Here is a 57,671-nt window from a genome sequence, read left to right as displayed (position 1 = left end):
ATATAAAGCGTCATGTTCTAATTTTCTCTCATGGGCTTTTCGTTCACTGATATCTTCGATAATGCCGAGAACGATTTCTTTGCCGTCAATATCCGTTAATGCAACACCACTGATGGTGATTGGATACCTGGTGCCATCTTTACGAATATACTCTTTTTGGTTGGGGCCAAAGCGTCCGGTTCGTTTAAGATCTTCAATCTGTTGAAGCTCTTGTTTCTCATATTCTTTAGGCGTGATGTCCCAATAACTGAGTTGGATAAACTCATCTTTGGTATAACCTGCTGAGTTCAACACGGAGTCGTTTACTTCAAGAAAATCACCCGTTGTGGCATCAACAATTGCCATTCCAACAGGTGAAAGTTGGAACATAGTCAAAAACTTATTATTTGCTCGTAATAATTTATCTTTTAGTAACCTATCGGAGCATTCTTGTGTGTTTATCATATTTAACGATACTCCCATCGATTATATTAATTATGAATGTTTACATATGCACCCACATTAAATAATGTGTATTGGTAAAGACAAGATGAAGTATTGTAAATAGAGACCTAGGTAACGGGATTTCGTGCGTGTTAAAGACGCTAAAGGTTTAAACAGTAAATGTATTTGTCACTTGCACTCAGCAGATCAATCGATTTAAATAGCTGGGAATATTTTTAAACCGAAGGCTTTCTATGTATTTAGTTCTGTATTGCCATAATATTGGGATGACCGACTTTTCTTTTTTCGAGACGGCGGATTTCGATGAAGAAGAAGGGTACATCGTTCGTGGCAAGTGGCCAAACGAACAGGCATTTATGCTCTATTTAGCAAAAGAGTTTGGCGATCTATCTCACTATACGATCATTAATTTGATTAAAGAGGGAAAGAGCGCTGAAGATTACTCACAGCAAGACCTAATTCGTATTGCAAGGGATCTACATTAGATCAGTCAGCTAGAGATCTACTAGCATTGACGAAAGAAAACAGACAGAAAAGGCGTGGGTTAAAAATGCACTACATGAGTTTAAAGTTAGATAACGCAGCACTAGAATTAGTCGGAGACTTAGTTAAAGAGTTAGATAATGATGATGGATGGATAAAGATGACTGCGCGAATTGCTGCTCAAATAGATTCAACGTTATCGTCCAGTGATTATGTTGGTGTTGTTCTATGGTTTAGTGAATCAGATTATATTGAGCAAGAGATAGTGTATCGCTAAACAGCAATCTACAATTTAATCCAGCGACAGGCTGAACGAGTATATGTTCAGCCTGTGGTTTCATAAGATTAAAGGTAGCGACTTCTCAAATGATTTTGGAAGTGTGTTGCATTCAAAATATCACCCGTTGCCTGTCTAACCAATTCATCGGTTGAAAATAGACTAGCTTTGCTCCAAATGTTTGCTTCCAGCCAGTTGAAGATTGGAGATAAATCACCTGAAGCGATCACGGTTTCCACATCTACTGTCCTCTTCATCGCTGCCATGAACTGAGCCGCATACATCGCACCGAGTGTGTAGCTTGGGAAATACCCAAAACTGCCGTCTGTCCAGTGGATATCTTGCATACAACCATTTTTGAAGTTGTTCTGAGTAGATACACCAAGGTAATCCTGCATTTTGTGGTTCCACAATTCCGGTACATCTGTATGTGAGATGTTGCCATTCATTAGATCACGTTCAATTTCATATCGTAAAATAACATGCGCAGGGTAGGTCAGTTCATCGGCATCAACGCGAATGAAATCTTTCTTCACACGTGTGTATATTTTCTGGAAGTTCTGTTGTTCGAATTCAACTCCTGAAAATTGTTCTCTCGCAAGACGAGAAAGGTGGCCGATGAATGCATCATTACGACCAACTTGCATCTCAAAAAATAGCGATTGAGATTCATGAATGCCCATTGAACGAGCTTCACCAGAAGGCAGGCCTGCTAACGAAGTTGGTAGCCCTTGTTCATAACGAGCGTGTCCAGTTTCATGCACAATGCCCATTAATGATTGAACAAATTCATTCTCATCATAGCGAGTGGTAATACGAACGTCAGACTGAACACCACCGCAAAATGGGTGAACACTTTCATCGAGACGGCCGTGATTGAAATCGAACTGAAGCAACTTCATAACTTGAAGGCCAAGAGCTTTTTGTTTGTCTGTCGAGTAAGTGCCATTTGGAACAATAACACTTTCACTGGCTTGTTTATCGATCACTTGATCGATCATCGATGGTAGCCAAGTTTTTACATCGTTAAAAATCAAATCTAGAGAGGCAGAGTTTGTATCTGGTTCATACAGGTCAAGCATGGCATCGTAAGGCGTTAAACCAGTAGCATCAGATCGAAGTTGGGCTTCTTCTTTTGATAGCGCGACGACTTCTTTCCAATTTTTTTCAAAGCCAACCCAATCATTATTGCCACGTTGGGTTCGCCAAGCATGTTCGCATTTTGAACCCGCCAGTGATTGTGCTTGGACCAAAGAATCAGGAAGAATAGTGGTACGCTGCCATTGACGTTTAAGTTCACTAAGGCTGGCTTTCTCTTGAGTAGATAACACTTCATTCTCTGCATCATTGAACCAATCGCCTAACTGAGGTTGAGTCATTAAGCCGTGAATGTGTACAGATAATTCAGCCATCGCTTCGCTTCGAGCATCGTTACCACCAGAAGGCATCATGGAAGCTTGGTCCCAACTACAGATAGCGGAAAGATGTTGGAAGTGTGAAATTTTCTTTGAATGGTCGACCAGTTTTTTGAAGGCGCTCATTGGTTCTACTCAATTAGGGAAAAAGTTAGTTTACCAATCGTTAACAATCACTCCAAGTAGCAAGTCATGGTTTTGACTATCTATTTAATCGATTTCATAATTATTTTCTCGCTTTTTGCCTGTCTGAAAGATAAGTTGGCTTAACTATCTAGGGATAGAGGCTGAGCCTTCGAAGAGCAAGGCGTGAATAAGAGTGAAAGGAACAGGGATAGGCAATGTATATTTTGAATTTTGAAGCTTTTTTGATTGCGATTACAATTCTTACATTAACTCCAGGCTTAGATACGGCACTGGTGATTCGTAACACTTCCAGAGGGGGCTTAACCGATGGGTGTGCCACTAGCTTGGGTATTTGTAGCGGCTTGTTTATTCATGCGCTCTTTTCTGCTATCGGTATTTCAGCCATCCTTGCCCAGTCTGCGGATTTATTTAATGTGATTAAAATGGTCGGTGCTGCTTATTTGATTTGGCTTGGTATTAACAGTTTACGCGCAACATTTTCTCAGCCCAATGGTATGAATATTCAAAATGGAACAGATCATACTCTGGTGGTAAGTCGTTCATTAAGAGAAGGTTTTTTATCGAATGTGCTTAACCCAAAAACCGCAGTATTTTATTTGGCTTTTTTGCCTCAGTTTATTGATCCGCAAGGTTCTCCTTTACTGCAATCGATGTTTATGGCGGGTATTCATTTCATGATAGCGATGATATGGCAGTGCGGTTTAGCTGGGGCATTAACAAGAGCCAAAACATTATTGAAAGATGCCAAGTTCATGAAATGGATGGAAGGTACAACCGGAGTTGTGCTTGTCGCGCTTGGGCTTAAATTATTAATAGAAGAAAGAGTGTAATGTTTTTATCAACCCATTATATGTTTAAGTTACTGATTGCGGGAGTGGTCATATTGCTTTTGATTATTGGGCTAGTAGGGATAAACACTGTGCCTCAGATAAATTATTTAAGTCGAAACATGGACTGGGATTGGCACTGGGCTTATTTTGAACCACTGTCCAATGGTATACAACAAACGAGAACTCAAGATACACGGCAATTGTTACTGCGACGGGTTTACATTGAAAAGTCGATCTCCGTTTTTGTTATGACAACATTAGATAATAAATTAGAGCTTGATATCGTTTATCAAAATGACTGCAAAGTTGGTGAATATAAGAATCTAAACTTGCTCATTAATGGTGAACATAAAGAAAATACCGCTATGGTTTGCGAAACGAATGGGCAAAGTTTTATATACCGATATGTTGATACGAAGCTTGAAACATTGTCGTTGGCTCTAGACTCGATTCACCTTGAAGAAGACTTTGCATTTTGGCCTGTTGATGAGCTGAAGCTAGATCAATTTAAACAACAGCACTCAAGCTTTTTTAGAAAGAGTGGTGAAAGCGTGGAACATGATTGGTTACGCGATTAAATCAGCAACCTTACCATCAATTAAATAGTAAAAAGCCCGCGAAGTTGTCGCGGGCTTTTTGTTGGTTTAATCGTTTTATATTTTTACTGTATCCAAACTCTCTGATTGGTTCGAAGAGGTAAAAAATTGCTTAGTTTCTTCAATCACAACTTGGCGCAATGCGATTAAGCCAATAAGGTTAGGAATCGCCATGAGTCCGTTCACAATATCAGCAATTATCCATATCATGTCGAGCTTCATGAATGCACCAGAAGCAACAAGTACGACAAAAATGAATTTATATGGAAGTATGGCCTTAGTTCCGAAGAGGAAAACCACGCAACGCTCACCGTAATAGTTCCAACCGAGAATGGTCGTAAATGCGAAGAAGATTAAGCCAATAGAGACGAGCATTGGACCTAAAGTGTCAGCGTTTAGACCGACCGCAAAAGCGTGAGTTGTCATCGCGGCACCCGCTAAATCTGTTTGCCACGCGCCTGTAAGAATTAACGCTAACCCTGTCATGGTACAGATGATGATCGTATCGAAGAAGGTGCCAGTCATCGAGATCAGACCTTGTTTCACACATGAATCTGTCTTCGCCGCCGCCGCCGCCATAGGGGCGCTACCTAAACCAGATTCATTGGAGAATACGCCGCGTGCTATACCTGATTGAATTGCGAGCATGATACTTGCACCTAAGAAACCGCCTGTTGCCGCAGTAGAGCTGAAAGCAGAGGTGATCACCAACTCAATGGCGCTTCCTAACTGTTGGTAATTGGTAATGATTACGCTTAAACAGGCAACGATATAAAATAGCGCCATGGTTGGAACGACTTTACCCGCAACATTCGCGATAGACTTAATGCCACCTAGAGTGACGCAGGCAACCAATACAGTCAGTGTGACAGCTGAAATTTCGCGTGAAAGCCCAAACGATATCTCAGTGGCATCTAAAATCGCGTTCACTTGTGGGAAAGTACCTATACCAAAACAAGCAACCCCAAGCGCAAATACAGCAAACATAATCGCCAACGCTTTAGAGCCAACCCCGTATTGAAGGTAATACATTGGGCCGCCGACCATTTGGCCTTTGTCATCGATTTTGCGGTATTTCACAGCCAGTAAGCATTCGGCGTATTTTGTCGCCATTCCGAATACAGCAGCAAGCCACATCCAAAATAGCGCACCCGGCCCACCAACTTTAATCGCGGTAGCAACACCAACAATGTTACCCGTACCAATAGTGGCAGAAAGAGCAGTACAAAGTGCAGCGAAACTCGTTACATCACCTTGGCCTGATTTGTCTTTGCTAAAAACCATTTTTAGCGCGGTTGGGAGATGGCGAAACTGTAGTAAACCTAAACGAAAGGTAAAGTAGACACCTGTACCAACAAGTAAAATAAGAAGTGGTGGACCCCAAACGAAGTTATCGATGGTCTGCAGTAAAGATTGTAAGTTATTCATGGTTCCCCTTAATAAAACAAAAGTGCGTGGTGCACGATTTAAGGAGAAGAGGGAAAGGGCAGTGATCTGACAGATAGAACCATCAGCCACTACTTAATAGTGATACTTATACATAAAGCAAAGTTAATATTAAGGTTGTAGCTTTCCACTCCTCTGTCCTTTTGCCTGAGAGTTTCACTAAATCATCGAATAAGATGATAAAGCTTGCTCCTTCGGCGACCGATCTAACGGTTCTCTCCAGAGGTTCCTCCAACGACAGTCCTCACTTTTCTGGATTTCTCCAGCATAAAGCGCCTGAAAGATTTACTTCTTCGGCGGGTTTATCTAACCAAATGTTAATATTTGGTTAAAAACCACTCTCCTGCAGTCTTCATCGGAACAATTACCTATAATTTATAGATAATCTGTATGCGAATCCTAACTGAATAAAAGTGTGATGTCAGCAGCAAAAAAACTGTTTGCGCAAAAGTTAAACAAGTAATCGTTGAAACTACTTTTCTCTGACGTTTTCTTCTTACAAAATGAGTTAGAATAGAGAGACTAAGGAGGGGTTATGACTCGATTAATTGCTATCGTATTTCTGATTGCTTTGGCGTTTTTACTTTTTCGTTATCGCACCAATGAAAAGCTTCAGAAGGGAGTGGTATTGAGTGTTATTGTTGGATTTTTAGTTTATACCGCATCGCTTGTGGTTTCAGAATTGGCTCGATAGAACGAGCGCGTTACTTACGGAGTATATGCGAGTGAATCAGAATACTGGTTTAGATGAACAAGATGAAGTTGTTGTTATAGAAGAGCGTGATAAACGTAGTCATATCTATATTGCCATCGCTGCCGTCATTGGTATTGCTCTAGGTGGCCTGGTTGGCTCAGCGGTTACGACCAGTAAATGGGAAGCGAGTTATCAAACGTTAGAGAATCAATACCAAGCATTACAAGCCGATAAATCACAACTTGTAACTCAAGTTGAGCAACGATCTGCGAATGTCGACTCTGAAGTTGATGAAAAAATAGCGGCTGCGTTAAAAGAGCAAGATGTTGTTCACCAACAAGAACTCGTTGAGGCTCAGCAGATATCGACAGAACTAGAGAAGGCCAATCTAGCGTTAGAGTCGCAACTCGCTGTACAGAAAACTAAGATTGAAGAGTCTCAAAAGATAAACTCGAAACTGAATCGTCAAGCGGACATGCAAGCCACAATGTTTGAAGGCTCGCGGGATCTTTTTCGTCGTGAACTGAAGGTTTCGCAAGAACTGGAAGCACTGCAAACGGAGAAGAGCCAGTTAGAGCCGAAGCTTAAAGTATTGAAGAAAGAGTGCGATATTTATTTGGATGGAACATCTTGGGATGCGAAATCGGACTCATGCGATAAGCAAGATGAAGTTAACTCGCGTTTAAGCCAGATAAATCAAATGATCGAAGTTCACAAAATGGACTTAAGGCAGATAGAAGCACTAACGGACGAAATGGGTTTGTAATTCCGAAATTTACTCATTATACGGTTGGGTCGAAGTGAAACGCGACAATAACAAAATTAAAGGCTCATTGAGCCTTTTTTTATACCTATCATTCAGAGTGTAAGGAACTGAAGTCGAATAAAATGTATAACTAAGCGGTTTGTCACGGTATGTAGGCGTAGCTTATCAATATATTTATCAACTTAAATTTATAGAATGGATAGATATTATGAGCATGGAGCTAAATCGACAGCAGGCACAACTGGCCTTTGTTGAGAGTGGAGAAAACATTGTAATTGGAACTTTGGATGGAGTTGGAGTCTCATTAGAAGCACTTAAAAAGATAGTTGACGACTCCTCCTATGTTGTAGAGTCTTTTTCATCTGGACTGACAGCCAAGGTTTATCACCTGAGGATAAGAGGACGAGATTGGACTCTAAAACGTAAACGGCCAGAGAGTTTAGTTAAAAATGTTGATGGACAAACGTCATTTCTAAATGAAGTTCAAAGGCGACGCGACCTAACCGCTTTAAAGCAAAAGAATCCTGAGAAGTATTCGCACATTGTTGAGACTCAATATGCATCGTTGAATGATGGAATTTTACTCTCACCTTGGATTGAAGGAGCGCTTATTACCCATTTTGATGCTGATATTTTTAAGCAGATCTTTTCAACAATATCAGAACTAGAACTGGCAGGTCTGTTTGAGTGGGATTTCTGTCCCGGCAACATACTGATAGATAAGATGAATCAAATAAAGTTGTTCGACTTTGGCTATATGTATCAATTTAAACCCATGACACAATTCAATAGTAATGGGCAAGATACGCCGCTTTTCAATGGTGTGGAACGTTTCGAAACACGCTTTCTGTTTGATTACTTATTAAGAAATCCGCTTGATTTGACCCTTGAACAGATCCTTGATTTGTATCGAGTGGAAAAAAGCGCTGCACTTGCGGCTTATCAATTCAAAAGGGATAAGCTGATTGCTGGTGGAGCCGATAGCCCAGTCGTCGAGTGGATCACTAACTCTATCGATCAGTGGCAACATGCTTTGAAAAGTCCTTCCGGATTAGAAGCCTTGTATCGTATCGAAAGTTTCCGCTCAAACTCTTTAGATCTTATGGATGATTTGCACGGAAAATCGTGTAGCCCAATCACTTTGAAAAAAGCTGATCAGGTACTGCAATACATTGAAAATGATTTTGATGTGCTAAAGCAAGCGAATGGGTTTTTCTTTGGGGATGAAAACATGAACCAAGCTGAATTGCTCAGTAAATATCGCGGTCTTAAAACTGACGCTAAGAAATATCAGCTCTGAGAGTAATGATTCTCAAGGCAAAAGATAACCATCACCACAACTAAAATTAAAACCGTTAGCGAGCTTGAGTTGTATGTGCTCGCTAACGGTATTTGATTATACACTCAGCCGATTAAGGGTGAACACGTTGATCAAATTGTAGGCTCCGCTTGAATGACCAAAAAGCTAATGCACCCCAGCCTAATGTTTGCAACCAAAGTTGTGTCCACTGACTCGCGATTTGGCTCCATTGGGCACCTAATTGGTTAACCGATACAAATGCTTGAATACCTGAAGTACTTGGGAATAGTGACGAAACCCAAACCATAGGGGCAGGAATCATTTCAATTGGCCAAATAAACCCGGCGGAAAAAATGAGAGGCATTGAGCTAATCAAAATAATAATGGTGACTAATTCACGGCGTGGAAGGATTGAGCCAAGCCAGATTCCGATAAAGCAAGATGACAACAAAAATGGCACTAAAATAGCCAAAAGTGTCGGAATTTCAGCGAGTCGGGTTATGCCATGCATATCGAAACTTGCGCCGAAGTAATACATACTCAGTAAGAAATAGACACCAACCAGCACTAGCGCTCTGATACTAAATACTGCACGTGGCGAATATTGGTTCCAATACCCAGTCCCAAATTTTTGGCTACCAACCATTAGCCCAGACGCCATGGCTAAGGTTTGCTGTAAAATCAGAACAAAAACAGCAGGAACAACATAATCCACATAACCCATTCTTGGATTAAACGTTGGCTTCAAATTGAGCTTAATCGGTGAAAAGTGCTCTGAAGCTAAAGCGAGTGGTTCACCTTCCATCACAAGTCGAGAGACTTTGGCTTTTGCTGCTAAAGTGCCTCCTGCTTGGGCTAACCCCTCGACAACGGTTCCGTAAACCAAGAAAAACGAAGCATCACCTGCGTATGCAAGCGTCGGGCTTTTACCAAGAAGAATGTCTTTATAAAAATGTTCAGGAATCACCAGTATTCCGCTAACAGAGCCGTCAAGAAATGCAGTTTTGGCCGATTCAATCGTGTGATCACGTTGCACTATTTGGACTTGCGGGGTGGCATCAACCATTCTTTCAAGTTGGTAGCTTGATTGACTTTTATCCAAATTAACGACAGTGATCGATTGCTCTCTTGGCGTTTGTTGTGCATATGGAAGAGGGTATAGAAAAGAGTAAAAAACCACTCCGCCAAATACAGTTAATACGACAACTGGATTGGTCATTAAAGCTTTGAATTCTTGCTTGAGTAGAGACAACAAACTCATCATACTTTCTCACTCTGCTTTAAGTGTTTATTGATCAGTAAAGCGGTCAATAACAGCGGGAATAAATATCCAATCATCGGAATCAAATGTACGAGCGATTCAATTTGCGTGACGCCGTAACTCGACTGGCTCACTTGTGTCTCAATATAATGGCTAATTGGCAATAAATTACGCCATGCTTGAGCAAAAGGGTTCATGTCCGTAACGGGAAATGTAATCCCCATGAAGGCAAAACTAGGCGCGGTGAATGCACCAGCAAAACTCATTGCTCTTGCTGGATCTAGGGTCAAAAAGAAGAATAGTGAGCCCATAATCATACAAGCGATAACCGTGGCTAATTGAGCAAAAATTAACACACTAAAACCGCCATTCATTGGCCATTCAAACCCTTTATAGAACCAAAGTAAAAAGCCAATGCCTTGAATCAAGAAAACCGGTATGTAAGCAGCTAATGTTTTGACTACCGTTGTCATCGGTGATGATTTGAGCCACTTTTGAGTGCCGTAAGTACGGTGGTTAGCGGCTAATATCATGATGGTTCCCACTACAATGACAATCTGCCATAGCGCAGGGACAACGGCAGACACAAGAAACTGTGCGTAGTTGGTATTTTTATTAAACAGAGGCGTTATCTGAGTTCGAACCGCTACCGCTTTGCCTAATGCACTTTTGGTGGTTGTATTGCCTGATGTTAACGATTTAACCACATCAAGTTGGGCGTTGAATGTACCTTGGGCTTGAAGTATTGCTGAGTTCACTAATTTACCAATCAAGATGTATTGGCTGTTATAAAAAACAGAAACTTGTGGCGGTGTAGCACGGTATATGTCTTTAGTGAAGTTGCTAGGGATAATCACATAGCCGTAAATATCCCCAGAAATTAAGGCAGTTTTAGCTTGGTTTATATCGGCGTAATTGTCGTGAATTGCAAGGCTTGAAGTCGCATCAAATTCACGAGACAAAGTTCGAGAAAGTTGACTGTGTTCCAGATCGACAATGCCAATAGGTAGGTCGCGAGCGATACCCTGCGAGAAAATCCACCAGATAGAAAGTGCTAAGAGCAATGGCACCCATGTTAGGCAAGAAAGTAGCCATTTATCATGTCGAACTATCTGCCATTGGGTACTAACACGCGTCGTTGTTGTCATATTTTTCACAAAACATTTTTTCCACAAAACATACTTTCCACAAACAGGTAGCATACAAAGATTACAGCTCAACAACTAAACTCATGCCCATGCGAAGCGACTGAGTTTGATCAATTGGGCGGGCTTCTACTTCGAACGTTCGTAGGTCGAAGCCTTGTGCTGAATCTGTTGAGCGCCAAGTGGCAAAATCACCCATAACAGCAACATGAGACACTTCAAACTCTAAGGTATCATCAAGGGCAGGAAGGTAAGCTTGAAAGCGAGTCCCTTTTTGGAATGATTTAAGTTGATCTTCACGTACATTTAAAACGGCCCAAGAGTCTTTAGTATCAATAACGGTTACAACAGGGAAGCCTTGTGGAGCAAGTTCACCACTGTTAAGCAGTACTTGTGACACTTCACCGTTGAACCAACTCTCGATTTTTGTATCCGCAGCATACGCTTCCACTTCTGCAACAGCGCCCGCTGCCATTACCGCTTTTTGTTCAGCAGCCAGTTTACTCTCATCACGTAAACCTTCTTTGGTCAGTTGGTACATCTGGAACGCTGCACTTTCGGTGTATTTAGCCGCTTGCCACTGGGTTTTGGCTTCATCTCGTTTCTGTTCAGCAACCACGCCATCGTTATATAGGTTGTTCACACGTTGGTAGGTTTTTTCCATCAAGTTTGCCGCAGCTTTGGCTTTTTGCCATTGGTCTTTAGCGGCTTGAATTTGCTGTGTTCGAGCGCCTTTCTCCGCTTCTTTTGCCATTGCGCCAGCCGCTTTTTGTCCAGCAATAGCTTGCTCTAATTTAGCCGCAATTTCTGGGCTATGAAGAGTGAAGATAAGCTGACCTTTTTCAACCATGTCACCTTTGCGCACGAGAACCTGATCAATTCGCCCCGGTACTTTCGAGGAAATACTGTATTGTTGCGCCTCGATTTGGCCTTGCAAGCGAATCGGTTGAGGTTGATAAGCGTGATAGAAACTACTTCCTACCCAACCAACGACACCAATTGCAAAAATAGAGATAAGTGCTGGCTTTAGTCGTTTCATGATGGATCCTTTTGTGTTGCATTGTCAGTCGTTGATGCAGAATATTGGTATTGAGGGAAAGCGTTCATTTCACTGCTTAAAGCCAACAGTTTATTGAGTGAGATTAAATATTGAAAACGTGCAACGGATTGTTGAGTTTTAATGCTGGCTAAGTAAAGTTGCGCGTCAACCACTTCTAATGAGTTAGCCAAACCTTGCGTAAAGGCTTTGCTGCGAAGGCGAAGGTTTTCATCGGCAAGTTTTAAACTTGAATTCAATCCACTGACTTCTTCAACGGATTGTTCTGCTTCTAAATAGGTTTTCTCTACTAGCACGCTTAAGTCTTGTTTGGCTTGTGCCTTTAAATACTTCACCTGAGATACAGCACTATGGGCCGCTTTAATATTTTCCGAACGCCCAGAAGTTTCAATAAGCGGAATATTAACCCCAACGCCAACTAGCCAATCAGGTTTCATCTGGCTTGCGAGTGAATCGTCTTCATGCAGACTGTAATCACCAAATAGGAAAACTTCAGGGTAATATTTGCCTTTTTCAGCGGCGATAAGGCTACTGGCTTGCTTTTGTTTAGCGTCTAAAATAGCGAGGCCAGGGTAGGTATTCAGTGTTTGATCAATGAAAGCGCTGAGCGGCGGTAGATTATCATTGGTAAACAGAACATCACTTGGTTCTACTTGTACATCTTGGCTAAGAATTTGAGTGAGAGCCGACTGAGCAATATCAAGGTTACGCTGGGCTTTCTTTCTATCTACGATCGCTTTATCAAGAGAAGCTTCTGCTTGAAGTCGTTCAACATGTGCGATTTGGCCTTGCTGCTCCATTTTTATTGCAAAATCTCGGTGCTGCGTTAACCCCGTTTCTACACTTTTACGAGTCTCTAATACGTCTTGAGCCAGCAATACGGAGAAGTAATATTTGCTTAAGTCTTCGTAACGAGCTTGTACTTCCATCGCCAACTGACTTTTCGCTTCGTCAGATTGACCTTCCGCTGCGTTTTGAGCCGCAGTAATTCGACCACCTGTAAAGATAGGCCAGATAGCTCGGATTGATGAACTGAAAATGTCACGTTCGGTAATGGTCGACGTTGTACTGAGTAGAGCATTTGCAATAGCATTTTCAAAGGGAGGAAGTGGTGGTAAAACCGCACCTGTACTATCGAGCAGTTGCTGTCCAGAAACGGTCACATCGGTATCAAGGCGAATGTATTTCGCACCAAGAGTTACTGAAGGTAAGTTCAGGTCATCCTTCGCGCTTTGTAAATGTTGGTAGCGTTCGACGTTAGCTCGTTGTGCAGCTAAAGAGTTGTTGCTTTGCTGCAAAATTTGCCAAGCATCTTGGAATGAGATTGGTGCCGCATAGGGTTGGAAAGAGAGGGCGCTAGAGAGCAAACCTAATAGCGCAGATGCGTATTTAACCTTCATGACAGCCTTGAAATTAAAATTAGAGTAATAGCTCTAATTGTACCATAAAACGATTGATTTGTCTCGAAGTGATGATCAAGTTGAATATATTAGAACTAATTGAAAGCAGAACTGTGAGCCAGAATTTATTGTGATGCAATAAAAAAGAGTACGAACAATATCGTACTCTTCCTTAAGGTTGAGTATAGATGAATCAGCTCGACGTGCTGTTAAAACAAAGCTTAGTCAAATGCAGGGCAGTGGTGATCTGCTCGCCATTCAAGTTGTCGTGAACCTTGCATGGTGTTTAGCAGATCTCGACCAGACATTTGAGGAAAAGCAAGTAGTACATGCAAATCACTTGGTGAGCTTGCGTTTTTTTCATACGCACGAACGTGTGTGAAAGTAGCTTGTACATTATTTAGCAGCATCGCCTTAGTTAGGCAGATTCCAAAACAGTCTCGTTGCATTGTTTTATTCCTTTTAACAATGTTAGAACGTTATGATTATTGTACTATTTTGAATAGACATCCTGATTACGTAGGTAAGTATTCATGGTGGAGGCTTGGTTCCTCTCTGCTATTTGCCTTACCACAGGGCAATTCCATTGCGTATTATTTATCCACTGAAATAAGTATATGCGTATTGATCTAAAAATAGATAAAAAAGAGCTAAAATCTACATGATCTAGATCAATTAAATGGCTTATTGATATGCATCTGATAGCACCAGCTTACAGAAGGTTCGGAAAGAATAGTTAGGCATTATATAAAGCAGACTAAGTTTGAATTTATGTGCTACTGAAGAGGTAAAGATAAAAGCCTTCTGTTCACAGTTATTTATACCATCACAAGCCTTGTTGTTGCTTAAATGTTAAATTAGATCCGTTGTAGTGTTTGAATTTTTAATGGGGTGCATTCATGAAGTGGAGGCAAATCAGTTTTCGAAAACGAATGCTGATCATCATGACGTTATCGGGCTTAATTGAACTGCTGATTTTATCGGCGGCGGGCTTTGCCTATATTAAGCACTCTCAAGAGAAAGAGATAGGTTTAAAAGCGTTGGGTGTGGCCTCGTTTTTAGCAAAGTCGGATGCGGTCGTGAATCTGATCGAAACACGAAATTTTCGAGCAATGAATAGTGCCGATGTACAAGACCGATACCGAAAACTAACGGAAATGATTGGTGCCGCGTTTATTGTGATTGGCGACCACGAAGGCGTTCGTCTAGTTCACCCGGTTGATCAGCGTTTAGGTAAGCCAATGAAAGGCGGGGATAACGCTCGGGCTTTAATTCATGGCGAAGCTTATGTTTCTATTGCTCAGGGATCTCTTGGGCGCTCGGTTCGTGGGAAAGCAGCGATATTCAATCGTGATGGTGATGTGATAGGGGTGGTTTCCGTTGGTTATCTACTCGACACATTACAAGATAAAATCGAACCTTACCTCGCTTTTCTGATCTTAATGGCACTTCTAGTCGTTGCCGCAAACGCACTGCTTTCAAGTTATGCTTCACGCCGGTTTCAAAAAGCCATTTTAGGTTTTGAGCCCGAAGAGATTGGCCGTTTATATGTGGAGCTGGACGTTACCATGAGTACAATCAAAGAGGGGATCATCAGTATTGATTCAAATGGCATACTGCGCTCAATCAACAAAAGTGCCTGCCAGATTTTAGATATCGACGGGAAATCCTCGCTTAATCAGCCATTAACGAAAGTGTTGCCTGACAGTGACTTGAATAAATTACTTAAATCCGGTGAACACGATCATGATATTGAATTGTATCTAAAGCAGAAACGCTTAATTGCAAACCGTAGCCCGATAGTTGTGGAAGGGAAAGTGGTTGGTGCGGTGTCGAGTTTTCGTTTACGAGATGAGATAAATGAACTGACAGAGCAACTCTCCCAAACCAAAGAGTATGCGGATTTACTGCGTTCCCAGACACATGAGCATCAAAATAAACTGAATACTATCAGTGGATTAGTTCAGATGGGGGAATTAGATGCCGTACAAAATTTAATTGGACAAGAAACAGAGCATTATCAAGCATTGATTGAGTTCTTGCGTGAAACAATTAAAGACCCATTGATTGCTGGCATGTTGTTAGGAAAAACAGAACGGGCACGAGAATTAGGCTTAGTGCTAAAAGTTGAAGAGGGCTCCAGACTTGAAATCATGCCAGCTTGGCTAAACTCGGATGATGTCGTTACAGTATTAGGAAACCTCATTGATAATGCGTTCGATGCGACCATGAGTGTGATTAACAGTGATCAACATATTTCACCTGATAGGAGGATCATCGAGGTTTCTTTAAGTGATTTTGGAAATGAAATTATTCTTGAAGTGGATGACCAAGGCTGTGGTTTACCCCACGATTTAGATACCACAACACTGACGAATAAAGGGGTTTCAAGCAAAGCGAAACACAACCGAGGTGTGGGCTTGTATTTAGTGAAGACGCTGGCAGACCGATATCACGGACAGCTAGAAATGACGAGTGACAAGGAGTACGGAACGAGAATGACGGTCTATCTACCGAAGGAGTCTCAGCTATGATCTCAGCCACTAAAGTGATGATTATTGAAGATGATGTTGCGATTGCTGAGCTTCATCACCGCTATTTACTTCAAATGGGTGGCTTTGATGTTGTAGGCATTGCGACGACTCAATCTGAAGCTGAAATGCAACTTGAAGTATTGAAGCCTGATTTAGTGATTTTGGATGTTTATCTTCCTGACGGAAATGGCCTCGATATTTTACAAAAAGTGCGCGGTAATAATCAGCACTGTGATGTTATTTTGATTACTGCTGCTCGTGATGTCGACACACTACAACAGGCGATGCGTGGTGGTGTGGTCGATTATTTGCTTAAGCCTGTGATCTTTTCTCGGTTGGAGGTGGCGCTTAAAAAGTACCAATCTCAACAAACAGAACTGGATAATGTGGCCGATTTTAACCAAGGTTTGGTTGATAAAATGCTTCAAGCGAATGCCAATGTAGAACCGAGCCATCAACGCTTACCGAAGGGTATTGATAGTGTGACACTCGATAAAATTCGTAACTTATTTCAAGACCCTGTTAGCTTAACAGCGGATGAAGCTGGTGATCAAATAGGGGCAAGTCGAACCACCGCAAGACGCTATCTTGAGTACTTGATCAGCTCGGGAGAGTTGGAAGCGGATTTGAACTATGGAAGTGTAGGTAGACCTGAGCGGTGTTACTGTCGATTAGTACGTTAGCGGTATTTAAAACATGGGAATATACACATAAAGAAAAGGAGCAGTGAATGCTCCTTTTAGTGATTTGACCATATTGAGATGCAATATCAGTTTTTACTGCGCATTAAACGGCAATAAGAATAAGCCTGTTGGATTTATAGTTAAGTAAGCATGATCTGATAATGAGGCATCAAATTGCGATGAATTAAGCTGCAATAAAATCTCGTGATCGTGCCAAGTCACACCAACTTCATACATTGTGCCCATGTAAGCGACTTTATTCACTGTGCAACGTTGGCTCTCTTCACCGTGATTGGTAAGCAGTATCGCTTCAGGGCGAACCCCAATTTGATATTCGTTGATGGGAAACCCTTCAATCATCGTAGGATCTGCCGGTATTTTATATTCGTTAATGTTAATGCTTTCGCCATCAAAATAGCCAGGAAAAATGTTGGCTTCACCCATGAAGTTCGCCATAAACATTGATGCTGGTTTTTTGTAGAGCTCGGTTGGTGAACCTTTCTGCATGATGTCACCGTCTTTCATTACAATCACGGTATCAGATACGGCAAAGGCTTCAGTTTGATCATGAGTCACGTAAAGCGATGTAATATTAAAGCGCTGCTGTAACTCACGAATGGTTTCACGCATATTACGGCGCAAGTTAGCGTCTAAATTACTTAATGGCTCATCAAAAAGTAGCACTTTTGGTTTCAATACTAAGGCGCGAGCTAAGGCGACACGTTGTTGTTGACCACCTGATATTTGGTCGACAAAACGGTCCCCAAATCCCTCAAGATCAACTAACTTAAGCGCTTCATCCACTCGTTGTTTGATTTCGCTAGTGGGTAGTCTTAACATTTTTAAACCATAGCCGACATTTTCATGCAGAGACATATGAGGGAAAAGTGCGTAAGACTGAAACACCATACAAATGTCACGCTGTTGAATCGACGTATTGGTGACATCTTGCCCATCAATAAATATTTGACCGCTTGTTGGCTTTTCTAGCCCCGCAACTAAACGTAACACCGTGGTTTTTCCGCAACCAGAAGGGCCAAGTAGTGTCACTAAACTGCCTTTTTTGATCTCTAGGTCCAAGTCGCCAATAACTGTGTTATCACCAAACTTCTTGCAGACATTTTTTAGAACCACAAAGTTTTCATTTTCCATTATCAATATCTCCAATCGTTATTCTTGGTTGTTAGCTTTAGAGCGAGACACACGTGCTTCGCCTACAAGAGAGTCAAAAATTAAAATAATCGACAACATCACTACAATGAGGATTGAGCCGTATGCGATAGCGATACCATATTCGCCATCTTCAACGCGGTTCAAAATGTAGGAAGTTGCGACACGGGTTTCTGGCGTAACCAAGAAAATGATCGCGCTTACCGTCGTCATTGCACGGACGAAGCTGTAAATCAGCGTTGAAAGAATTGCCGGCCTTAACAAGGGAAGTAGAATATGGGTAATCGTTTTGAGTGAATTAGCGCGCAGGCTAAGTGACGCTTCATCTAACGATTTATCTAATTGTCCTAAACCAGCAACCCCGGCGCGAATGCCAACGGGTACATTTCGCATTACCATGGAAATAATCACGATTGCAGCAGTTCCCGTAAGATAAACTGGTGCGTCATTGAACGCGAGAATATAAGAGACACCTGCAACCGTTCCAGGTACCGCAAAGCAGAGCATAGTGGCAAATTCGATGACTTTCTTGCCATGGAATTGTTGCCTTACTACGATGTACGCAATCAATAAGCCGAAGAAAGCCGTAATTGGAGCAGCAATACCAGCGTAAGTCATGGTTGTGATTAACGATGGCCATGCACCTTCACTCATTCCCATGCCAAATAGATTGATGTAGTTGTCGAACGTTAAGCTGTAATCCACACCCCAGTTGACCGTAAAGCTACCGAAAATAATGCTGCCATAAAGCAGAACATTGAAGGCCATCCAGAAGTAGAGTAGGCCAGTGACGCCATGTTTCAGTGTCGGCGGTAGTGGTTGAACATCACCACGGTAAGATTTACCCGAAATCGTGACGTACGAACGTTTACCAATCCATAAATACTGGACCACGAAAATAGCCAGTGAGAACAATAGTAGAACAGCGCCTAATGTACTGGCTGAAGCATAATCGAGCTGCGCACCTGCAATATAGAAGTAGATTTGAGTTGCTAGAACATCAAAGCTGCCGCCCAGTACTAATGGGTTACTGAAATCAGCCAGAGATTGAACAAAGATGATTAAGAATGAATTAGCCAGTGCAGGTTTAAGCAGCGGCATCACTATCTTGAAGAAAGTTTGGTAGCGATTGGCTCGCAAGGTGTAAGACGCTTCTTCCAGTGAAGGGTGTAGCGACTTCATTGCTCCATCCAAAATCATGAAAGACATTGGCGCGAAGGCAAGTACTTGAGCCATCCAAATACCAGTAAAACCATACAACCAGTTTGTCTGTTGCAAGCCAAACCAATCGACCATGAGCTCAGTAATGTAACCTGAACGCCCCAGCATTAATGTTACCCCAAGGCCGACAACGAATGGTGGTGTGACAATCGGAAGGATGGAGAAAATACGTGCGATAAAAGCTGAACGCTTGGCGATTCGAGTGGTGTAGATTGCAAAGATAAGACCAAAGAAGGTTGCGCCAATACCAACAGAGGTGCCAAGCATGATGGAATTAAGAATGATTTGAACAATTTGTGCTTTAGTGATGATTTCGACAAATTGCCACATCACGAAGTTGCCCATATCATCTTTAAACATAGGCACGAAAATCGCGATGCTTGGATAGATGATGAAAATAGAGATCAGCAATACTATTGAAATCAATGAACCGATAACAAACGTATCTCCACCTAAATATTCAAGTCGAGAGAAGGCAAGAGTGATGACCGCGCCGAGACCAACGAATAAAAAGATACTGGCGTAGCCTAGGCCTTGCTCCGTGTACCAAGAAGTGAGTAACGCCAAGAGCATACATGCACTTGAAAATCCAATATCGAAGTAGTGACGTTTTTTTGCGTATTTGTTTTGCGCTTGGCATGGTCTAATTAATAGAACCAAAGGCAAAGCAAACCACAACCATGAGATGTTCATCCCACTCCAACCCATTGCGGCTTTGAACTCTTCTGGTGTTGATTCAAAAACACCATAGTCGAGAGAGAACACAGGCAGCAATATAAATGCTCCGATCAGCATAGCAACCCAGTAGAAAACGGGATCCCTCTGATGCGTTTTTTGATCTTGGTGAGAACTTTGGTGTTGGTCAGAGCTTTGGCGCTGGGGAGTAGTCGATTCAGCTGCTAAGTCATTCATTGTAAATTACCAAATTAAGGGTGTGAAAAGCCGTAAGCATGACACGCACGCTTATTGAAAATCGTATCGAGAATAAAACGGTGAGCAGCGCACAAACGCTGCTCGATATGGGGATTACCTAGGTGGTTTATTCGCCCATTTTAACGACGTTTACCCATTTGTTGATTAAACGCTTACGCTCTGCCGATGAACCGTATGTGTCCATGTCATAGTTGATGAGCGTCAGATCTTTCGGGTTAAGTGCATTTGGAGATTGCTCTGCTGATGTGTTGGTTAGGATTTGGAAAGATTGACCTTTTTTCCATGCTAACTCTTGGCCTTGTTTCGATAGCACCCAATCGACAAACAGTTTTGCATTGTCGATGTTACGTGCACCTTTAATAATACTCACTCCACCAATTTCATAGCCAGTCCCTTCACAAGGAGAAATTAGCTCAAGTGGTGCACCTTTTGATTGCTCTAGTGAGTAATCGTGTAAGAAACCAATGCCAATCGCGATTTCACCACGAGCAGAGTTACGTGATGGGGTTACGCCAGATTTGGTGTATTGCGAAATGTTTTTATCCAGATCTTTAAAGTAGGTAAACGCTTTGTCTTCTGTCCATAATTGAATGAACGTTGCCAGCGCAGTATAAGCGGTACCAGAACTTTGTGGATCGGCTATTTGAATTTCATCTTTGTATTCAGGTTTGGTCAGGTCACTCCAACAGCGAGGGATCTCTAAACCTTTTTCGGCTAGACGCTTAGTGTTGACACCGAAACCAAGAATCCCCATGTAAACCGCAGAGGAGTAGTTACCTTTACGTTTTGCTGGATCTTTGTAGTTGTCCATGATGAATTCAAGTTGTGGCGACTTGTAGGCTTGAAGTAGATCCATTTCCCCCGCTTGTGATTGCGGATCAAGTGTACCGCCGTACCAAACATCGGCACGTGGGTTTTTCTTTTCTGCTTCAATTTTAGCTAATGTGCTGCCTGAACCATTTCGAACAAATGATGTTTTTACATCATATTTTTCAGAAAAGGCTTTTGTCTCCGCTTCACACATTGCATTTGTTGCGCTGCAATATACGACAAGTCGACCATCTGCCATTGCTTGAGGGGCAGCAAATGCAGAACCAAGGATGCAAGCGGCCAGTAGGCTACGGTGAGTTCTAACTTTCATGTTATTTCCTCTGCTTTTTATAATGAACTCAATGCGAGAGTGTGGTTGTAGGGCGCATTGAGTTCTTACCACAATCCAGTGATAAGTTTGTGTCACCACGCATAGAGCCTGATGATTTTATTCGTGAGCAACGTGGGTAAGCAGAGAACACCCACGTGGACTGATTCACGCTTGTTAAGGGGTTCTCTTTCAGCACGTTGCTGTGCTTTTACAAAAGGCAAAATCAGTAGGCCGATAGAAGCCGCCGATAATGTAATTATGCTGAAGAAGCCTTCCCAGCTAAATTGTTCAATAATTAGTGCGATTGGGTAACTCGCAAGTGCGGCACCTAAGTAGCCAAATAGACCGACAAAGCCTGTTGCCGTACCTGCTACGTCTTTATGCGAACATTCCGCGGCTGCCATTCCAATCATCATTTGTGGGCCAAAAACAAAGAAACCGATGGAGAAAAAACAGCCAGAAAGCACGATAAAATTGTCTAAAGGCGTGAGCCAAAGTGCAGCAACTGAAGCAAAAATCCCTAATGCGAAAATCAAGTTCATCGGTGCTCGGTTACCACGGAAAAATCTATCAGAACCCCAGCCACCAAACAGAGACCCGAGGAATCCGCCGATTTCAAACATTGACACGGCGGCATTGGCTGAAAACAGTTCAAAACCGTGCCTTTGCATGAGATACAGATTGCCCCAATCATTAATCGCAGTCCGTACCACGTAGACCAAGAGATATGAACTGCACAGTAACCAAATATATTTATTACCTAATACATAGGTGGTGAGGATCTGTCTAAAGTTAAGTCCTCGGCCTTCTTGTTCATGACGTTTTTCAAGTTCATCATTACGCCATTCACCGACGCTAGGCAGGCCCATACTGGTGGGCTTATCTCGCATGCGAAAGCATAAGACTCCGCCGACTAAAATGGCGAAAACACCAGGCAATATAAATCCGTATCGCCAACCCCAATTCATTGCGGTGAATCCAATGACGATTGGAATCAAAGCGCCACTTAAATTGTGGCAAGTGTTCCAAATAGACCACCAGAAACCACGTTCAGAACGCGAATACCACGTGGTGAGAAGTTTGGCGCATGGTGGCCAACCCCAGCCTTGGAAGAAGGCGTTTAATGTCCACAGTATGGCGAACATCAAAAGGGATGAGCTCAAACCAAAAGCAATGTTGATAATGCCAGTGGCGATTAACCCTAACCCCATGAAATAACTTGGTTTAGATTGGTCGCTCACCATGCCAGAGACAAACTTTGATACACCGTAAGTGATGTAAAAAAGTGTGCCGAGAAAGCCAATGTCGGAATGTTCTAATCCGAGATCTCTGAGCATAGCGGGCATAGCAAAATTCAAACTTTTTCGAGTGAAGTAAAACACGCCATAACCAACATACATCGATAGCATTAAGTGCAGTCGCCAATATTGATAAGTGGCGTCGATCTGACTTTTGTCTGTTATCGGTTTAACTGGTTGCTCGGTAGAAAGAAACCCCATCATGTTGTTGACTCTCCTTGGTACGAATTGATGTTACTAAACAGATTGAGATAATGAATGAGACAAATTTATAAACGACTAAGAAAATTTCCTAGTTTTATTGTGGGAAGGTGATTTTTGTGGGCTACTTAACAAATTACTTACTTAAAGAAAACGTTTTCGTTGGTAAATTGATGGTAATTCGGGTTCCGTTGAACGGTTTTGGGTCTAAATGACCTTGTTTATCTAATTCAGAAGGCATATCTGGGGCTAATTGGCGGGTTTGAATGGTCATATTTCCTCCTAACGCACTGACCCGTTCTTCAATCCCTTTAAGACCTTGGCCCTTGATTTTCCAACTCTCAGGTAACCCTTTGCCATTATCTCTCAGCTCTAAACTAAAAATATCACCAGGCATTAAGCTCAGTTTTACTTCGGTGGCATTTGCATGCTTACTGACATTATTAAGTAACTCTTGAGCAATACGGTATAAGGTTACAGCGGTGATATCGTCGAGTTTTTCAGCGAAAAGACCAAAATTTAGTTTAAAATCAATTTTACGTTCGGCAAAACGCATTTCTGAACTAAGTTGACGAACCGCATCCTCTAGACCAAGCTCATCGAGAGTATGGGGGCGAAGTTGGGTTAGCAGTTGGCGAGTGGAGCTGTGTATTCTTAGCGCCAGTGAATTGATGGTTGTAGCAATGTTCTTGCTATTTTCATCTTGGCTTATTCGATCTGCTAACATGGCTTGAATTTGAATTGCGGTAATATTCTGACCGATTTCATCATGTAACTCACGGGCGACAGATTTTCTTATGTCTTCTTCTACTTGAACGAGCTGTCTAGCTAAGTGCTGTTTATTCGCGAGCTCGATTCCCAAATCGTTATTGACCTGTTGTAGTTGTTTGGCGAGTAAATATTGGCGGCTGATCGCGATACCAAGCCCTAATCCAACCAGTGCTTGCGTGGTCATAAAGATTTGCAGCTCTTGGTCTGATTCAAAGGAACCAGTGATCTGCCTTGCGGTAGCGAGCAACATACTGTTGATTACACTGGCTAACACACCGCCTTGCCAGCCATATTTATACGCCATAAAAATGTTAGGCAGCAGAATGATAAGCAACGCGAGCGGCTTCATTTGTTCCAATAGAGTTAGCTCGGCCAGCAGCCCAATACTAAAGAAACTGATTCCCCATAACAGCGCGGAAGGGCGTAACCGAACTTCTTGATGTATGAGTGTTGGGCTAAGAGGGAGCCATATTTTCTGCTGCAAATAGTCGTAGAGTAGGTATAAAAATGGAGCGAGTAATATTCCACCTGTTAATGCTGAAATTGTGGTGGAAAATACATAGCTGATTGGCATTTCTAAGGGCTTTATTAAAAGCAAGATAGCTAGGCCACAAAGCAAACCATGAATTAACGTTAGGCTCGTTAGTGCAAGAATCTTTTGCCAATAAACAGTGAGAGGCTGCCAGTAGCGGTGAAAGGGGATGGCGATAAAATATGGAAGGAAAGCAAAGACAGGCAGCAAATTTTCATGACTATACTCCGCTAATAAGTAGACTAAGCTTCCTGAAATTACCAGTTCACTGAAAACAAAGACTCGCCATAATGGGCGCGGTGACAAAGTGAATGCGACAAGTTTTAAGCCACTTGGCAGCAATAGCCCTGCAAGTAATATATCGGGTGATAAGTAACGACTAATATTCCATAAGCAAAACCAACTGATGCTGTAAATAAAAAAGCCAAAAGCATAGGTAAAGGTGTCGGCAAAGATTGGTCGGGAGTTTTGGTTTTGTTGTACCATTGCTTATTCAGCGAGCAGTTTGTGCTTGAGAGCGAAGCGGATGAGATCCACATTATTAGCCAGCCCTAGTTTACTTAAAATGTTGGCGCGGTGAACATGAATTGTTTTATGGCTGATCGAGAGTTCTGTACCAATGTGTTTGACATCTTCACCTTGGATCAGGTGGTTAAATACTTCGATTTCTCGCTTCGTAAGCTCATCTAATGCTGAGGGAGTAGCAGACGCGTTACTTAAATTGAATAGCGCATCGGCACATAAATATCGATCGCCGTTGGCGACTGTTCTGATGGCAGTTACTAACTCACCTGGCCCACAGCGTTTAGATAAATAACCGCAAGCTCCTGCTTCAATAGCTTGGCTAACGAATGAAGCTGAATCATAAATACTGAGAATAATGGCGCGGAAGTTCGGCTGTTCTTTACGAAGTTTACTTAGTAATACTAAACCACTTTCATCAGGCATGGAAATATCGATGACAGCAACATCTACTGATGATTTGACTAAGGCTTTAAAAGCTTCTGAGGCACAACTATGTTGGCTGTGCACATTAATATCAGACTCAACACTAAGCAATTGTGCAAAGCCAGAGCGAACCATAATGTGGTCATCAACGAGAGCGACAGAAATCATATATATATCCTTATTTAAGGTCGCCATCATTGCAAAAGGGATTTGAACCTTCAAATGGCTCGACAAATAGATGTGATGGTAGTCGCTCATCTTTGGTGATTAATTTATAATTAGTGGTTAGAAATATAAAGAGAGTGCCATTTGGCACTCTCTTTCGTTGACCTGTAATATTGTTTGAGTCAAATATTCAGGATTATGGGCACTGAGCAATCATGGTTTGTTCTGGTGTTCCATCGTTGGCGAACTTTAAGCTCCAAACGTAATGACCTGCTTGAAAAATAGTGGTAGCGGTATCTTTACCATATCCACCTGGAACCAGCGTTGCTTCTTGACCAAGTGAAAGGGTCATGTTGTCAGCTGTAAACTGCTGGGCCCAATCATTACTTGCATATTGCATCTTATAGCTACCTATTTTTTCATTAACGACGACTTGGTAAACCCCGTCACCTTTGTATTGAAAGGCGCGAGAAGAGACATGTTTCCAATTCGAGTCTGAAAAATCTCCGACAACGTATAAGGTTTCGGTGATTGGACCGGGCTCATTCATCGTTGGGTTATCACATTGCGCCATAAATGAGTCGTTGTCCGGGTTGGGTTTACTGCTGTCATTTTCGATTGGTCCTTCAATGCTCGGTTGATCAACGCTTAAAAATTTTGCTTCAAAAGGGGCCAATTCAATTTCGTAGAGGCCACCAGCAAGGTTGAGTTTCGTACCGGATTGAAGGTTTGTAAGCGTACCTTTTGAGCCAATATTATTAGCGGCTAAAGTTAATGTTTGAGTTTGGTCACTGGTGCTGACCAGATATAACAGAATATCGTCGGTGAACTGCTTATGATCCACATAAGCATCTTCTGTGGCAATAATATTGGTGCGTTGGCCGGAAGAGAGTGCAGGGTGTTGGGCTCTTAATGTCATGAGTTCAGTTACATAGGCTTTAAGGTTTAACTGCTTCGTATTTAAAGAGACGCTGATGCCTTCAATTTTAGCGCTAGTTCTGGCGACGTGGTCATCACATAGCCCGTCAATGGCACATGTATCATTGGTGACCTGTTGAGAAAATCCGTCTAATTGGTCACCGATCTCATCGCCGTAATAGAGTGTGATAGGTCCGGTGTAAGCAGCTTGAAATGATATCGCGGCTTTATAGCGCTGCCAATACTCGGCATCTTCAGGGTTTGCTATATTTCCACGTTGCAGTAAGTCGCCGAAGCGAACGAGATCGTGGTTACCTAGCATAAGATTTGGTTTGGCGTGGTCAGGATAGAGTGCATGTAAGCGCATCCCTTCATCGAGCCATTTTCCGCCTTTATTTCCTACATTGCTTTCATTGACAGCAAAGGTTTCAACGACACGATAACGAACAGGAAAGTCGTAGGCAGAACAGAGTGCAGGGTTGTCTTGTTCACCATAGCCTGTCTCTTTGATGTAATTCTCATTATTCCAAATTTCAGCCACCATATAACCGAGAGGATTAACAATTTGGCCATCGCTGTTGGTGTAAGTCACTGATGATGATGCTTGATCGACCGTTCTACGAATTTCAGTCCAAGCATCAGTTGGAACTTGATAAGCTTGATCCAATCGCCAGCCATCAATTTTTAGTTCCTTAATCCAGTATTCAGCTACTTCTTGATAAAAAGGCAAGCTTTCTGGATAAGAGACTGGGTTACTTGCACCAGAAGGGAGTTGCCCCGTTGGCGATGGCATTATATTCGCTTTGTGATGACCAAACACGCCATCAAAGAATACATACAAACCTTTTTTATGCGCTGTTTCAACTAATTCTTTGGCTTTGTCTATGTCACCAAATCGAGGGTCAATCGTGAAGTAATCTGTGGCGAAATATCCTGTTGCATCAAGTCTATCGGCCCAATGGTCTTGACCTTTTAGTGGTTCAGAGTTAAATACAGGAGTCATCCATATGGCGTTCATTCCAAGCGATTTTATGTAGTCGAGAGAATCGATAATGCCTTGAATATCGCCATTATGGTGACTGGATCCATAACCCGTACCATGGCCAATATTTGTATCACCATCAATAAAGCTTTCCACCATGACTTGGTAAATTCGCAAATCGTTGGACGTATTATTAGTCTCAATAGAACACGCATAGGCGGAAGGCGGTGAGGTGGTTGCTTTTGATGATGATTCAGAGCCATTACAGCCAGTGATTATTGTTGTTATTGAAAGGATAGTCGTGGCGATTATCCTATTTTTTTGATTGTTAATAWTCACGTTATTTTCCTGATTTTAGTTATAACTGAATAATAAACAACACGAAAAATAAGATAACCTCCTTAAAACTGTACTTAAGGGGCGGAGTGGAAAGGCTGAGAGATCTTGCTCACGTCGAAGTTGTTTGGTAGGGCTACCAAATGAGAGTTGACGCAATTTATAAGATTGTGAATAGGGTTATTTAGAAAAAGAAGAGATTTTTGTTAAAAAAAATACAAAATCTAATCCTATTCTTGACACTCTAAAGAGATGAACTAATGTTTATGTAACGTTGTACGGTCTGCAACGTTAGGCTTAGGATAATAATAAAAGGGCGTAAATATGGAGTTACTCGAATGTCAGTTGCAACTGAATGATGACAGTTTATATGTGTTTGATTCAGTAGAAAAATCGCTAGCGTATGTAGATAATAACCCGTTAGATAATTTCCACTCTGCTAGTCTAAAAGTGGTTAAGAACGGTCAACAGTACAGTTTTAATGCTCATAGCAGTGAAGATATGATGGAGAGTCTATTCAATCTTTAGTGCTATTTGATGATTTTCCGCAACAAAGAAGGATCTCATTGAGATCCTTCTTTTTATTGGTGTGCAACGAGCACGAGAGCCTAATTGTTGTTAGATGACGGCTGTTCAGGTTTTGTTGCGGTTGTGTTCGCTCTTAATCGATTGATTAATGTCATTACCACTGGGCTGGCAAGAACCAGAACAGCAATAACGGTGAAAGTGAGGGTAATGGGTCTCTCCCACAAGAAGCTTAATTCACCATCGGCAATCATTAAAGCACGGCGTAAGTTCTCTTCCATTAACCCCCCTAAAATGAACCCAAGTAATAATGGTGCGAGAGGAAAATTGGCTAACCTTAAAGCGATGGCCGCCATGGCAATGAATAACATGATGAACACGTCCATGGTATTAAATGAAACCAAATAGACACCAGTAATAGAGAAGAACAGAATCATTGGAAGCAGTACTGTTCTTGGTACCGCTAATAATTTCGAGATATACGGGATAAGCGGCAGATTCAGAATCACGAGTACAATGTTACCAAAGTACATAGAGATGATGACTGACCAAAATACATCTGGGTGATCAACAAATAGACGTGGTCCGGGCTGAATACCATAGGCGATAAGCGCCCCAAGCATAATGGCAGTCGTTCCTGAACCAGGGATCCCTAGTGTTAATAGCGGAACAAATGAACCACTTGATGCGGCATTGTTAGCCGATTCTGGTGCGACCAAACCGCGAATACTGCCTTTACCGAACTCTTTCTGCTTCTCTTTCGGAGCAAGGCTTCGTTCCATTCCGTAACTTAGGAAGGCTGCTATTGTGGCTCCTGCGCCAGGTAATACACCAGTAAAGAAGCCAAGAATAGAAGAACGAATCGAGACAGGTGCCACTTCTTTAAGTTCTTCTTTGGTGACTTTCATACTACCGATATCGGCCATTTTGTTTTTTTCTTCGCCACTGGTATCTTTCTCTGGATTTAAGATACCCATGAGAGTTTCGCCTAATGCGAAGGTGGCCATTGCAAGCAGTAGAAAACTGAATCCATCCATTAAGTCAGTCAGCCCGAAAGTGAATCGCTCAACCCCGACGCCTTTATCTATCCCGACGGTAGATAACATCAATCCTAATATGGTCATCATCCAAGCTTTGATGACTTGACCGGGCCCGGCAAATGCAGCAACCGCTGATAGGCCGACAAGCATAAGCGCGAAATAGTCTGAAGATTGAAAACTCAGAGAAACCGAGGCTAAAGCAGGAGCGGCAATCAACAGCATAATGGCAGACAGCGTTCCCCCTGTGAAAGAGGAGTAAGCGGCGAGCGCAAGTGCTTTACCCGCTTGGCCTTTCTGTGCCATAGGATAACCATCAAAAGCGGTGACAACGGTTGATGAACAGCCCGGAGCATTGATTAGAATCGAAGAGGTTGACCCTCCAAATACAGCGCCATAATAAACCCCAGCCATAAGAATCAAGCCAGAAGAGGGCTCTAACCCGTAAGTGATTGGGATCATCAAAGCAATGGCAGATATAGGACCAAGCCCCGGGAGCATACCAATGAAGGTTCCAACAAAACAGCCGATAACGACCATCATGATATTCATGGGCATCACTGCGGTCGATAACCCTTGTAAAATTCCGTCTAACATAATGTGTTCCTACTCATACTTAAAATAAGCCAACTGCGGTTGCTCATTGGCTATCAGTATTACCAAAGGGTGAAGATAAGACCGGGCTCAAGGTAGATGTCTAATCCTTGAGTTAAAAGAAGATAAAACCCGATAACAAATGGGAATGAAGCCCCTAATAGAATCGATTTACGGCGTTCGCCTAGTAGGTAAAACCCTGCGAGTAAGAACAAACTGGTTGCTAATACAAAACCGACGTATGTTAGGCCAAGGCCATATAGCGCCATTAGTGCAAGGAAGGAGAGTAATAGCTTCCAATTGAAGCCAAGGATCGCGCCGCTTTGTTTGTCAGGTTTCCCCATGATAAGAAGAAGGAGTGATAAGCCACTTCCTGCTATCGTGAGCAATATTGGTAATGTTCTTGCGGTAAACGGTTCGTATTCATCACCTGGAAACAAAGGGATCAGTGTCGTTTGATAGCCATAGCATAGACAGGTAATTAAGAAAATGAGTGCACCAACACGATCTCTGCACAGAAGGTATTCGCGACTAAAAAATTTGGTTGGCAAATCCGACATATCCAACTCCATTTGTGGTTCATAAAAGAAAAAACGTATACAAGCGAGTCAATAAATCACTAACTAAGCGTCATCCGATTGCTGCTAGTCAAACGGGTTCGCAATAAACAAAGGAGTTTGGGTAAACACTTGTATACGTGAAACAGGGTAGGGTCGATAGATTGCCCCAAAGGTTATTGATGTCATCAAGGTGGCATCAATAACCTATATTTCTATATTGATGACCTCAAGAACACTACTTCAAGAAGCCGAGTTCGCGCATCAATGTACCCATCTGCTTCTCTTGCTGCTCTAAGAATGTGTAGAAGTCTTTGTCTGCTTTGTAGTTGTCGATCCACCCATTTCGGTCTCGAACCACTGCCCATTCATCGGTTTTGTACATTTTCGATAACGCTTGGTTCCATTCATCTATTTTTGCTTGGCTAGTGCCGGGAGCGGCGAAGAATCCACGCCAGTTCGCAAATACCGTTTCATTGCCATACTCAACGAGAGTTGGAATGTCTGGCGCGGCTGCAAGTCGTTTCGGAGCGGTAACGGCTAAGATTTTCACTTGGCCTGATTTAGACATTTCAAGCACTTCACCTAAACCCGTAGATAGAAGTTGAGTTTCACCAGAGAGGAGTGCAGCCATTGCCTTGCCACCAGCATCGTATGCAATATAACGAACTTTCTTAGCATCGAAACCTTCACCTTTAAACGCAGCGGCTACGACAAGATGATCCATACTGCCGCGAGCTGATCCTCCGGCAATTTTTACTTTACGTGGGTTGGCTTTGAAATCGGCCACCACCTCTTCCCAAGAGTTGTATTTAGAATCAGTCGAAGTCACGATTGCTCCGTAATCGGCAATAGTGGCGGCAACTGGAGTAAGGTCTCTGAATGATTGTGGGAAAATACCAGTAAGAGAGCGCACAACAATAGGTGTCGAGTTCACCATCAAAGTATCTTCTTGACGTTTGGCGGTTTCAATTAAGTGTGCGATTGCTTTACCGCCACCACCGCCAGATAGGTTTTGAAAGGAGACATTTTCAACGATATCGGACTTTACGAGTACATCACCAGTACCACGAGCCGTCATATCCCAACCGCCACCCGCTCCGCCAGGGATTAAGAAATGTATTTTTTCTACGTCTGCTGCAAGAGCACTGAAAGATAAGCTTGCGGTGATTATCGTTGCCGCTAGAGTCGGTTTTAATACCTTAAACATGTTTCACGTTCCTTATGTCGGCGCATGGAATTTGAATCAATCCATGCTTTTTATAATATGTTCACCACAAGAAAGAGCCATTCGATGTGGATAGAGTAAAGTTAATGGCTTGTTATGAAATTGTCGTTATAACGATGATAAAAAGAATAAAGGGCATAAAGGGAGTTTTGGTCATAAAGTTCATGAGTTGCTGATAATAATAATTTGCGAGCAGTAACATAAAGTTACGGATTATTTGCGTGGATTCTCACAAATAAGAGAATCACTGTTGCATATGTGTTATGTTGCTATTAGTTGTGTTGCCAATTTGGATACTATTAAGCAAGGATTGCAAATAATGGGCTCAAGAAAGGTAGGAAACAAAAGAATAACCATCCGAGTGACCGTCGTTGGGATGTTTTTAATCGCAACACTGATAACTGCACTCATCGCGATTAGTTTACAGTACCGTTTTAGTAAGCAGATGGCAGCAGAAAACGCAGTCACAGAATATCGGGGTGTCTCTGAGCAGATCAGCAGTTACATCAAAAGATTAGATAGAGAAGCGACTTATACGGCAGAACTGCTCGGTAAGATCATGAACGAATCTGAATATAATCAGTCGTTCGAAAAGACACGGTCTATTTTTGCGCAGGCAATGAATAAAAACCCTCTGTTCTATAGCCTCTATGTCGGGTATGACAACGAGAATTTTTATCAGCTAATCAATTTAAATTCCGCTCCGATCGTTCGAGAACGAATCCGCGCAATTTCAAGTGATCGCTGGGTTCTAATTAAAATCTCTAATATTGGTAACCAACGAATAAAAGAGACGCTTTATTATGACGCCAATTTCAACATAAGGCATACAAAATCCGAAAAGAGTAATTACTATCCTACTCAAAGACCATGGTACTCCGCCCAAGGAAAAACAGAGGTAGATAAAACCTTACCTTATCTTTTTCAGCATCTAAAAATACCAGGGCAGACTTACTCAATTGGTATCCCTGAATCGAAAGCGGTACTGGGGATTGATATCGTTCTATCATCGGTAGAGTCTGAACTGGCAAAGTCTTCAATAGTAAAACGTAATTCTCAGCATTTGACTGAGGGTGAATTGGTCAATGAACGTGATTCATCGACAATACTAGAAGCTTATATCTATCGTAAAAATGGAGAGGTAATCGCTTCTAATCAATCCTCTTCTCAGCTCGTTATTTTGCCACCATCCAAAATATTACCTCTCACCGCGAAACAGCAATCCATTATCGCGGACGCACGTTCATTCAAAGTATCTAATCAAAATGATTGGGCACCTATGGATTTTTCATTGGCAGGCCAGCCACAAGGGTACAGCGTGGATACTTTGGGGCTAGTGTCTGAAATGACAGGGTTAAGGTTTGAATTCATAAACGGTTTTTCATGGAATGAACTGCTTGCTAAGTATCAAAGCAATGAGCTGGATATGCTGCATTCCCTTCAAAATAATAAAATGAATCAAACATTGGGTGTCTTTAGCCAACCGATGTATGAGCTGTCATTTGGAATTGTCACTAACACTGGAGTGGATGATATAAAAACGCTCACAGAGTTGAATGGAAAGCGATTAGCAATTTTAGACGGTTGGTCTGTTATTCCACAAATAAAGAAACAATTTCCTTCCATCCAATTACAAGTTTATCCAAGTGTTCGACAAGCGATTGAAGCCGTGAAAAGTGGTGATGCCGATGCTGTTATTGATTCCCAAGTAATTTTATCGCAAGTGACTCAGCAGTATTTCATCGAAGAGCTACAGGCTCACAATAATATCGTGGAGTTTCAGTATGGCTTCTCTGATGAGTTTCATTTAGTGATGAAAGAACCGGACCATGAAATTGTGAATATCATCAATCAGGCACTTGCGAATATCACTCCGGAACAGAAGGAAGCATTAAAGCGGAAATGGTTAAGCGGGCCTGAAACGAGATCACCAAAGCAATCAGATCTTGTTGTGCCTTATGCTGAGCTTATGGAAATAGCCGATCAACCAACACAGCAGCATAAGTTAGTTTTGAAAGATATTGCTGGTGAAAGTAAATATATTTTTGTGAGTGATGTTGGTGTTGATGTGGGCTCTGAAGAGTACTTTGCGGTAGTGATCCCACAGACGGTTATTTATTCGGTAGCCAAAAGTAAGGTTGTTACTTCTGTTTTGTTAACGGCGGGATTTTTATCTCTCTTTCTACCGCTGTCGTGGTTTTTTGGTTCACCCATCGTCAAACCGATTGCGCGGCTTCGAGAGCAGAGTGCCAAAATTAAGAATCGTCAATATGATGATGTGCAGCTTGTGGAAACTCAAGTCAAAGAGTTGTGGGAGTTGTCCGTTTCGATTAAAGAGATGTCGTGTGAACTTAAACGACATGAGGAGGCTCAAGAAGAGTTCGTCGAATCTTTCATCCGCCTCATCGCACAAGCGATCGATGACAAGTCACCTTATACCGCAGGACACTGTAATCGAGTGCCTGAACTTGGAATTATGCTCTCGGAAGCGGCTGAAAAGTCAGAGTCTGGCCCATTTAAGAGCTTTGCGTTTGCGAATGATGATGAACGACGAGAATTTAGAATTGCTGCTTGGTTGCATGACTGCGGTAAAATCACCACTCCCGAACATATCGTAGACAAAGGCACTAAGTTAGAAGCGAGTTATAATCGAATTCATGAAGTAAGAATGCGATTTGAAGTACTATGGCGGGACGCTGAAATTGAAACCTTAAAACAATTGGCGTTGGAACCACATAATCATGAAATTTTGATGCAGAAATTGAAGCGAGATCAGCAGCAGTTGGTGGATGATTTTGCGTTTGTAGCATCAGCCAATGTGGGTTCAGAGTTTATGAATGATGAGAGCATCGAACGTATTCATGATTTAGCAAGTAAGACTTGGACTCGCTATTTTGATGATCGCCTAGGATTATCACCCATCGAAGAGCTAGCCTGTGAAGGTGAAGCGAGCCCGCTCCCTGTGACCGAAACTCTGCTTGCCGATAAAGCGGAACACATTATCAAGCGTAGCCAGAATGTAGAATTTGATCCACAGTTCAATATAAAAATGGATGTGCCTGAACATCAATACAACTTGGGTGAGATCTACAATTTGACCGTAAAAAGGGGCACTTTAACCGCTGAAGACAGATTTAAGATAAATGAGCATATGATCAGCACAATTAAAATGCTGGAGAATCTGCCATTCCCTCCAGAACTTGCTCGTGTGCCTCGTTATGCTTCAACGCACCATGAGACGTTAAAAGGAACAGGGTATCCAAGAAGACTCACGGGCGACCAGTTATCTGTGCCTGAACGTATTTTGGTTATCGCGGATATATTTGAAGCATTAACCGCAGCAGACAGGCCATATAAAAAGGCGAAACCAATCAGCGTTGCCGTCAATATTATGTATAAGATGGCTCTTGATGATCACTTAGATATTGAGCTATTCAGGCTGTTTCTTGCTAGTGGTACTTACCTTCGTTATGCGAAAGAGTATTTACGACCAGAACAAATCGATCACGTTGATATCAGCCAATATTTGGATGATGAGTTAGCCGCATAGCAATTTTGTTCAATATTTATGGATACATTCAGCCTAGGCTGTCGGTACCACACATTCACTGAATTTAATTATGTTCACTGTTTTTATTTCAATGGCGCTTTTTGCCTTAGTGGGTTCCATTTCTCCGGGCCCGGTTAATGTCATTGCAACTAGTACGGCTGCTAATTATGGGATCAAACGAGCCATGCCTTATGTCATGGGCGCGACGATCTCATACACTTTAATTGTATTTCTTGCTGGCATTTTACTTGAAAGTTTAACGACGTTTGTTCCTCAAATTTCTGGAGGAATGCGTATTGTCGGTGGGCTATTTCTGATCTATATGGCAATTAAAATCGCGACGGCTGAACCTAACGTAGGAAGTAAAGAAGAGAGGCTGTCTGCACCTAGCTTATTTGATGGCGCAATCTCTCAGGGAGTAAACCCGAAGGCGTGGATGGTATCGATGTCAGGGGTCAGCTTATATGTGATTGGTCAGGGAAGCAGTGGCTATTATCTATCAATATTTTGCCTGTTCTCTTTTGTGATTTGCTTTATTGGGGTATCAATATGGGCGGTTGCCGGGAGTGTAATAGGACAGTATTTGCAATCACAACGTAGACAGGTGATATTTAACTGGATTATGGCGATGTTGCTTATTGGTTCGGTTCTATCCATGTGGCTTGCCGATTAAGAGCAGGGCTGTTAAAAAAGTACTATGAAATAGCATGATTTACCAAGGAGGGTGAGTTGTGAAACAAGATAATTCCGTATTCTTTAAGCGAAGCGACTTGCTGCCCTTTGTTGAGATGCGAAAAGCGACCCGGTCAACGGCTTGTTATCATCAACATTCACATGATGAGTTTTCGTTTGGGATCATTGATCAGGGAAACGCATTATATAGAAACCGACAGACAAACCATTCGATCAGTCAAGGGGACACAGTCACCATTAATCCGAGTGATGTGCACAGTTGTAACCCAGCGAAGGGAAAGTGGTCGTATAGAATGCTGTTCATTGACGCCCATTGGATGGGGGAGATTCAATCTCAGCTGTTCAAACATAACCGCATTGATTATCACCCTTTTGAGCGTCAATATGAAACATCAGAACTTTTTTATCAGAGTTTTAATCACCTGTTTCAATCATTGAACCAAAATTATGAGCCATTAACGTGTGAAGTGCAGTTGGTCGACTTTTTAGAACTATGCTTCAATGCGCAAAATTCAATGGATAGTCTGCAACAGAACCAAACCTATCGCCCTTGCTCTAATATGCGCCGTATAAAAGAGATGCTCCTAGATCAAATCGGTGAACAATTGAGTTTAGAAGCGTTAGTCTCTGAAGTTGGTATCAGTCAATACCATCTTATTCGTCGTTTTAGGCACTACTTTGGTATGTCACCCCATGCGTACTTGTTGGATGCTCGAATTAAAAAATCCAAACAAATGTTACGAACAGGTTGTAAAATTGTCGACATATCAAATAGTCTTGGTTTTTCAGATCAAGCTCATTTTCAGCGTAACTTTAAAAAAAGAATTGCTGTTACACCAAAGTGTTACCAGTCATATTTCCTTTAATACTCTAATGACCCCTAAAATTCACCCTTCTAGACCTTAGTCTAAATTGTCGACAATTCACTTGATTGTCGACACTTTGATCGTCTATTTTATATTCAGGTTAACAAATTGTTGACAACTTATCTCGCAGACGAGTGATGAATATGAACATAGCAATGCAGCCAAAAATCAAAGCAACAAGTAAAGAGAATACTAAGTCTGAAAACCTGACTGAATACTTGATTGATGCCATCGTTGAAGGTGACATTGCACCCGGCAGTAAAATCTCTGAACCTGAACTGGCTAAACGGTTTGAGGTGAGCCGCGGCCCATTACGAGAAGCAATTATGCGTGTCGAAGGGCTAGGCTTGATTGAACGAATTCCTCACATTGGCGCACGTGTCATCAGCTTTTCTACTGAACACCTTTTAGAGCTTTATTCTGTACGAGAAGCACTTGAAGGTATGGCGGCACGATTGGCTGCTCGCCATATTACGGCAGAAGAAATACGCAGTTTAGAAGCCGTACTGTCGACACATTCAGAACATATCGATCAAGTTGAAGGGGCGTCTTATTTTCATCAACATGGTGACTTTGATTTCCATTATCAAATTATTAAAGCGAGCCGCAATAAAAAGCTAGTGTCATTGCTGTGCGACGAGCTATATCACCTCTTGCGTATGTACCGCTACCAATCACCCCGATCTCATTCACGGCCAGAAGAGGCGCTGGATGAGCACAAATATATTCTTCAAGCGATAACAAACCGAGATGAAGAGTTAGCCGAAATGCTAATGAGAAGACACATCTCAGGCAGCCGTCGTTTGATAGAGCAGCAGTTAGACAATGAACAGGGAGAAGAAAAATGAGCTTAAGTCCAGGCGCTAAATTTCGACAGGCTGTAGAGCAAAACGAGCCATTGCAGATTGTCGGAACCGTGAATCCGTATTGTGCAATGATGGCGAAAAATGTGGGTCATCAAGCGATTTATCTATCCGGTGGGGGAATCGCCAATGCTTCATACGGATTACCTGATTTGGGTATTACAACATTGAATGATGTGCTGGTGGATGTAGAGCGTATTACTAATGCATGTGATTTGCCACTGCTGGTGGATATCGATACTGGGTTTGGGGGCGCATTTAATATTGCTCGCACTGTCAAAGCGATGGAAAAAGCAGGCGCAGCGGCCATTCATATGGAAGATCAGGTTGCTCAGAAGCGTTGTGGCCATCGTCCAAATAAAGCCATTGTCAGCAAACAAGAGATGGTTGACCGAGTTAAGGCGGCAGCGGACGCAAGAGTGAATCCAGAATTTGTGATCATGGCGCGAACCGATGCGCTTGCCGTTGAAGGTATTGATAGTGCGATTGAACGAGCGATTGCTTGTGTTCACGCTGGTGCCGACATGATCTTCCCAGAAGCGATGACCACTTTAGAGCAGTATGAGGTTTTCTCTCAAGCTCTGAAATCAGCGTGTGGAAAACATGTCCCAATTCTTGCCAATATCACCGAGTTTGGGCAAACCCCTCTCTACGGATGTGACGACTTGGCTAAGTCGAATGTCGATATGGTCCTTTATCCGTTAAGTGCTTTCAGGGCGATGAATAAAGCTGCTGAAATGGTTTACTCACACTTACTTGAGGTCGGCAATCAAGAGGCGCTATTAGACTCAATGCAGACTCGAAAAGAGCTATACCAACACCTTAACTATCATGATTATGAAGACAAATTAGATAAGCTTTTTAACGAGCAATCTGATGTGTAATTAACGAATTCGTCAATATTAACTTAATCCAATAACGTGAGAAGTGTGGTCTCAGAGACTGAAAACAGCCCTTAACTATAGGTCGATATAAACCAGTACATTCGTTCGGAAGTCGATGTATTTGGTTCACTATCACGCACTATAAGATGCCGTGATAAGCACCATAGTATAGAAAAAGGCTGAGATCCCGCTGAAAAGGAGTTCACAATGTCAGCAACAACAATCGATAAAAAACCAGCAATTGGTGGTGCAGGATTGCGCGGCCAAAGCGCAGGAACCACGTCATTATGTACCGTAGGGAAGTCAGGAACAGGGCTGACTTATCGTGGCTATGACATTACCGACTTAGCCAATAACGCACAATTTGAAGAAGTCGCTCATCTATTATTGAGAGGCCACCTACCGAATCAGACCGAATTGGATCTCTACAAATCTCGATTAGTCAGTTTACGAGGTTTACCGCAAGAATTGAAAGCCGCCTTGGAGCTGATCCCAGCGGATGCGCACCCTATGGATGTGATGCGAACGGGTTGTTCAATGCTAGGTAACTTAGAGCAGGAACAAGATTTTTCTGAGCAAGAACAAGCGACGGAACGTATGTTGGCTCTATTTCCAGCCATGATCTGCTACTGGTATCGTTTTAGCCATGATGGTGTGCGCATCGATACAGAAGATCAAAGTGAAACATGCACAGGTGGCTATTTCTTAAAAATGCTGACCGATAAAGCACCCACTGAATTGCACAAAAAAGTGATGCATTGTTCGTTGATTTTATACGCAGAGCACGAATTCAATGCCTCAACATTTGCTGGCAGAGTCTGCGCTTCAACACTCTCAGATATTCATTCGTGTGTGACGGCAGCAATAGGAACCTTACGTGGTCCATTGCATGGCGGAGCAAACGAAGCAGCAATGGCGATGATCGAGAATTGGAAAACGGCGGAAGAGGCAGAATCTAAAATCCTTACGATGCTAGAAAACAAAGACAAAATCATGGGCTTCGGACATGCCGTCTATCGTGAAAGTGACCCACGAAATGCACTCATAAAACGCTGGTCAAAAGAGTTGTCGACTGCTGTTGGTGATACACATCTTTATGCGGTTTCTGAGCGCGTAGAAGCCGTGATGAAACGCGAAAAAAGACTGTTTTGTAATGCCGATTTCTTCCACGCTTCCGCTTATCACTTCTTGGATATTCCGACCAAACTATTCACTCCGATTTTTGTTATGAGTCGTTTAACTGGCTGGGCTGCACACATTTACGAGCAGCGAGCGAACAACCGAATTATTCGCCCAAGTGCTGATTACGATGGCCCTGAGCATCAAGATTGGTTGCCAATTGAACTGCGTGACTAACGATAACAATAAAATGCATGGATGGATCTATGAGTGATGTAAATATGAACAGCCAATATCGGAAAAAACTAGCGGGTACTTCAGTTGAATATTTTGATACCCGTGAAGCGGTGAATAGCATAGCAGCAGGCGCGTATGACTCTTTGCCTTATACATCAAGAGTGCTTGCCGAGAATTTAGTAAGACGTTGCGATCCGAGCTCATTAACTGACTCACTAAAACAGATTATTGAGCGTAAAAGTGAATTGGATTTTCCTTGGTATCCTGCGCGAGTAGTGTGCCATGACATCCTTGGTCAGACGGCATTAGTTGATTTGGCTGGTCTACGGGATGCCATTGCGGATCAAGGCGGCGATCCCGCGAAGGTTAACCCAGTTGTTGAAACACAATTGATCGTCGATCACTCATTAGCGGTTGAGCACGCAGGCTTTGATAGTGAATCATTTGAAAAGAATCGAGCGATAGAAGATCGTCGAAACGAAGATCGATTCCATTTTATTGAATGGTGTAAAACCGCATTTAAAAATGTCAGTGTCATTCCTGCTGGTAACGGCATCATGCACCAGATTAACTTAGAAAAAATGTCGCCAGTGGTTCAAGTGAAACAAGGTGTCGCATTTCCTGATACTTGTGTCGGAACGGATAGTCATACTCCTCATGTTGATGCCTTGGGTGTGCTTGCTATTGGTGTGGGGGGGTTAGAAGCGGAAACCGTCATGCTTGGTCGTCCGTCCATGATGCGCTTACCTGATATTGTGGGAGTGAAAATAACAGGCCAGCGCCAAGCCGGAATTACTGCGACAGATATTGTGTTGGCGATAACGGAGTTTTTAAGAAGTCAGCGAGTGGTGTCGTCATATTTAGAGTTTTTCGGAAGCGGTGTGAAAGACCTCACGATTGGAGATCGAGCCACCATTTCGAACATGACCCCTGAATATGGTGCAACAGCGGGCATGTTCTATATCGATGAACAGACCATCAATTACCTTAAGCTCACAGGGCGAGATGCCGAACAGGTGGCGCTTGTTGAACATTATGCAAAACAAACTGGCTTGTGGGCGGATGACTTAGTTAATGCGGAATATGAACGCGTACTTGAGTTCGATTTGTCTATGGTACAGCGTAATCTTGCTGGGCCATCAAACCCTCATCGTAGGCTTCCTACCGCCGAACTAACAGAGAGAGGGATTGCTGGGGAATGGCAAGAGCAAGACGGCTCAGACAGTGATAAAACGATGCCTGATGGTGCAGTTATTATTGCGGCTATAACATCATGTACAAATACCAGTAACCCAAGGAATGTGGTTGCTGCGGCATTACTGGCGAAAAAAGCGAATCAACTTGGATTGGTGCGTAAGCCGTGGGTGAAAACCTCGTTTGCTCCCGGATCAAAAGTCGCAAAATTGTATTTAGAAGAGGCAGGTTTGTTGCCTGAGCTTGAACAATTAGGTTTTGGCATTGTTGGGTATGCTTGTACTACATGTAACGGCATGAGTGGTGCTCTAGATCCTGTCATCCAGCAAGAAATTATCAATCGTGATCTTTATACCACAGCGGTCTTGTCTGGTAATCGAAACTTTGATGGGCGAATTCATCCTTACGCAAAACAAGCATTTTTGGCGTCACCACCGCTCGTTGTGGCTTATGCGATTGCAGGTACGATACGCTTTGATATCGAAAAAGATGCTTTGGGTGTCGATCACGAAGGCAACGCGATTTATCTCAATGACTTATGGCCAAGTGACGAAGAAATTGATGCGGTAGTGAAGCAGAGTGTTAAGCCTGAGCAATTCCATCAAGTTTATATCCAAATGTTTAAGCTCGATGATGAAGAGAGTAATAGCAACCCACTATATGATTGGCGACCAATGAGTACTTATATTCGTCGTCCGCCATATTGGGAAGGTGCATTGGCAGGTGCTCGAACATTATCAGGAATGAGGCCACTTGCCGTACTAGGCGATAACATTACCACCGACCATTTGTCTCCATCAAACGCCATTCTTGCTTCCAGTGCTGCCGGAGAATACCTCACAAAAATGGAAGTGCCAGAGGAAGACTTCAACTCCTATGCGACCCACCGTGGTGATCACTTAACTGCTCAACGCGCAACGTTTGCGAATCCAAAACTGTTCAATGAGATGGTTAAAGAGCAGGGAGAAGTGGTGCAAGGTTCGGTGACCAGAATAGAGCCTGAAGGCAAAGTCAGCCGAATGTGGGAAGCGATAGAGACTTACATGAATCGTAAACAACCACTTATCATTGTTGCAGGAGCCGATTATGGCCAAGGCTCATCACGAGATTGGGCGGCAAAAGGCGTTCGGTTAGCTGGCGTTGAGGCGATTGCCGCAGAAGGATTTGAACGAATTCACCGTACTAATTTAGTCGGAATGGGGGTCTTGCCTCTCGAATTCAAGGCTGGGACTAATCGTCAAAGTCTGCAACTGGATGGCAGTGAGCTCTATGATGTCATTGGTGACATTGAGCCGGGTGTGGATTTAGCCCTAATCATTACCCGCACTAACGGAGAAAGAGTCAAAGTACCTGTGACATGTCGATTGGATACCGCCGATGAACTGAGCGTCTACAACGCTGGCGGTGTATTACAACGTTTCGCGCAAGACTTTTTGGCTCAATAGGGAGAAGGTAATGACTGATTCTAAACTTCAACCTCGAATTATTAGCAAGCCTCAAATTAAAGTACCTGCCACTTACATGCGCGGAGGAACCAGTAAAGGGGTATTTTTCAATTTAAGTGACTTACCTGAATCGGCGCAGGTCGCAGGGCAATCGAGAGATAACTTACTGCTACGCGTCATTGGAAGCCCTGATCCTTATGCCAAACAGATTGATGGTATGGGGGGCGCAACGTCGAGTACGAGCAAGACGGTGATTGTGTCCAAAAGTGACAGTCCTGACCATGATGTTGATTATCTTTTTGGGCAAGTTTCAATTGATAAAGCCTTTGTTGATTGGGGAGGAAACTGCGGCAATTTGTCTGCGGCAGTTGGTCCATTTGCTATCCATAGTGGGCTTATTGATCCTGATAGCGTTCCAAATGACGGCATAGTCAGTGTTCGGATTTGGCAAGTTAATATAGAGAAAACCATTATTGTGCATGTGCCTATTTGCAATGGCCAAGTTCAGGAAATGGGCGATTTTTCACTTGATGGAGTTACCTTTCCCGCGGCGGAAATTCAAGTCGACTTTATGGATCCAGCGGACAGTAATGGGTCGATGTTCCCCACTGGCAACTTAATTGATGATCTTAATGTTCCAAACGTTGGCGTATTGAACGCAACATTAATTAATGCGGGCATTCCAACCGTCTTCATTGATGCTCACTCAATAGGTTATCAAGGCACTGAGTTGCAAGATGATATCAATAATAACCCTGAAGCCCTGGCTATGTTTGAATTGATTCGATCTCATGGTGCTTTGAAAATGGGCCTAATTAATGATATTGAGCAAGCAAAATTAAGCCAGCACACCCCTAAAGTTGCTTTTGTCTCTAAACCTAAAAATCATCAATCGTCGAGTGGAAAACCCATTGCTGAGAAGGATGTAGACGTATTAGTGAGGGCGCTATCTATGGGCAAGCTGCACCATGCCATGATGGGAACCGCAGCGGTTGCTATTGCCTCTGCGGCTTGTGTTCCCGGTACATTGGTGAATTTGGCAGCCGGAGGTGACGTAAAAGAGTCGGTTACGTTTGGTCATCCCTCTGGTTCGTTAAAAGTTGGGGCAAAAGCGAGTCAAAAGGCACAAAGTTGGATGGTAGAAAAAGCGGTGATGAGCCGCAGTGCCAGAATTCTCATGGAAGGGTGGGTCAGAGTTCCCGCTGAAACTTGTGAGCTGAACGACAGCGAAATGGCTGATTAGTGGCTAGGACAAAATTAGGAGAAGGCATCATGTCTGCTTATTTAAATGAATATCAATTTTCACAAAATGAACCTGAGCAATTTTGGCGACAGCAAGCACAGCAACTTTCATGGTTTGAAGCACCAAAAACGATTTTGCAAAATGATCAAAATGGCATTGAAAGATGGTTTCCCGACGGGGTTTTAAATACATCTTGGTTGGCGTTAGATTACCACTGCGATCAAGGCCGTGGAGAGCAAACCGCAATTATTTATGATTCTCCGGTCACCAACACCAAGAAAAAATACACCTATCTTGAATTACGAGATCAAGTTGCAAAAGTGGCTGGAATGCTAGCGGAACAAGGTGTGTCGAAAGGCGATCGCGTTATTATCTATATGCCGATGATCCCAGAAGCCGCAATGGCAATGTTAGCGTGTGCGCGACTTGGTGCGATCCACTCGGTGGTGTTCGGTGGGTTTGCCCCTAATGAGTTAGCCGTTCGAATTGAAGATGCTGAACCTAAAGTGATTATGACGGCATCATGCGGAATAGAAGTAAATAAGGTATTGCCATATAAACCACTAGTTGATCAAGCGATTATGGATAGTCGATGGAAGCCTGAAAAAGTGTTCGTTCATCAAAGACCAGAATGTTTGGCGACATTAGATAATGAACGTGATATCGAATGGAACAGTGCCGCTGCCAGTGCGCTTCCGCATGCATGCGTGCCTCTACTATCAACCGATCCACTCTATATTCTTTATACGTCAGGAACTACAGGGAAACCTAAAGGCGTGGTTCGTGATAATGGTGGACATGCCGTTGCGATGAAATACTCAATGAGCACAATTTACGATATGCCTCAAGATGGTGTTTTCTGGGCTGCATCGGATGTTGGTTGGGTTGTTGGGCACTCCTATATTGTCTACGCTCCTCTTATTCACGGTTGCACAACGGTTTTATTCGAAGGGAAACCTGTGCGAACACCAGATCCAGGTGCATTTTGGCGAGTGTGTGAAGAGTATAATGTTCAAGCATTGTTCTCGGCTCCGACAGCATTTAGGGCCATAAAAAAGGAAGACCCTAATGGCGAATTGTTGGCCCAGTATGACTTATCTAAACTTAAAACCATTTTCATGGCAGGGGAACGTTTAGACCCACCAACTTTAGAGTGGGTGATTGAGCAAACCGATAAGCCAGTCATCGATCACTGGTGGCAAACTGAAACTGGGTGGGCGATAGCAGGGAACCCAACAGGATTAGAATTAATGCCAGTTAAACCGGGTTCTGCTACAAAACCTATTCCTGGCTATCAAGTGGCAGTATTGAATGAAATTGGCGACCAATTAGCGGCGAATCAGCAAGGCTTTGTGGCATTAAAACGTCCATTACCGCCCGGTTGTTTACCGACGGTTTGGCGTAATCATGACAGATTTGAATCCGGTTACCTGAGTCAGTTCCCTGGTTACTATGTATCAGGTGATGGCGGTTATTTAGATGAAGATGGTTACCTATTCATCATGGGTCGAATTGATGATGTTATTAACGTAGCAGGACACAGGCTTTCAACCGGAGAAATGGAAGAAATTGTCGGAGGTCACCCTGCGGTGGCGGAATGTGCGGTTGTTGGCGTACATGATGATTTGAAAGGGCAAATGCCTTTAGGTTTAGTTGTACTGAAAGATGGCGTCAAAATTGATGATTTAGAATTAGAAGGGGAGCTGGTGGGCAAAGTTCGGCATGAAATTGGCCCAGTTGCTTGCTTTAAACATGCTCTTGTCGTCGAACGCTTACCGAAGACTCGATCTGGTAAAATTTTACGTCGAGTGATCCGCCAGATTGCGGATGGTGAAAGTTATACAGTGCCATCGACTATTGATGACCCATCAAGCTTAACTGAAATTGAGCAAGCTCTTCATCACGAGTAGTGTTTTGGTCATCAGTGCTGATTAGCCCCTTCAATTGATATTGAAGGGGTTTTTCGTATGTATGATTGTCGATCTTACAAATAGCAATTCCTTAGTTCGTCAGGTAATCTTCATTCAAACTACTTATATACGTCAATTCATAGGTCATTAATGCACAATATTGAAATTAGAGCAGCAGTTGTCACGGATCTTGATGATTTGAATGATTTAATGTTTGATTTACATGATCACCATCATCAAGCATGTCCTGAACATTTTAAAACGGCTGAAGATATTGAGCAGGAAAAAAGTATTGCTCGATATCTCGATGACCCAGAATGTGTAGTGTATGTGGCGAAGCAAGATGATGAAATTATTGGATTTATCACCGGGCATTTTTGTGAATTAGTCTCTACGGTCAGTAAACCTGTTCCAATGGGAAGTGTTGACGAACTGTATGTTGTTCCGAAATTTAGACAATTACAAATAGCGCAGAAATTGTTTGAACATATTGAAGTCATTTTTGAACAATATGGTGTAAAACAGATGTTCGTTGAGGTTTGGGAATTTAACCAATCAGCTCAACATTTTTATCAGAAAATGGGATTCACTCATCATATTCAGTGGATGCGTAAAGCGATAGGTAAATCGACACAGAAGAAAACGTAGAATAGAGATACACTACCACTGCATTACTAATTCAAGGATTTTTATCGTGTTTCAGCGATCGACTCAATGGCTTCATTTTACCCTTCTGTTTAGCATCACCTTTATTTCGATTATGGGCCTCAGCCATTCATTTCCTTCTCATGCTCAAAGCACAGCGCTACCGGATAATATTCGAGGTGCTTTATGCTTAGTTCGGGCTGATGAACAAATTGTATTAGTCAATGAGAAAATTACAGGTAAGTTTTCTCTTCCTGGCGGTGGGATATCACCACATGAGCCAGCAAGCGCTGCCGCTGAACGTGAAGCATGGGAAGAGACGGGTTTAGTGGTAACGGCAAAGAGCGTCATTGGATACACTGATACGGCGGTTATTTTTGATTGTGTATCTGATTCTGAACTGGTGGCTTATGAGTTCCAGAATTGGGAAGGTGGGTATGTCTTGCCTATTTGGTTTGCTCCACACTATGGCGTAGAGACGAATTCTGCGATGTTGATTGACCCGAATCGAGTGAATGCTTCGCAGTATCGATACCCAGAACAATGGAATGCCATTCGCAAAATATTCGCCATCGCAAGCGAGCAACCGGCATTATATTTAGAAGATTTGATTAATGCTGCTCCGGTCTTTCATCAGCGCGAAATAGAGCTGATCCAAAAAATACAAAATTCAATTTCGTCGCTGCCGGAACCGTTATCTAATATTATTGGATCTATTATTATTACGGGAGATATATTTGGTCAATCTTGGCTGATATTGATCCTATTTCCGCTCTTGTTTTCTTGTGTGAAAAAACAGGCGGCTATAAAGGTAATGTTTGTTTTTGTTTGTACTTCATTGTTGGCTCTCGTCGCTAGACAGGGTTTCTCTTTGCCTGCTCCTTATGCCTATTTCCCGGAGTTACAACGCTTACCTGATGTTGGATTAAGTTTTCCTAATATCGCGATTACATTGTGGGTGAGCTGTTCGTTAGTATTAATGTCGAGTCTAAAATGGCTAGATTGGAACAAATTTTCAGCATTAATTTTTACGATAGGAGTGTGGTTTGGCTTATCACAGCTTTGTGCGGGGGTTACTTACTTTTCAGACATTGTCGTTGGCGCTATTTTAGGTGTTCTCATTGCTTGGCATGTTGAACGTTTGGAAAGAAAGCCTGAGATTGACTTAGGCAAGCTACTCTCTTCAAAAGGTTTATGGTGTGGGATGGCACTGATTTGCCTAATATTAACGATGATTTGGCCTCAACCAATATTTACTCAATGGCTTGGAGCGACAGTCACTATCGCTGTCGTTTTTTGTTTACCGGGTTCTTCATTTAGTTTTGAGGGCCGTTCATTGGTCCCATTAGTTATATCAATTGGATTGATGACTGTCAGCTCTTTTGCTCTTAACTATCTTAAAATGCAGTTAAATTATAGTAGTCTTTACATACTCATCGTAGATATGTTGCGCTTTCCATTAATGGTTTCAGTTTGGTTATTTGTTTATATGAGTTGTTTGAAAGGGCCAAAAGTACGTTAAAGATTAGGCACCTGTGTTTATATAAAATCCGATATTTCACAATTAAATATCGGACTTTATTGATAGGTAAAAATGTTTTATCTGTTCACTTTAGACTTTGAATTGAGAAACTAATTGATCAAGGCTTGTACACTGCTCTGATAGTGATTCACAAGCATTCTCCGCGCTGCTTACCATCTCAACCATATGCGAACTATTTTCAGCGATCTTATGAACGTTGGTGTTTACCTCTTCACTGACACTCGTTTGTTGACTTGCAGCGGTAGCTATATGGGTGTTCATTTCATTCATTAAACTGATTGATTGGCGAATGTCTTCAAGGGAGTTAGTGGCTGAACCTGCCGTTTCTACCGTTGCTTCGCCACTTATTTTGCTTGATTCCATCACTGAAACAGCTTGTTTTGCCCCAGTTTGTAAGCGCTCAATCATAGTTTGTATTTCACCAGTACTCTCTTGAGTTTTACTTGCTAATGCTCGAACTTCGTCAGCTACAACAGCAAAACCTCGTCCCTGTTCACCCGCTCTAGCTGCTTCAATAGCCGCATTAAGGGCAAGAAGATTAGTCTGCTCAGCAATACCACGAATTACATCTAGAATAGAAGCAATGTTATTGACATCTGTGTCGAGGTTATGAATAACACCGCTTGCGTTGTCGATATCGCTTGCCAGGCATTCAATTGATGACACTGTCTTCTCAAGAATAATGCCAGCCGCTTTTATTTCGTCATTGGCACTTTGACTAGCTGTCGCAGCATCATTGGCATTAATACTAACGCTTTCGCTGGTGGCTTGCATTTCATGAACCGCGGCGGCAACAACTTCACTCTCTTGTTGTTGTTCAGAAGAGAAACCTGCAACCCCTTGAGTCAAAGATTTGATATTCTCCATTTCAGAGCGTACGGCATTGGACGTAATAATTACTTGTTCAACTGTGCCGTGAATTTTTTCAACAAATAAGTTAAATGCACTTGATAAACGTCCCACCTCATCAGAACTGTTTTCCGCAATACGTTGCGACAAATCGCCATCGCCAGAAGCAATATCTTTCATTGCTTTTTCAAGATTTTGAATTGGTTTTACAATCAAACGAGTTAACAGCCAAATTGAAAATAAGGCGTATAAAATAGAAATAGCCGTACCAATTTCGAGAATGATTTTACTGCTGGTAATGGATTCGTTAGATTGCAAACGCAGATCATTTTGTTCTTTTTCTATTAAGTTACTGAGGGATTTAATTTGCTTACGGATAAGTGTAAATTGATCAGAAATCGCCTGTTGATTGGATGCAAAATAGATATGTGATTGCAGAGGTTTCTCGAAAAGAGGTTCATATAATTTAATCCATTTATCAGTGGTATTAATTAATGTCGTAAGCTCACTTTTTGACGATGAAGGAAGAATACCAGCATCGAATAGATCTTGAATTTTTTCTATTCGAGGTATGGCTTTGTAAGCATTATCTTTAAACTCTTCCGTATTGTAACGGATGGCATCATTGTCTGTTGCTAGCAATAAACCTTGGCTTGCCGCAATGACTTGATATATGTCGCGATAAGCATCATCGATACTCGTTAATACAGGTAGAACAACATTGGTCAACTTGTGGTTAATTTCAGCCTGTTGATTAGATTTCATTACATTTACAACGGCAATCAAAGAAAAAAGCAGAACGATCATAGAGACAGGAAGGGCGATCTTGGTTTTGATTGAGAGATTATTTATCGATTTCATTATTATTAGCCACTACAGTAAAAATATAGGCGGATATTACTCTGCGTTCATATTGCGGGCTAATACTTTACAGTATTGAATGTTACAAAGTGTTAAGTGGTACGATAAACTAAAAAATAGTTGCGAAGAGGTTTGGCAGTAAATATGATGAGCTTAAAAATTAGGCAATAAAATATTAATTATTGCCTAATGAAAACAATGTTATGGGTTCAAAATAAACTTATCGATTGCAGCAGCAACACCGTGCTCATCGTTACTTAATGTTATGTAATCAGCAATGGCTTTAGTTTCATCCATTGCGTTTTCCATCGCGATGCTTAAACCTGCGAACTCAAGCATGTGGTGGTCATTCTCAGCATCACCCATACATATCACTTCTTCAGCTTTGATGTTTAAATATTCAGCAATGGCTTTGATGCCTACACCTTTATTACTCATCGGATTTAAAAATTCCAAGAAAAAAGGTGCACTTTGCACAATAGTAAATTGATCATAAAGCGCTTTTGGTAGCTTTTTAATGGTCTCTGTCAGGATTGCTGGATCCGCAACAATCATAGTCTTGACGATTGGGTGATCATCTTCTAAGTCGTCGAAATTGAATTCAGTTAAAGACAAGCCGTTGATAGATGCCTCAAGTTCTGTGTATTGGCTTGCTTTAGGCGTGATTAAACCGTGGACCTGGCTGAATGCATGCACATTAACATTTAGTTCTTGCGCGAGTTTTGCAATCAGTTTTGCGGCTTTTCCATCCACGATATGGTTATGGATAATTTCGTTGGTGCCAACATTCTTTACCATCGAACCATTGTAGAAAAGGACGAAATCTTTATCAGAAGTGAGAGATAATTCGTCTAGTTTACTTTTCATACCTTCAAGTGGACGACCTGATGCGAGTACAACAGTGACGCCTAATTCTTTAGCTTTAGCTATCGCTAATTTGTTTTCGGTGGATATCTCTTTTTGGCTATTGAGTAGGGTGCCATCCATATCGAGTGCAACGAGCTTGTACATTACTTACCTAAAAATGAAAGAAAAAAGCAGAATATTGAAGATTGAGTTGAGTTACCAGAAAATTCAGCCTTATAAGTGAAAAAAATGGCGTTAAATTTGACGCAGAAGGATGAGTGATTTACTGTCTTTGCCTCGAAATTTTGATTGTTGGTTATGTTGAGGCTCCGTTGTATAAAATTAATGAAATGTTCGAAACAATCCAAGGTGAAGGTGTATTCACAGGCGTACCTGCCGTGTTTGTACGTTTGCAAGAATGCCCCGTAGGTTGTGCTTGGTGTGATACAAAGCAAACTTGGGACGCAACGCCTCAAGATGAGCGTCCACTTGCCGAAGTATTAGCGAAAACATCAGATAGCCCTACGTGGTGCTCTGTTTCTGCTGCCGATGTAGTGAATCAGTATCAAGCCAATGGCTTTACAGCGAAACACATTGTGATTACGGGAGGTGAGCCATGCATCTATGATCTTATCCCGTTAACAGAAGCTTTTGAAGTTTTGGGCTGTGAGTGTCAAATTGAAACAAGTGGTACATCAGAAGTGAAAGTGACACCAAACACTTGGGTTACAGTGTCACCAAAAGTAGCTATGAAAGGTAAGCTTCCGATTTTGAAAAGTGCATTTCTACGTGCAAATGAAATTAAACACCCAGTCGGAACCCAGAAGGATATCGACCACCTTGATGACTTGATTGAAACATTTGGAACCGCAGATAAGGCGATAGTTGCACTCCAACCAATAAGTCAAAAGGATCGCGCAACTCAGTTATGCATTGAAACTTGTGTTGCAAGAAATTGGCGATTATCGATTCAAACTCATAAATATTTAAGTATCGCGTAATCCATTCTGTTAAAGGTAAAGAGCTACCTTTAATGTTTTAAGTAGGTTTAAGATGAAAAAAGCAGTCGTTGTATTTAGTGGCGGTCAAGATTCCACTACGTGTTTGGTTCAAGCTCTTAAAGAGTTTGATGAAGTTCATGCTATTACGTTCGATTACGGTCAGCGACATAAGCTGGAAATAGAAGTGGCGCAAAATCTCGCAAATGAACTGGGCGTAACGGCACATAAAGTGATGGATGTTGGTCTATTAAATGAACTCGCAATAAGCTCTTTGACTCGAGATGATATCGAAGTGTCTCACGAACTGCAGGAGAACGGTTTACCGAACTCTTTCGTACCAGGGCGCAATATTCTATTTTTAACGTTGGCTGGAATCTATGCATATCAAATTGGCGCACAAAGTGTCATCACTGGTGTTTGCGAAACTGATTTTTCAGGATACCCGGATTGCCGTGATGAATTTGTGAAGTCGATGAATACTGCTTTAGTGCAGGGAATGGATCGTCAATTTGAAATTTTAACGCCTCTAATGTGGTTAAATAAGGCGGAGACTTGGGCTTTAGCCGATCAGTACGATGCTCTAGAGTTGGTGAGATCGAAAACGTTGACATGCTATAACGGAATTATTGGTGACGGGTGTGGTGATTGCCCTTCATGTGAATTACGTAAAATTGGTTTGAATGATTACCAAGCCAACAGCCAAACGGTCATGAGTGAATTGAAGAATAAACAGCGCTTGGCAAATCAATAGGATCGTTGTAAGCGTCAATGATACAATCTCGACCATTCTGCTTTGCTTGATATAGCGCTTGGTCGAGTATGGAATACAAATCGTCAAAGTCATGTAATGATTTCGATGTTGCAAGATATGAAAAGCTTGCAGTGATTTTAAGAGTTTGATTAGATTCAGAAATAAATGACTTCATTGAAATGGCTTGATGGAGGCTTTCTACACGATATTTTACATCTAACTCGTCGACATCTCTTAGTAAGATAATAAACTCCTCACCACCTAATCGTCCAAAGATGTCATATTTACCAAGCTTAGATGAAATTGTATTTGTAACATGTTTCAATGCTAGATCACCAGTAGGGTGACCATGCCCGTCATTGATTGATTTGAAATTGTCTAGATCCAATAAAATTAAAATAGAGTTGAATTCAGAATTATTATTGTGAGGTTGAGCCTTGATAGTCGATATTGAAGCTGCGCGATTTAAAATACCAGTTAAACTATCAACTTGTGCATTTCGTTTTGTTTTTCGATTTAGATAAATGAAAATTAAAATAATAATAAACAAAGAAAAAACGATAAAATTGTAAGCCACGCTTTGTCGTTGCATAGTTTCAATTTGTAACGCTTGATATCGGTTTAGATTAAATAACTCTGAACGCTTGTATTCTTGCTCAAAATTTGTTTTTGTTAAATCAAGAGCTTCAATGGCTTTTCTATTATCTATATCTCGGTTAGCAAGCTCGATATTAGAATAAGTCTGATAATACTCATAGGCCGTTTTATACGAGTTAGAAGCCGCATAAATTTTTGATAAAATAAATAATGAGCTTGATTGATATTGAGAGTCATGAATTAATTTAGAGATACTAAGTGCATTTTTTGCGTAGTTTGAAGCTGGAATATAAAGCGTACGTTGATAGTAAGACTCAGCTAATGCCAGATAAATTTTCGCTTTCATTTTCTGGTTTTCAAGATCTTCAGCAAATTCAAGCCCTTTAGTTAGATATGAATCGCCTAATGGATGATTTCCTTTCCCAATATAGGCATCGCCAATCCCAATATAAGTCAGTCCTAGTCCGTAGCTATTGCTCTCAGATTTTAGAATTGTCAATGCAGACTTAAAATACTTTAAGCTTAAGTCGAACTGTTTTTTTTCTAAGTACAGGCTCGCGAGGCTATGTTGAACTTGAGCTAATTTCATTGAATTACTTGATTTTAGTCGAAGGTTTAACGCTTGAAGTAAATAAGTCTCAGACTGTTGAAAACGACCTATGACTTTGAGTAGGTTTCCAATATCGTTGTATACAGCTGATATATCACCGTGATTTGGAAATACTTCTATTAGGTGTAGATAAGCCGCAAGAGCATTATTATGCTCACCACGAAAGAACTGATTGTTCGCAATTACTCTTAGTGCCAAATGTAATGGGAGTATGGATTTAGAATTGTCATTGACATGTGTTTGTAGGGCCGAGCAATAATAATTCGCTTTATAGTATTGAGCTTGATGATTTAATACTTTACACAAGTGATATTCAAAAATCATTTTCCCGTTTATGTCATTCTTTTTTTTCATAATATCGAGTAAAGATAGATAATGCTCACTCGCTTTTATAAAATTACCATTGCTTTCATCATTTAGAGCATGAACATATGATTGTTCCATTTCACTATATTCAGGTTGATTTTTAATTAATCGACCAAAATACGGCTGATGATAACGGTTCATGAAATCATAGATTAAAGAGCTGACATAAAGTTTTTCCGCACCTGGAGATAATGAATTATATCTCTCTTCAAGCATACTAAGCGCATTGTCTTTATTATCACGAAGGTTGTATTCGTAAATTAAATTCCACTCTTGATTATTGTTTACTTGGTGAGAAAATGAGCTGGCGCTGTAAACGAAAACAATAATCGTGATTAAACTACGAATAAACATAATAAACCTTAAAGTGATCTAACGACGTATTTTAAAAACGAATACAAAATAGAACAACAAATTATTGTCTGAGTCTAAAGAAGTGTGAGATAGATACTGTTTATTGCCTAAATTATTGATTCAAATAACTTTATATTTAGGTGAGGTGAAGCATCGAAGGGAAAATTTGAATAGAGGCAGAGGGTGAGAACCTCTATTCAGGATTACTTTTATTCAGATGTTGAACTAAAGGTATAGTTTCGCCATCTCAGATGGTTCAAGTTCTTTGCCATCTAAAGTACTATTCCAGTTAGTACCAATCAAAACGCCATCTTCAGCTAAAGTTAAAAGCCAATCTTCAACAAAAATGTCTAATGGAATTTCTAAGATTTCAAAGTCAGCCCACTCTTCTACATTATGAGCTTGAGCATCTTCTTTTGATGACCAAAAAGGCATAACTTCGCTATTTTCAAATTCTGTAGAGTCGCATGCTAACCAGCCTTCATCATTTTTAAGGCCCCAAACTAGTTGGTTTGCTTTGGTTTCAGCAACAAAAAGGTCTAAGTTTGCTTGGATGTCTGCAGTCAATTTGCTCATTGTATATTTCTCGGTAGATAAGACGCGGTTAGATTACCATTTTTTGTAAAAGATGCACGAAATATTCAGTTGAGAGGATGGTTATAAAAGGAAAAGGGACATATAGCCCCTAATCTCAAGTGATAACTTTAAAGTTAAGTTACTTACCTATTTTAGTGAATATAGTCCACTCTTCTTTAACTTCACCTTTATGACCAACAACGGTGGCAACAACTTTTCTGTTTAACGCATGGCTAACTTGATCTGTCCCTTGTTCTGAAAGGTTATGATCACCAAAGCCAACATTGCGAATACGAGTTTGGCTAATACCGTAACTGATGATCATCGACTCAACGTTTTCTGCTCGTCTTTTCGATAACTTCATATTCGCTTGTGGGTTACCCACTTTGCTTGCGAAGCCTTGAAGTTCAATAGACGTAGAAGGGTACTGCTTTAAAAAATCGGCCATTTGACGGATTTGACCACGAAAAACGGGATTGATTTCAGTGGAATTATTAGCAAACAAAATTCGAAGCTTCATTTGTTCTGAGGTTTTAATATAAGTACCACAGCCGTCATTATCAATTTCAGCTTTGCTTGGCGTTCCTGGGCATAAATCTCGATCGTTGATCACTCCATCACGATCATCGTCAAGTAAATCGGCTATTTGTTCAGCTTCTGGTGTCGCCCGATAGTCATATTCGTCTTGAGAAAACGAAGCAGTCGCATGAGTCAGAAGACAAAATGCCAGTGGTAGTAATGCGATTTTCATATTAATAGTCCACCTTTTTTGTCCACTCTTTAGGAATATCCACTCGCAACGAAGATAACAAATTACCCGTAGCATTCAGAACTCGATATTTAGCGTATTGCTCTGCAAATTTTGCATCAACATAGCCTTTTCGGGCCTCAAATAGTTCATTTTCAGTGTTGAGTAAATCGAGCAATGTTCGCTTGCCGATTCTGTATTGTTTATTATATGCGATGACAGTGTCTGAAGCGGAGTCTACATGATCGGATAAGAACTCTTTCTGCTGTACGGTTAAGTCGAGTGCGCTCCAAGATAATCTTAATCCCTCTTCAACACTTCGGTAAGCTCTATCTCGTAAATCCTTTGCTTTATTCAGTTGATAAGCAGCACTATCAGTACGAGCAGAATCCGACCCACCATTGTATAAGTTGTATTTCATTCTTAGCATGGCTGAAAATTCATCACTGCTCCCTTCAATACCGCCAGCGTCATCACGCCAAGTTTGAGCTGCTTCAAAAGAGAGTGTTGGGTAATTTCGGCCTTTCGTTTGATCATATTGAAATTTGGCAGAATCAACATCTGTCATTGATATTTTAATCACAGGGTGGTTGGTAAATGCTGCTTCTATTGCGCTGTCTACTGTTAGAGGTAATGTACTTTGATCCGCTCTTGGAAAAATTAAGCCCTGTGGGTTCTGACCAACAATGCGCTTAAATTGGGTATGAACATCAAAAAGATTATTTTGCGCTGCCAATAGGTTTCCATGTGCTTTAGCAATACGAGCTTCTACTTGAGAAAGGTCAGCTGTAGAGCCAATCCCTGATTCTGCTCGTCGCTTGATATCTTTGTATATCTCTTTATGAACCGCCAAGTTACTTTCCGATAAACTGAGTATTTCAAAGGCTTTAACTGAATCTAGGTAGATCTTTGTCACCTCCAATGCAGTGTCTTGTGCATCAGAAAGAAGTTGATATCGGACAGATTCTGCATCTGCAGCTGTACGATCCATATCATTAAGCGTTGATGAACCATCCCATATCAGCTGAGTTAAAGTAATTGTTGCTTCTTTTCTGGTTAATTCATCTTCGGTACCGGACGCTAAATCTACAGCTTCATATCCAATTCCTGCATCTAAATCGATACTCGGACGATATGCCCCTCCAGAAGCTTCATTTTGATACCGCTTACTTACGTATTCGTTAAATGCGCTTTTAATTTCTGGGTTAGTAGCAAGAGTGATCGATACTGCTTGTTCAAGGGTTTGGCTAGCAGCAGGAGAACTTATGATTACAGCGGCACATAACATTTTAATCCGAGTGCTCATTAATGAGATGCTCCATGAATTATTGTTGATAAATATAATACTAGGGTATTAGGCGTCTTAATAATGAGAATAAAGACCAAACGCCAATAAAGTAACACTATATATGTTAAAGATCGAACGAATAATACTAACTTTTACCACCGAAGGTTAACTTATTTTTATAAATACGAGGTGTGGTATAAATCATTGGTTTCATTTGTTTTTGAGGCTTGACTTATAATTATGTGTAGGTTTTGTGTGATATTGCTCCATTTTTATGTGTGATGGGAATCAATGTTTTGTAATCATTTGGTTAACGGAATGTCGTTTTGAGCTGATGTTGAATATGTTTAATGTTATCTTATTAATTATATAAATAGGACCAATGTCAACTTATTGACGACATTGTTAATAACTAGACGGGTTAGCAGAGGCTTATATGGATTTTAGTGCTTTAGTTGCAGGAGGTATCTCCTCATTAGATCAAATAATGGTCATCGACCTTAACGGTAATGTGAAGGTTTTAAAAGAGGGTGAAACAGTACTTCCTGGAGAACTTGTCATTGAAAATACAATTTCTGATATGACGGATCTCACTGCTTCTGAAGCACAGATTAGCCGAGTTAATGATCAAAATGAACTTGATGACATCACAGATGACATCGAGCAGATATTCGCTGCATTGGAAGAGGGGCAAGACCCAACGCAAATTAATGAAGAATTTGCAACGGCAGCAGGTACAAATTCTGGTTCAAGCCTAATAACAAGCGGAGCCGTAGAGCGTGATGGAGCGGAAGTTCTCGCTGATACGAATTTTGTTACATCAGGGTTAGAAGCATTAGGCTTGTCACAAACACAAAGTTTGTCTTTGCTTGAGGCGTATCAGACGTCGTCAGCAACACCAGTATTACCAATAACCCTTGATGCACCAAGCGTGGTGATCACCGAAGATACTAACAATGACGGCACGTTAGCCAACAGCGAAATCGACGGCTTAGTTGATGTCCTTGTGACACCACCTGCCAATGCCAACGTAGGCGATACCTTAACCGTATCGGGTCAACCGGATCGCGTGTTGACGCAAGACGACTTGGATAACGGTGTCACGTACCAATACCCGGTACCAGCGGACGGTGAGTCACTGACGGTGACGGCCACCGTGACAGATCCATCGGGCAATACGTCACCACAAGCCAGTGACAGCGTGACCGTTGGCGATACCACGGCTCCAGATGCCCCAAGCGTGGTGATCACCGAAGATACTAACAATGACGGTACGTTAGCCAGCAGTGAAATCGATGGTTTGGTCGATGTCCTTGTGACGCCGCCGGCCAATGCCAACGTGGGCGATACCTTAAGCGTGTCGGGTCAACCGGATCGCGTGTTGACGCAAGATGACTTGGATAACGGTATCACGTACCAATACCCGGTACCAGCGGACGGTGAGTCACTGACCGTGACGGCAACTATTACTGATCCGTCAGGTAACACTTCGCCACAAGCCAGCGACAGCGTAACCGTTGGCGATACCACGTCGCCAGACGCCCCAACCGTGGTGATCACTGAAGACACCAACAATGACGGTACGTTAGCCAGCAGT

Annotated in this window: 45 protein-coding genes, 3 pseudogenes and 1 riboswitch (1 of these 49 running past the window's edge); of the genes and pseudogenes, 24 read left to right on the top strand and 24 right to left on the bottom strand. The window is 41.9% G+C overall.

Going from position 1 to position 57,671, the window contains the following annotated elements:
* Positions 1 to 369: the 5' portion of a diguanylate cyclase domain-containing protein gene (locus L4C39_RS03125; RefSeq protein ID WP_429744369.1), read on the bottom strand. Its footprint begins 495 nt before the window's first position; only the first 369 of its 864 coding nucleotides appear in the window; its start codon is at positions 367 to 369; its stop codon lies beyond the left edge, outside the window.
* A 308-nt stretch (positions 370 to 677) separates the two neighbouring features.
* Between L4C39_RS03125 and L4C39_RS03120 the strand changes: the two genes are divergently transcribed.
* Together L4C39_RS03120 and L4C39_RS03115 are read left to right on the top strand one after the other, a co-directional pair.
* Positions 678 to 929 (top strand): hypothetical protein, encoded by a 252-nt coding sequence (locus L4C39_RS03120; RefSeq protein ID WP_017052737.1) that lies wholly within the window; start codon positions 678 to 680, stop codon positions 927 to 929.
* Positions 930 to 1,003: 74 nt separating this feature from the next.
* Entirely contained in the window at positions 1,004 to 1,204 is a 201-nt protein-coding gene (locus L4C39_RS03115) for a hypothetical protein (RefSeq protein ID WP_429744367.1), read from the top strand.
* 68 nt (positions 1,205 to 1,272) lie between these two features.
* On the opposite strand, the gene L4C39_RS03110 is transcribed toward L4C39_RS03115, so the two are convergent.
* Entirely contained in the window at positions 1,273 to 2,745 is a 1,473-nt protein-coding gene (locus L4C39_RS03110; protein WP_429744365.1) for a carboxypeptidase M32, read from the bottom strand.
* 215 nt (positions 2,746 to 2,960) lie between these two features.
* Between L4C39_RS03110 and L4C39_RS03105 the strand changes: the two genes are divergently transcribed.
* Complete coding sequence (locus L4C39_RS03105) at positions 2,961 to 3,596, top strand: LysE family translocator (RefSeq protein ID WP_113796921.1); 636 nt, start codon at positions 2,961 to 2,963, stop codon at positions 3,594 to 3,596.
* An 89-nt stretch (positions 3,597 to 3,685) separates the two neighbouring features.
* A complete protein-coding gene (locus L4C39_RS03100; RefSeq protein ID WP_241807279.1) occupies positions 3,686 to 4,174 on the top strand; it encodes a threonine transporter RhtB in 489 nt (162 codons plus the stop codon).
* 75 nt (positions 4,175 to 4,249) lie between these two features.
* Here the strand turns inward: L4C39_RS03100 and L4C39_RS03095 are convergent, their stop codons facing one another.
* On the bottom strand, positions 4,250 to 5,620 hold the full coding sequence (locus L4C39_RS03095; RefSeq protein ID WP_113796925.1) for an alanine/glycine:cation symporter family protein: 1,371 nt from the start codon (positions 5,618 to 5,620) through the stop codon (positions 4,250 to 4,252).
* A 143-nt stretch (positions 5,621 to 5,763) separates the two neighbouring features.
* A riboswitch (glycine riboswitch) is annotated at positions 5,764 to 5,871 on the bottom strand.
* Between the two features lie 302 nt (positions 5,872 to 6,173).
* Here L4C39_RS03095 and L4C39_RS03090 point away from each other — a divergent pair.
* From L4C39_RS03090 to L4C39_RS03080, 3 genes are all read left to right on the top strand, one after another.
* Entirely contained in the window at positions 6,174 to 6,332 is a 159-nt protein-coding gene (locus L4C39_RS03090) for a hypothetical protein (protein WP_017052717.1), read from the top strand.
* 31 nt (positions 6,333 to 6,363) lie between these two features.
* A complete protein-coding gene (locus tag L4C39_RS03085) occupies positions 6,364 to 7,098 on the top strand; it encodes a chromosome partitioning protein ParA (RefSeq protein ID WP_429744362.1) in 735 nt (244 codons plus the stop codon).
* Positions 7,099 to 7,306: 208 nt separating this feature from the next.
* Positions 7,307 to 8,398 (top strand): protein kinase family protein, encoded by a 1,092-nt coding sequence (locus L4C39_RS03080; RefSeq protein WP_429744360.1) that lies wholly within the window; start codon positions 7,307 to 7,309, stop codon positions 8,396 to 8,398.
* A gap of 112 nt (positions 8,399 to 8,510) precedes the next feature.
* Here L4C39_RS03080 and L4C39_RS03075 read toward each other — a convergent pair whose 3' ends face one another.
* From L4C39_RS03075 to L4C39_RS03055, 5 genes are all read right to left on the bottom strand, one after another.
* Complete coding sequence (locus L4C39_RS03075) at positions 8,511 to 9,659, bottom strand: ABC transporter permease (protein ID WP_113796983.1); 1,149 nt, start codon at positions 9,657 to 9,659, stop codon at positions 8,511 to 8,513.
* Positions 9,659 to 10,807 (bottom strand): ABC transporter permease, encoded by a 1,149-nt coding sequence (locus tag L4C39_RS03070; protein ID WP_429744358.1) that lies wholly within the window; start codon positions 10,805 to 10,807, stop codon positions 9,659 to 9,661. The genes L4C39_RS03075 and L4C39_RS03070 overlap by 1 nt, the downstream gene beginning before the upstream one ends.
* 61 nt (positions 10,808 to 10,868) lie before the next feature.
* Positions 10,869 to 11,843, bottom strand: coding sequence for an HlyD family secretion protein (locus L4C39_RS03065; RefSeq protein ID WP_017052712.1), 975 nt, complete (start codon positions 11,841 to 11,843; stop codon positions 10,869 to 10,871).
* Positions 11,840 to 13,261, bottom strand: a complete 1,422-nt coding sequence (locus L4C39_RS03060; RefSeq protein WP_429744356.1) for a TolC family protein — start codon at positions 13,259 to 13,261, stop codon at positions 11,840 to 11,842. The genes L4C39_RS03065 and L4C39_RS03060 overlap by 4 nt, the downstream gene beginning before the upstream one ends.
* Before the next feature lie 221 nt (positions 13,262 to 13,482).
* Positions 13,483 to 13,710: a hypothetical protein gene (locus L4C39_RS03055; RefSeq protein ID WP_113796931.1), complete on the bottom strand. Its 228-nt coding sequence runs from the start codon at positions 13,708 to 13,710 to the stop codon at positions 13,483 to 13,485.
* Between the two features lie 450 nt (positions 13,711 to 14,160).
* Between L4C39_RS03055 and L4C39_RS03050 the strand changes: the two genes are divergently transcribed.
* Entirely contained in the window at positions 14,161 to 15,795 is a 1,635-nt protein-coding gene (locus tag L4C39_RS03050; protein ID WP_429744354.1) for an ATP-binding protein, read from the top strand.
* Positions 15,792 to 16,478, top strand: coding sequence for a response regulator (locus tag L4C39_RS03045; protein WP_371730139.1), 687 nt, complete (start codon positions 15,792 to 15,794; stop codon positions 16,476 to 16,478). The genes L4C39_RS03050 and L4C39_RS03045 overlap by 4 nt, the downstream gene beginning before the upstream one ends.
* A 93-nt stretch (positions 16,479 to 16,571) precedes the next feature.
* Here the strand turns inward: L4C39_RS03045 and fbpC are convergent, their stop codons facing one another.
* The 7 genes and pseudogenes from fbpC to L4C39_RS03010 all read right to left on the bottom strand — a co-directional run bounded on the left by fbpC (position 16,572) and on the right by L4C39_RS03010 (position 27,097).
* Positions 16,572 to 17,630, bottom strand: coding sequence for a ferric ABC transporter ATP-binding protein (fbpC, locus tag L4C39_RS03040; RefSeq protein ID WP_429744352.1), 1,059 nt, complete (start codon positions 17,628 to 17,630; stop codon positions 16,572 to 16,574).
* Positions 17,631 to 17,648: 18 nt separating this feature from the next.
* Complete coding sequence (locus tag L4C39_RS03035; RefSeq protein ID WP_261889495.1) at positions 17,649 to 19,664, bottom strand: ABC transporter permease; 2,016 nt, start codon at positions 19,662 to 19,664, stop codon at positions 17,649 to 17,651.
* Between the two features lie 244 nt (positions 19,665 to 19,908).
* Positions 19,909 to 20,943, bottom strand: coding sequence for an ABC transporter substrate-binding protein (locus L4C39_RS03030; RefSeq protein WP_113796941.1), 1,035 nt, complete (start codon positions 20,941 to 20,943; stop codon positions 19,909 to 19,911).
* A 197-nt stretch (positions 20,944 to 21,140) separates the two neighbouring features.
* Positions 21,141 to 22,445 (bottom strand): annotated as a pseudogene (locus L4C39_RS03025) (MFS transporter); the annotation flags it as partial.
* A gap of 133 nt (positions 22,446 to 22,578) precedes the next feature.
* Positions 22,579 to 24,231, bottom strand: a complete 1,653-nt coding sequence (locus L4C39_RS03020; RefSeq protein WP_429744349.1) for an MASE1 domain-containing sensor histidine kinase — start codon at positions 24,229 to 24,231, stop codon at positions 22,579 to 22,581.
* Between the two features lie 3 nt (positions 24,232 to 24,234).
* Complete coding sequence (locus tag L4C39_RS03015; protein WP_113796947.1) at positions 24,235 to 24,861, bottom strand: response regulator; 627 nt, start codon at positions 24,859 to 24,861, stop codon at positions 24,235 to 24,237.
* 193 nt (positions 24,862 to 25,054) lie between these two features.
* The gene (locus L4C39_RS03010) at positions 25,055 to 27,097 is read right to left on the bottom strand and encodes an alpha-amylase family glycosyl hydrolase (RefSeq protein ID WP_429744346.1); all 2,043 of its coding nucleotides are present in this window, start codon (positions 27,095 to 27,097) and stop codon (positions 25,055 to 25,057) included.
* 321 nt (positions 27,098 to 27,418) lie between these two features.
* On the opposite strand from L4C39_RS03010, the gene L4C39_RS03005 reads away from it, so the two are divergent.
* A complete protein-coding gene (locus L4C39_RS03005; RefSeq protein ID WP_113796949.1) occupies positions 27,419 to 27,622 on the top strand; it encodes a hypothetical protein in 204 nt (67 codons plus the stop codon).
* An 80-nt stretch (positions 27,623 to 27,702) separates the two neighbouring features.
* Here L4C39_RS03005 and L4C39_RS03000 read toward each other — a convergent pair whose 3' ends face one another.
* The 3 genes from L4C39_RS03000 to L4C39_RS02990 form a co-directional block, all read right to left on the bottom strand.
* A complete protein-coding gene (locus tag L4C39_RS03000; RefSeq protein WP_017052667.1) occupies positions 27,703 to 29,253 on the bottom strand; it encodes a tripartite tricarboxylate transporter permease in 1,551 nt (516 codons plus the stop codon).
* A gap of 59 nt (positions 29,254 to 29,312) precedes the next feature.
* Positions 29,313 to 29,810: a tripartite tricarboxylate transporter TctB family protein gene (locus tag L4C39_RS02995; RefSeq protein WP_017052666.1), complete on the bottom strand. Its 498-nt coding sequence runs from the start codon at positions 29,808 to 29,810 to the stop codon at positions 29,313 to 29,315.
* A 235-nt stretch (positions 29,811 to 30,045) separates the two neighbouring features.
* The gene (locus L4C39_RS02990; protein ID WP_017052665.1) at positions 30,046 to 31,017 is read right to left on the bottom strand and encodes a tripartite tricarboxylate transporter substrate binding protein; all 972 of its coding nucleotides are present in this window, start codon (positions 31,015 to 31,017) and stop codon (positions 30,046 to 30,048) included.
* Between the two features lie 337 nt (positions 31,018 to 31,354).
* Between L4C39_RS02990 and L4C39_RS02985 the strand changes: the two genes are divergently transcribed.
* The 11 genes from L4C39_RS02985 (at position 31,355) to L4C39_RS02935 (ending at position 47,206) form a co-directional block, all read left to right on the top strand.
* Positions 31,355 to 34,585, top strand: a complete 3,231-nt coding sequence (locus tag L4C39_RS02985; RefSeq protein ID WP_429744342.1) for an HD domain-containing phosphohydrolase — start codon at positions 31,355 to 31,357, stop codon at positions 34,583 to 34,585.
* Positions 34,586 to 34,655: 70 nt separating this feature from the next.
* The gene (locus tag L4C39_RS02980; protein ID WP_017052663.1) at positions 34,656 to 35,258 is read left to right on the top strand and encodes a LysE family translocator; all 603 of its coding nucleotides are present in this window, start codon (positions 34,656 to 34,658) and stop codon (positions 35,256 to 35,258) included.
* A gap of 58 nt (positions 35,259 to 35,316) precedes the next feature.
* Positions 35,317 to 36,144 carry a helix-turn-helix transcriptional regulator gene (locus tag L4C39_RS02975; RefSeq protein ID WP_429744340.1) on the top strand — a complete coding sequence of 276 codons (828 nt, stop codon included), beginning with the start codon at positions 35,317 to 35,319 and terminating at the stop codon, positions 36,142 to 36,144.
* A 155-nt stretch (positions 36,145 to 36,299) separates the two neighbouring features.
* The gene (locus L4C39_RS02970; protein WP_017052661.1) at positions 36,300 to 36,992 is read left to right on the top strand and encodes a GntR family transcriptional regulator; all 693 of its coding nucleotides are present in this window, start codon (positions 36,300 to 36,302) and stop codon (positions 36,990 to 36,992) included.
* Entirely contained in the window at positions 36,989 to 37,891 is a 903-nt protein-coding gene (prpB, locus tag L4C39_RS02965) for a methylisocitrate lyase (RefSeq protein ID WP_017052660.1), read from the top strand. Before L4C39_RS02970 ends, prpB begins: the two co-directional genes overlap by 4 nt.
* 207 nt (positions 37,892 to 38,098) lie before the next feature.
* The gene (prpC, locus tag L4C39_RS02960; RefSeq protein WP_429744337.1) at positions 38,099 to 39,247 is read left to right on the top strand and encodes a bifunctional 2-methylcitrate synthase/citrate synthase; all 1,149 of its coding nucleotides are present in this window, start codon (positions 38,099 to 38,101) and stop codon (positions 39,245 to 39,247) included.
* A gap of 29 nt (positions 39,248 to 39,276) precedes the next feature.
* Positions 39,277 to 41,886, top strand: coding sequence for a Fe/S-dependent 2-methylisocitrate dehydratase AcnD (acnD, locus tag L4C39_RS02955; protein ID WP_429744335.1), 2,610 nt, complete (start codon positions 39,277 to 39,279; stop codon positions 41,884 to 41,886).
* Between the two features lie 10 nt (positions 41,887 to 41,896).
* The gene (prpF, locus tag L4C39_RS02950; RefSeq protein WP_429744333.1) at positions 41,897 to 43,129 is read left to right on the top strand and encodes a 2-methylaconitate cis-trans isomerase PrpF; all 1,233 of its coding nucleotides are present in this window, start codon (positions 41,897 to 41,899) and stop codon (positions 43,127 to 43,129) included.
* 29 nt (positions 43,130 to 43,158) lie between these two features.
* Positions 43,159 to 45,039, top strand: a complete 1,881-nt coding sequence (locus L4C39_RS02945) for a propionyl-CoA synthetase (RefSeq protein WP_017052656.1) — start codon at positions 43,159 to 43,161, stop codon at positions 45,037 to 45,039.
* 150 nt (positions 45,040 to 45,189) lie between these two features.
* Complete coding sequence (locus L4C39_RS02940) at positions 45,190 to 45,687, top strand: GNAT family N-acetyltransferase (RefSeq protein ID WP_429744331.1); 498 nt, start codon at positions 45,190 to 45,192, stop codon at positions 45,685 to 45,687.
* A gap of 46 nt (positions 45,688 to 45,733) precedes the next feature.
* Positions 45,734 to 47,206 carry a phosphatase PAP2 family protein gene (locus L4C39_RS02935; protein ID WP_429744329.1) on the top strand — a complete coding sequence of 491 codons (1,473 nt, stop codon included), beginning with the start codon at positions 45,734 to 45,736 and terminating at the stop codon, positions 47,204 to 47,206.
* A 90-nt stretch (positions 47,207 to 47,296) separates the two neighbouring features.
* On the opposite strand, the gene L4C39_RS02930 is transcribed toward L4C39_RS02935, so the two are convergent.
* Together L4C39_RS02930 and L4C39_RS02925 are read right to left on the bottom strand one after the other, a co-directional pair.
* Positions 47,297 to 48,937: a methyl-accepting chemotaxis protein gene (locus L4C39_RS02930; RefSeq protein WP_429744327.1), complete on the bottom strand. Its 1,641-nt coding sequence runs from the start codon at positions 48,935 to 48,937 to the stop codon at positions 47,297 to 47,299.
* A gap of 201 nt (positions 48,938 to 49,138) precedes the next feature.
* Positions 49,139 to 49,948, bottom strand: coding sequence for a Cof-type HAD-IIB family hydrolase (locus L4C39_RS02925; RefSeq protein ID WP_429744325.1), 810 nt, complete (start codon positions 49,946 to 49,948; stop codon positions 49,139 to 49,141).
* Positions 49,949 to 50,115: 167 nt separating this feature from the next.
* On the opposite strand from L4C39_RS02925, the gene queE reads away from it, so the two are divergent.
* Positions 50,116 to 50,784, top strand: coding sequence for a 7-carboxy-7-deazaguanine synthase QueE (queE, locus tag L4C39_RS02920; protein WP_171756527.1), 669 nt, complete (start codon positions 50,116 to 50,118; stop codon positions 50,782 to 50,784).
* A 49-nt stretch (positions 50,785 to 50,833) separates the two neighbouring features.
* Positions 50,834 to 51,535: pseudogene (gene queC, locus L4C39_RS02915) on the top strand (7-cyano-7-deazaguanine synthase QueC); the annotation flags it as partial.
* Here the strand turns inward: queC and L4C39_RS02910 are convergent.
* The 4 genes from L4C39_RS02910 to L4C39_RS02895 all read right to left on the bottom strand — a co-directional run bounded on the left by L4C39_RS02910 (position 51,492) and on the right by L4C39_RS02895 (position 56,092).
* Positions 51,492 to 53,462, bottom strand: a complete 1,971-nt coding sequence (locus tag L4C39_RS02910) for a GGDEF domain-containing protein (protein ID WP_429744322.1) — start codon at positions 53,460 to 53,462, stop codon at positions 51,492 to 51,494. The pseudogene queC and the gene L4C39_RS02910 overlap by 44 nt on opposite strands.
* A 225-nt stretch (positions 53,463 to 53,687) precedes the next feature.
* Positions 53,688 to 54,038 (bottom strand): DUF2750 domain-containing protein, encoded by a 351-nt coding sequence (locus L4C39_RS02905; protein WP_017052648.1) that lies wholly within the window; start codon positions 54,036 to 54,038, stop codon positions 53,688 to 53,690.
* Positions 54,039 to 54,177: 139 nt separating this feature from the next.
* A complete protein-coding gene (locus L4C39_RS02900) occupies positions 54,178 to 54,789 on the bottom strand; it encodes an OmpA family protein (RefSeq protein WP_017052647.1) in 612 nt (203 codons plus the stop codon).
* Between the two features lies 1 nt (position 54,790).
* Positions 54,791 to 56,092, bottom strand: a complete 1,302-nt coding sequence (locus L4C39_RS02895) for a TolC family outer membrane protein (RefSeq protein WP_429744320.1) — start codon at positions 56,090 to 56,092, stop codon at positions 54,791 to 54,793.
* A gap of 418 nt (positions 56,093 to 56,510) precedes the next feature.
* Between L4C39_RS02895 and L4C39_RS02890 the strand changes: the two are divergent.
* Positions 56,511 to 57,671, top strand: a pseudogene (locus tag L4C39_RS02890) (hypothetical protein); the annotation flags it as partial.

The sequence above is a fragment of the Vibrio clamense genome (assembly GCF_050337905.1).
Classification (GTDB): domain Bacteria; phylum Pseudomonadota; class Gammaproteobacteria; order Enterobacterales; family Vibrionaceae; genus Vibrio; species Vibrio cortegadensis.
This window is presented reverse-complemented; position numbering and strand designations above follow the sequence as displayed.

What these genes read in the sequence shown, in the direction of transcription:
- L4C39_RS03090 (WP_017052717.1), top strand. Translation starts at nt 6,174, where the DNA reads ATGACTCGATTAATTGCTATCGTATTTCTGATTGCTTTGGCGTTTTTA.
- acnD (WP_429744335.1), top strand. Translation starts at nt 39,277, where the DNA reads ATGAGTGATGTAAATATGAACAGCCAATATCGGAAAAAACTAGCGGGT.
- L4C39_RS03115 (WP_429744367.1), top strand. Translation starts at nt 1,004, where the DNA reads ATGAGTTTAAAGTTAGATAACGCAGCACTAGAATTAGTCGGAGACTTA.
- L4C39_RS03075 (WP_113796983.1), bottom strand. Translation starts at nt 9,659, where the DNA reads ATGAGTTTGTTGTCTCTACTCAAGCAAGAATTCAAAGCTTTAATGACC.
- L4C39_RS03110 (WP_429744365.1), bottom strand. Translation starts at nt 2,745, where the DNA reads ATGAGCGCCTTCAAAAAACTGGTCGACCATTCAAAGAAAATTTCACAC.
- prpC (WP_429744337.1), top strand. Translation starts at nt 38,099, where the DNA reads ATGTCAGCAACAACAATCGATAAAAAACCAGCAATTGGTGGTGCAGGA.
- L4C39_RS02930 (WP_429744327.1), bottom strand. Translation starts at nt 48,937, where the DNA reads ATGAAATCGATAAATAATCTCTCAATCAAAACCAAGATCGCCCTTCCT.
- L4C39_RS03095 (WP_113796925.1), bottom strand. Translation starts at nt 5,620, where the DNA reads ATGAATAACTTACAATCTTTACTGCAGACCATCGATAACTTCGTTTGG.
- L4C39_RS03045 (WP_371730139.1), top strand. Translation starts at nt 15,792, where the DNA reads ATGATCTCAGCCACTAAAGTGATGATTATTGAAGATGATGTTGCGATT.
- L4C39_RS03060 (WP_429744356.1), bottom strand. Translation starts at nt 13,261, where the DNA reads ATGAAGGTTAAATACGCATCTGCGCTATTAGGTTTGCTCTCTAGCGCC.
- L4C39_RS02895 (WP_429744320.1), bottom strand. Translation starts at nt 56,092, where the DNA reads ATGAGCACTCGGATTAAAATGTTATGTGCCGCTGTAATCATAAGTTCT.
- L4C39_RS03065 (WP_017052712.1), bottom strand. Translation starts at nt 11,843, where the DNA reads ATGAAACGACTAAAGCCAGCACTTATCTCTATTTTTGCAATTGGTGTC.
- L4C39_RS02995 (WP_017052666.1), bottom strand. Translation starts at nt 29,810, where the DNA reads ATGTCGGATTTGCCAACCAAATTTTTTAGTCGCGAATACCTTCTGTGC.
- L4C39_RS03020 (WP_429744349.1), bottom strand. Translation starts at nt 24,231, where the DNA reads ATGGTACAACAAAACCAAAACTCCCGACCAATCTTTGCCGACACCTTT.
- prpF (WP_429744333.1), top strand. Translation starts at nt 41,897, where the DNA reads ATGACTGATTCTAAACTTCAACCTCGAATTATTAGCAAGCCTCAAATT.
- L4C39_RS03015 (WP_113796947.1), bottom strand. Translation starts at nt 24,861, where the DNA reads ATGATTTCTGTCGCTCTCGTTGATGACCACATTATGGTTCGCTCTGGC.
- L4C39_RS02985 (WP_429744342.1), top strand. Translation starts at nt 31,355, where the DNA reads ATGGGCTCAAGAAAGGTAGGAAACAAAAGAATAACCATCCGAGTGACC.
- L4C39_RS02980 (WP_017052663.1), top strand. Translation starts at nt 34,656, where the DNA reads ATGTTCACTGTTTTTATTTCAATGGCGCTTTTTGCCTTAGTGGGTTCC.
- L4C39_RS02900 (WP_017052647.1), bottom strand. Translation starts at nt 54,789, where the DNA reads ATGAAAATCGCATTACTACCACTGGCATTTTGTCTTCTGACTCATGCG.
- L4C39_RS03080 (WP_429744360.1), top strand. Translation starts at nt 7,307, where the DNA reads ATGAGCATGGAGCTAAATCGACAGCAGGCACAACTGGCCTTTGTTGAG.
- L4C39_RS03035 (WP_261889495.1), bottom strand. Translation starts at nt 19,664, where the DNA reads ATGCTGATCGGAGCATTTATATTGCTGCCTGTGTTCTCTCTCGACTAT.
- L4C39_RS03055 (WP_113796931.1), bottom strand. Translation starts at nt 13,710, where the DNA reads ATGCAACGAGACTGTTTTGGAATCTGCCTAACTAAGGCGATGCTGCTA.
- L4C39_RS03105 (WP_113796921.1), top strand. Translation starts at nt 2,961, where the DNA reads ATGTATATTTTGAATTTTGAAGCTTTTTTGATTGCGATTACAATTCTT.
- L4C39_RS02945 (WP_017052656.1), top strand. Translation starts at nt 43,159, where the DNA reads ATGTCTGCTTATTTAAATGAATATCAATTTTCACAAAATGAACCTGAG.
- L4C39_RS03120 (WP_017052737.1), top strand. Translation starts at nt 678, where the DNA reads ATGTATTTAGTTCTGTATTGCCATAATATTGGGATGACCGACTTTTCT.
- L4C39_RS03030 (WP_113796941.1), bottom strand. Translation starts at nt 20,943, where the DNA reads ATGAAAGTTAGAACTCACCGTAGCCTACTGGCCGCTTGCATCCTTGGT.
- prpB (WP_017052660.1), top strand. Translation starts at nt 36,989, where the DNA reads ATGAGCTTAAGTCCAGGCGCTAAATTTCGACAGGCTGTAGAGCAAAAC.
- L4C39_RS03070 (WP_429744358.1), bottom strand. Translation starts at nt 10,807, where the DNA reads ATGACAACAACGACGCGTGTTAGTACCCAATGGCAGATAGTTCGACAT.
- L4C39_RS02990 (WP_017052665.1), bottom strand. Translation starts at nt 31,017, where the DNA reads ATGTTTAAGGTATTAAAACCGACTCTAGCGGCAACGATAATCACCGCA.
- L4C39_RS02905 (WP_017052648.1), bottom strand. Translation starts at nt 54,038, where the DNA reads ATGAGCAAATTGACTGCAGACATCCAAGCAAACTTAGACCTTTTTGTT.
- L4C39_RS03050 (WP_429744354.1), top strand. Translation starts at nt 14,161, where the DNA reads ATGAAGTGGAGGCAAATCAGTTTTCGAAAACGAATGCTGATCATCATG.
- fbpC (WP_429744352.1), bottom strand. Translation starts at nt 17,630, where the DNA reads ATGGAAAATGAAAACTTTGTGGTTCTAAAAAATGTCTGCAAGAAGTTT.
- L4C39_RS02970 (WP_017052661.1), top strand. Translation starts at nt 36,300, where the DNA reads ATGCAGCCAAAAATCAAAGCAACAAGTAAAGAGAATACTAAGTCTGAA.
- L4C39_RS03005 (WP_113796949.1), top strand. Translation starts at nt 27,419, where the DNA reads ATGGAGTTACTCGAATGTCAGTTGCAACTGAATGATGACAGTTTATAT.
- L4C39_RS02925 (WP_429744325.1), bottom strand. Translation starts at nt 49,948, where the DNA reads ATGTACAAGCTCGTTGCACTCGATATGGATGGCACCCTACTCAATAGC.
- L4C39_RS02910 (WP_429744322.1), bottom strand. Translation starts at nt 53,462, where the DNA reads ATGTTTATTCGTAGTTTAATCACGATTATTGTTTTCGTTTACAGCGCC.
- L4C39_RS03000 (WP_017052667.1), bottom strand. Translation starts at nt 29,253, where the DNA reads ATGTTAGACGGAATTTTACAAGGGTTATCGACCGCAGTGATGCCCATG.
- L4C39_RS02940 (WP_429744331.1), top strand. Translation starts at nt 45,190, where the DNA reads ATGCACAATATTGAAATTAGAGCAGCAGTTGTCACGGATCTTGATGAT.